Annotated in this window: 49 protein-coding genes and 1 pseudogene (2 of these 50 running past the window's edge); 28 read left to right on the top strand and 22 right to left on the bottom strand. The window is 74.9% G+C overall.

Annotated elements, in window-relative coordinates:
• Positions 1–2087, top strand: the 3' portion of a protein-coding gene (locus tag ABT238_RS06370) for an AfsR/SARP family transcriptional regulator (RefSeq protein ID WP_350755741.1). The gene continues 979 nt to the left of window position 1, outside the view; the window shows 2087 of its 3066 coding nt (coding positions 980–3066); its start codon lies beyond the left edge, outside the window; the stop codon is at positions 2085–2087.
• Here the strand turns inward: ABT238_RS06370 and ABT238_RS06365 are convergent.
• Positions 2076–2549, bottom strand: coding sequence for a hypothetical protein (locus ABT238_RS06365; protein ID WP_350755739.1), 474 nt, complete (start codon positions 2547–2549; stop codon positions 2076–2078). The genes ABT238_RS06370 and ABT238_RS06365 overlap by 12 nt on opposite strands.
• 295 nt (positions 2550–2844) lie before the next feature.
• Between ABT238_RS06365 and ABT238_RS06360 the strand changes: the two genes are divergently transcribed.
• Positions 2845–3795, top strand: coding sequence for a DMT family transporter (locus tag ABT238_RS06360; RefSeq protein WP_350755737.1), 951 nt, complete (start codon positions 2845–2847; stop codon positions 3793–3795).
• Positions 3796–3907: 112 nt separating this feature from the next.
• On the opposite strand, the gene ABT238_RS06355 is transcribed toward ABT238_RS06360, so the two are convergent.
• From ABT238_RS06355 to ABT238_RS06345, 3 genes are all read right to left on the bottom strand, one after another.
• Positions 3908–4357, bottom strand: coding sequence for a hypothetical protein (locus ABT238_RS06355; RefSeq protein WP_350755735.1), 450 nt, complete (start codon positions 4355–4357; stop codon positions 3908–3910).
• A gap of 102 nt (positions 4358–4459) precedes the next feature.
• Entirely contained in the window at positions 4460–7129 is a 2670-nt protein-coding gene (locus tag ABT238_RS06350) for an AfsR/SARP family transcriptional regulator (protein WP_350755733.1), read from the bottom strand.
• A 459-nt stretch (positions 7130–7588) separates the two neighbouring features.
• Positions 7589–9178, bottom strand: coding sequence for a hypothetical protein (locus ABT238_RS06345; protein WP_350755731.1), 1590 nt, complete (start codon positions 9176–9178; stop codon positions 7589–7591).
• A gap of 125 nt (positions 9179–9303) precedes the next feature.
• Here ABT238_RS06345 and ABT238_RS06340 point away from each other — a divergent pair, with 125 nt between their 5' ends.
• Positions 9304–9489 carry a hypothetical protein gene (locus ABT238_RS06340; protein WP_350755729.1) on the top strand — a complete coding sequence of 62 codons (186 nt, stop codon included), beginning with the start codon at positions 9304–9306 and terminating at the stop codon, positions 9487–9489.
• Here ABT238_RS06340 and ABT238_RS06335 read toward each other — a convergent pair.
• Entirely contained in the window at positions 9486–10004 is a 519-nt protein-coding gene (locus ABT238_RS06335) for a DinB family protein (RefSeq protein WP_502891404.1), read from the bottom strand. The genes ABT238_RS06340 and ABT238_RS06335 overlap by 4 nt on opposite strands.
• A gap of 329 nt (positions 10005–10333) precedes the next feature.
• Between ABT238_RS06335 and ABT238_RS06330 the strand changes: the two genes are divergently transcribed.
• Positions 10334–11146, top strand: a complete 813-nt coding sequence (locus ABT238_RS06330; protein ID WP_350755726.1) for a class I SAM-dependent methyltransferase — start codon at positions 10334–10336, stop codon at positions 11144–11146.
• Between the two features lie 106 nt (positions 11147–11252).
• On the opposite strand, the gene ABT238_RS06325 is transcribed toward ABT238_RS06330, so the two are convergent.
• Both ABT238_RS06325 and ABT238_RS06320 read right to left on the bottom strand, forming a co-directional pair.
• A complete protein-coding gene (locus tag ABT238_RS06325) occupies positions 11253–13256 on the bottom strand; it encodes an FAD-dependent oxidoreductase (protein ID WP_350565802.1) in 2004 nt (667 codons plus the stop codon).
• 197 nt (positions 13257–13453) lie between these two features.
• A complete protein-coding gene (locus tag ABT238_RS06320) occupies positions 13454–14476 on the bottom strand; it encodes a LacI family DNA-binding transcriptional regulator (protein ID WP_350755722.1) in 1023 nt (340 codons plus the stop codon).
• A 339-nt stretch (positions 14477–14815) separates the two neighbouring features.
• Between ABT238_RS06320 and ABT238_RS06315 the strand changes: the two genes are divergently transcribed.
• From ABT238_RS06315 to ABT238_RS06295, 5 genes are all read left to right on the top strand, one after another.
• Positions 14816–16150 carry an ABC transporter substrate-binding protein gene (locus ABT238_RS06315; RefSeq protein ID WP_350755720.1) on the top strand — a complete coding sequence of 445 codons (1335 nt, stop codon included), beginning with the start codon at positions 14816–14818 and terminating at the stop codon, positions 16148–16150.
• A 35-nt stretch (positions 16151–16185) separates the two neighbouring features.
• On the top strand, positions 16186–17196 hold the full coding sequence (locus ABT238_RS06310; protein ID WP_350565796.1) for a carbohydrate ABC transporter permease: 1011 nt from the start codon (positions 16186–16188) through the stop codon (positions 17194–17196).
• Positions 17193–18080 carry a carbohydrate ABC transporter permease gene (locus ABT238_RS06305; RefSeq protein ID WP_350755718.1) on the top strand — a complete coding sequence of 296 codons (888 nt, stop codon included), beginning with the start codon at positions 17193–17195 and terminating at the stop codon, positions 18078–18080. The genes ABT238_RS06310 and ABT238_RS06305 overlap by 4 nt, the downstream gene beginning before the upstream one ends.
• 36 nt (positions 18081–18116) lie before the next feature.
• Positions 18117–19556, top strand: coding sequence for a GH1 family beta-glucosidase (locus ABT238_RS06300; RefSeq protein WP_350755716.1), 1440 nt, complete (start codon positions 18117–18119; stop codon positions 19554–19556).
• Between the two features lie 135 nt (positions 19557–19691).
• Positions 19692–21104 (top strand): condensation domain-containing protein, encoded by a 1413-nt coding sequence (locus tag ABT238_RS06295; RefSeq protein ID WP_350755714.1) that lies wholly within the window; start codon positions 19692–19694, stop codon positions 21102–21104.
• Between the two features lie 70 nt (positions 21105–21174).
• On the opposite strand, the gene ABT238_RS06290 is transcribed toward ABT238_RS06295, so the two are convergent.
• The 6 genes from ABT238_RS06290 to ABT238_RS06265 all read right to left on the bottom strand — a co-directional run bounded on the left by ABT238_RS06290 (position 21175) and on the right by ABT238_RS06265 (position 28321).
• Complete coding sequence (locus ABT238_RS06290; RefSeq protein ID WP_350565788.1) at positions 21175–22713, bottom strand: M1 family metallopeptidase; 1539 nt, start codon at positions 22711–22713, stop codon at positions 21175–21177.
• Positions 22714–22890: 177 nt separating this feature from the next.
• On the bottom strand, positions 22891–23763 hold the full coding sequence (locus tag ABT238_RS06285; RefSeq protein WP_350565786.1) for a sulfurtransferase: 873 nt from the start codon (positions 23761–23763) through the stop codon (positions 22891–22893).
• A 105-nt stretch (positions 23764–23868) separates the two neighbouring features.
• Entirely contained in the window at positions 23869–24945 is a 1077-nt protein-coding gene (locus ABT238_RS06280; RefSeq protein WP_350755712.1) for a class I SAM-dependent methyltransferase, read from the bottom strand.
• A gap of 85 nt (positions 24946–25030) precedes the next feature.
• Positions 25031–26704, bottom strand: coding sequence for a beta-N-acetylhexosaminidase (locus ABT238_RS06275; RefSeq protein WP_350565783.1), 1674 nt, complete (start codon positions 26702–26704; stop codon positions 25031–25033).
• 133 nt (positions 26705–26837) lie between these two features.
• Positions 26838–27164: a hypothetical protein gene (locus tag ABT238_RS06270; RefSeq protein ID WP_350565781.1), complete on the bottom strand. Its 327-nt coding sequence runs from the start codon at positions 27162–27164 to the stop codon at positions 26838–26840.
• A gap of 200 nt (positions 27165–27364) precedes the next feature.
• The gene (locus tag ABT238_RS06265) at positions 27365–28321 is read right to left on the bottom strand and encodes a polysaccharide deacetylase family protein (protein WP_350755710.1); all 957 of its coding nucleotides are present in this window, start codon (positions 28319–28321) and stop codon (positions 27365–27367) included.
• A gap of 174 nt (positions 28322–28495) precedes the next feature.
• Between ABT238_RS06265 and ABT238_RS06260 the strand changes: the two genes are divergently transcribed.
• Positions 28496–29350, top strand: a complete 855-nt coding sequence (locus tag ABT238_RS06260) for an SAM-dependent methyltransferase (RefSeq protein WP_350565777.1) — start codon at positions 28496–28498, stop codon at positions 29348–29350.
• A 96-nt stretch (positions 29351–29446) separates the two neighbouring features.
• Here ABT238_RS06260 and ABT238_RS06255 read toward each other — a convergent pair whose 3' ends face one another.
• Entirely contained in the window at positions 29447–30316 is an 870-nt protein-coding gene (locus ABT238_RS06255; protein WP_350755708.1) for an Fpg/Nei family DNA glycosylase, read from the bottom strand.
• Positions 30317–30459: 143 nt separating this feature from the next.
• On the opposite strand from ABT238_RS06255, the gene ABT238_RS06250 reads away from it, so the two are divergent.
• The 5 genes from ABT238_RS06250 to ABT238_RS06230 all read left to right on the top strand — a co-directional run bounded on the left by ABT238_RS06250 (position 30460) and on the right by ABT238_RS06230 (position 33892).
• Entirely contained in the window at positions 30460–30957 is a 498-nt protein-coding gene (locus ABT238_RS06250) for an SRPBCC family protein (RefSeq protein WP_350565773.1), read from the top strand.
• 87 nt (positions 30958–31044) lie between these two features.
• Positions 31045–31707, top strand: a complete 663-nt coding sequence (locus ABT238_RS06245) for a hypothetical protein (RefSeq protein ID WP_350565771.1) — start codon at positions 31045–31047, stop codon at positions 31705–31707.
• Positions 31708–31809: 102 nt separating this feature from the next.
• Positions 31810–32628 (top strand): DsbA family protein, encoded by an 819-nt coding sequence (locus tag ABT238_RS06240; RefSeq protein ID WP_350755706.1) that lies wholly within the window; start codon positions 31810–31812, stop codon positions 32626–32628.
• A complete protein-coding gene (locus ABT238_RS06235; RefSeq protein ID WP_350755704.1) occupies positions 32625–33239 on the top strand; it encodes a vitamin K epoxide reductase family protein in 615 nt (204 codons plus the stop codon). Before ABT238_RS06240 ends, ABT238_RS06235 begins: the two co-directional genes overlap by 4 nt.
• A gap of 71 nt (positions 33240–33310) precedes the next feature.
• The gene (locus ABT238_RS06230) at positions 33311–33892 is read left to right on the top strand and encodes a dihydrofolate reductase family protein (protein ID WP_350755702.1); all 582 of its coding nucleotides are present in this window, start codon (positions 33311–33313) and stop codon (positions 33890–33892) included.
• Here ABT238_RS06230 and ABT238_RS06225 read toward each other — a convergent pair.
• From ABT238_RS06225 to ABT238_RS06215, 3 genes are read right to left on the bottom strand one after another with little or no spacing between them, the layout of a single operon-like run.
• Positions 33856–34866, bottom strand: coding sequence for an adenosine deaminase (locus tag ABT238_RS06225; protein ID WP_350755700.1), 1011 nt, complete (start codon positions 34864–34866; stop codon positions 33856–33858). The genes ABT238_RS06230 and ABT238_RS06225 overlap by 37 nt on opposite strands.
• A gap of 44 nt (positions 34867–34910) precedes the next feature.
• Positions 34911–36191: an MFS transporter gene (locus tag ABT238_RS06220; RefSeq protein ID WP_350755698.1), complete on the bottom strand. Its 1281-nt coding sequence runs from the start codon at positions 36189–36191 to the stop codon at positions 34911–34913.
• Positions 36188–36850, bottom strand: a complete 663-nt coding sequence (locus ABT238_RS06215; protein WP_350755696.1) for an ArsR/SmtB family transcription factor — start codon at positions 36848–36850, stop codon at positions 36188–36190. Before ABT238_RS06215 ends, ABT238_RS06220 begins: the two co-directional genes overlap by 4 nt.
• Positions 36851–37007: 157 nt before the next feature.
• On the opposite strand from ABT238_RS06215, the gene ABT238_RS06210 reads away from it, so the two are divergent.
• The 5 genes from ABT238_RS06210 to ABT238_RS06190 all read left to right on the top strand — a co-directional run bounded on the left by ABT238_RS06210 (position 37008) and on the right by ABT238_RS06190 (position 43144).
• Positions 37008–37289 carry a DUF6158 family protein gene (locus tag ABT238_RS06210; RefSeq protein WP_350565759.1) on the top strand — a complete coding sequence of 94 codons (282 nt, stop codon included), beginning with the start codon at positions 37008–37010 and terminating at the stop codon, positions 37287–37289.
• A gap of 126 nt (positions 37290–37415) precedes the next feature.
• On the top strand, positions 37416–38819 hold the full coding sequence (locus tag ABT238_RS06205; protein ID WP_350755694.1) for an NADP-dependent succinic semialdehyde dehydrogenase: 1404 nt from the start codon (positions 37416–37418) through the stop codon (positions 38817–38819).
• Positions 38820–39161: 342 nt separating this feature from the next.
• Complete coding sequence (locus tag ABT238_RS06200) at positions 39162–39617, top strand: RICIN domain-containing protein (protein ID WP_350565755.1); 456 nt, start codon at positions 39162–39164, stop codon at positions 39615–39617.
• Positions 39618–39939: 322 nt separating this feature from the next.
• On the top strand, positions 39940–41358 hold the full coding sequence (locus ABT238_RS06195; protein ID WP_350565753.1) for a DUF2079 domain-containing protein: 1419 nt from the start codon (positions 39940–39942) through the stop codon (positions 41356–41358).
• A gap of 97 nt (positions 41359–41455) precedes the next feature.
• A complete protein-coding gene (locus ABT238_RS06190; protein WP_350755692.1) occupies positions 41456–43144 on the top strand; it encodes a DUF2079 domain-containing protein in 1689 nt (562 codons plus the stop codon).
• A 69-nt stretch (positions 43145–43213) separates the two neighbouring features.
• Here ABT238_RS06190 and ABT238_RS06185 read toward each other — a convergent pair whose 3' ends face one another.
• Both ABT238_RS06185 and ku read right to left on the bottom strand, forming a co-directional pair.
• Entirely contained in the window at positions 43214–43495 is a 282-nt protein-coding gene (locus tag ABT238_RS06185; RefSeq protein ID WP_350565749.1) for a hypothetical protein, read from the bottom strand.
• Between the two features lie 32 nt (positions 43496–43527).
• Positions 43528–44514: a non-homologous end joining protein Ku gene (ku, locus tag ABT238_RS06180; protein ID WP_350755690.1), complete on the bottom strand. Its 987-nt coding sequence runs from the start codon at positions 44512–44514 to the stop codon at positions 43528–43530.
• A 198-nt stretch (positions 44515–44712) separates the two neighbouring features.
• Here ku and ABT238_RS06175 point away from each other — a divergent pair, with 198 nt between their 5' ends.
• Positions 44713–44928 carry a hypothetical protein gene (locus ABT238_RS06175; protein WP_350565745.1) on the top strand — a complete coding sequence of 72 codons (216 nt, stop codon included), beginning with the start codon at positions 44713–44715 and terminating at the stop codon, positions 44926–44928.
• Positions 44929–44974: 46 nt separating this feature from the next.
• Here the strand turns inward: ABT238_RS06175 and ABT238_RS06170 are convergent, their stop codons facing one another.
• Positions 44975–46225, bottom strand: coding sequence for a metallophosphoesterase (locus tag ABT238_RS06170; protein ID WP_350565844.1), 1251 nt, complete (start codon positions 46223–46225; stop codon positions 44975–44977).
• A 267-nt stretch (positions 46226–46492) separates the two neighbouring features.
• Between ABT238_RS06170 and ABT238_RS06165 the strand changes: the two genes are divergently transcribed.
• The 5 genes from ABT238_RS06165 to ABT238_RS06145 all read left to right on the top strand — a co-directional run bounded on the left by ABT238_RS06165 (position 46493) and on the right by ABT238_RS06145 (position 51722).
• Positions 46493–47932: an amino acid permease gene (locus ABT238_RS06165; protein WP_350565743.1), complete on the top strand. Its 1440-nt coding sequence runs from the start codon at positions 46493–46495 to the stop codon at positions 47930–47932.
• A gap of 156 nt (positions 47933–48088) precedes the next feature.
• A complete protein-coding gene (locus ABT238_RS06160) occupies positions 48089–49039 on the top strand; it encodes an EI24 domain-containing protein (RefSeq protein ID WP_350755688.1) in 951 nt (316 codons plus the stop codon).
• Between the two features lie 554 nt (positions 49040–49593).
• Positions 49594–50298, top strand: a complete 705-nt coding sequence (locus tag ABT238_RS06155; RefSeq protein WP_350565739.1) for an aggregation-promoting factor C-terminal-like domain-containing protein — start codon at positions 49594–49596, stop codon at positions 50296–50298.
• A gap of 522 nt (positions 50299–50820) precedes the next feature.
• On the top strand, positions 50821–51378 hold the full coding sequence (locus ABT238_RS06150; protein ID WP_350565738.1) for a GNAT family N-acetyltransferase: 558 nt from the start codon (positions 50821–50823) through the stop codon (positions 51376–51378).
• Between the two features lie 158 nt (positions 51379–51536).
• Positions 51537–51722 carry a hypothetical protein gene (locus ABT238_RS06145; RefSeq protein WP_350565849.1) on the top strand — a complete coding sequence of 62 codons (186 nt, stop codon included), beginning with the start codon at positions 51537–51539 and terminating at the stop codon, positions 51720–51722.
• 212 nt (positions 51723–51934) lie between these two features.
• Here ABT238_RS06145 and ABT238_RS06140 read toward each other — a convergent pair.
• A pseudogene (locus tag ABT238_RS06140) lies at positions 51935–52222 on the bottom strand (threonine/serine ThrE exporter family protein); the annotation flags it as partial.
• Between the two features lie 395 nt (positions 52223–52617).
• On the opposite strand from ABT238_RS06140, the gene ABT238_RS06135 reads away from it, so the two are divergent.
• On the top strand, positions 52618–53631 hold the full coding sequence (locus ABT238_RS06135) for a glycosyltransferase family 2 protein (protein WP_350565736.1): 1014 nt from the start codon (positions 52618–52620) through the stop codon (positions 53629–53631).
• Between the two features lie 17 nt (positions 53632–53648).
• Here ABT238_RS06135 and ABT238_RS06130 read toward each other — a convergent pair whose 3' ends face one another.
• Complete coding sequence (locus tag ABT238_RS06130) at positions 53649–54275, bottom strand: HIT family protein (RefSeq protein ID WP_350755686.1); 627 nt, start codon at positions 54273–54275, stop codon at positions 53649–53651.
• Positions 54276–54349: 74 nt separating this feature from the next.
• Between ABT238_RS06130 and ABT238_RS06125 the strand changes: the two genes are divergently transcribed.
• Positions 54350–55970: the 5' portion of an FAD-binding and (Fe-S)-binding domain-containing protein gene (locus ABT238_RS06125; protein WP_502891403.1), read on the top strand. The gene runs 1361 nt beyond the window's last position; only the first 1621 of its 2982 coding nucleotides appear in the window; the start codon lies at positions 54350–54352; its stop codon lies off the right edge, out of view.

The following is a 55970-nucleotide window of genomic DNA, read 5'->3' as shown; positions in this document are numbered from 1 at the left end:
TGCGGGCCGCGAACCGGCCGCCCGCGCCCGCCCCGGCTCCCACGCCGGCCGCCGCCCCCGTTCCCACTCGCGCCCCCGCTCCCCGTCCCGCTCCCGACCAGCTCCCCCGCCCGGCCACCGGGTTCGTCGGCCGGGACACGGAACTCCACTGGCTGGGCGAGCAGTTGCTGGGGTCACGCCCCGGCGGGGGGATCGGCCTGCTGGTCGGCCCGGTCGGCACCGGCAAGACCGCCACCGCCGTGCGGTGGGCCCACGAAGCGGCCGCCGCCTTCCCGGACGGGCGGCTCTTCGCCGACCTCAACGGCTTCGGCCCCGGCCGGCCCGTCGAACCGGCCGCCGTGCTCGGCCGCTTCCTGCTCGCCCTCGGCGTCCCGGAGACCGAACTGCCCGACGAGCGGGCGGCCCGGGCCGCGCTCTACCGGTCGCTCACCCGTGACCGCCGCCTGCTGGTGGTCCTGGACAACGTCCGCGACGCCCGGAGCCTCGCCGAGCTGCTGCCCTCCGGTCCGCACGGCGCGACCGTGATCACCAGCCGCAGCAGCCTGGAGGACCTGGTCGTCACCGAGGGCGCCGCCCCGCTGCGGCTCGGCCCGCTGCCCGCCGAGGACGCCCGCCGCCTGCTGGAGCACCTCCTCGGCCGCCCCCGGGTGGCCGCCGAGCCGGAGGCCACCGACCGGCTGGCGGAACTCTGCGGCCGGCTGCCGCTCACCCTGCGGATCGCCGCCGCCCGGCTGGCGACCCGTCCGGCCTGGGCAATAGCCGACCTGGTGCCCGAACTCGCCGACGAGCGGACCAGGCTGCACGCCCTGGACACCCGGGGCACCAGCAGCCTGCGGGCCGCCCTGGACCTGACGCTCCGGCACCTTCCGGACACCGCGGCACACCTACTGGCCCTGCTCGCCGTCCACCCGGGCACGGAGACCGACGTCGCGGCGGCCGCCGCGCTGCTCGGCGCCAACCCCGCCGAGGCGGGCCACGCGCTCGACGCGCTCGCCGCGCACCACCTGCTCACCGAGACCGCGCCCGGCCGCTACCGGCGCTGCGACCTGATCCGGCTGTACGGCGCCGAACTCCTGGACGCGCGGCCCGCGGCGGAGCGGACCGCGGCGTCCGCGGCGCTGTCCGACCACTACCTCGCGGCGGTGGCCCACGGCGCCGCGCTGCTGCAACCCGCCCCCGGCAGCGGCGCCGCCCGTACGAGTCGCACCGGCCGCGGCGAGCACCCGCCCTTCGCCACCGTCCGCTCGACCCTGGACTGGTTCCAGGCCGAGGAACCCGCCGTCCGGGGCGTGGTCGCCGCCACCGCCGGGGACGGCGACGCCGACCGCGCCTGGCGCCTCGCCTACCGCGCCGACGGCCTCTACTACGGCGTCGGCCGCCACGCGGACCGGCTGGCCTGCCTGCGGACCGGCCTCGACGCCGCCGGCCGCACCGGCGACCCGGCGGCCGTCGCCTCGATGGAGGCCGTGACGGCCCGCGCCCTGAGCGGCCGGGGCCGGACGGCGGAGGCGCACCGGCTGGCCCGCCGCGCGGTCGACCGCACCGCCGGGACCGGCGACACCGTCCGGGTGCAGGCGCTCACCGTGCTGGCCGTGACCACGGGGGCCGCCGGCCGGCCGGCCGAGGCGGTCCGGCTGGGCGAGCAGGCGATCGCCCTCGCCGAGGCGCACGGCCATGCCGAGCACGCCCCCTACGCGCTCAGCAACACCGCCGGCCTGTACGGCCTCGCCGGCGAGCCTGCGCAGGCGCTGCGGCGCGCCCGGGAGGCCCGCGCGCTGCTCGCCGAGCACCCGCTGGCCGTCTTCCACCTCTCCTCGATGATCAACGAGGCGCACGCCCTGCAACTGCTCGGGCGCTCCGCCGAGGCGGAGCAGGCCTGGCGGGAGACCCTGGAGCGCTGCCGGCTCGCCGGCACCGTCCACCTGCTCGCGGTGGCCGAACGGCACTTCGCCGACTACCTGCTGGCGGTCGGCCGGCCCGCGGAGGCCGTCGGGACGCTGCGCTCGGCGCGCGGCCTGTACGGCCGGCTCGGCGACACCGAGGTGGTGCGCACGCTGGACGAACGGCTGGCGACCTTAGCCGGCTGAGGGCTCCTCGGGCACCGGGTCCCCCACCCCGGGCTCCCCCACGAGTTCCTCCGTCAGCAGCGCCACGCCGTCCTCCCCGAAGCGGTGCAGCAGCAGCGCCACCCACTCCACCGCCTGCGCGCGTTCCAGGGGCGTCCAGCGCGCCGCCGAGGGGTGCTCGTCCACCACCAGCGCCTCGGCGATCATCCGCAGCCCGTCCGGGACCGCCGTCCGCGGCCCGCGCCGCCCCAGCCCCTCCACGGCCAGCCGCCGGGCGGCCGCGACCACCACCGCCCCGTCGGCCGGGGGCACCGCCCACCCGCCGCCGGCCCGGTCGTCGCCGGACCACCCGTCGTCGCCGGACCGCCCTTCCTCGCCGGGCCGCTCGGCCGCGAGCCATCCCGCGACCAGCTCCCGGATCCCTGCCTCGCCCACCGCTTCCGCCATGGCGGCCAGCTTGCCAGCCCCACGTCCCGTGGTCATCACCGTCACGGTGACGAGTACGGCTGCCGCCCCGCTCCGTGTTCACCACCGTTCACCGCCGTTCACTCCCGGGGGGGGGCGGGCCGCGGCGACCGGGGCGGTAGCATCGCCGCATGACCTCGTACTGGCACGTCGTGCTGCCACCGCTGTCCGCCTGACCGGGCGCACACACCGGCAAGCCTGATCCCGCGCCTCCGGCCGGCCCGCAAGGGCGCCGGGGCGCCGTGTCGTGCGCCCGTTCCGAATCCAGTCCGCCTGCCGGAATCCCGGAATTCGACAACGGAAGTCCACGACTGTGCCGAACCGCATCACCACGCCCGCGTCCGCCTCCAGGGCCGCGTCCGTCCCCGCGCCCGTTCCCGCCGCCCTCGCCGGTCCGCTGCCCGTCCTCGCGGCCGCCGTGCTCTGGGGCACCACCGGCACGGCCGGCTCGCTCGCCCCCGCCTCGGCCCCGGCCGCCGCCATCGGCTGCGCCGGGCTGGCCCTCGGCGGGCTGCTGCTCCTGCTCTCCGACCGCTCCGCCCGCTCCCTGCCGCGGACGTGCACGCCCCGCGAACGGCGGCTGCTGCTCCTGGGCGCGCTCGCCGTCGCCGGGTACCCGCTCACCTTCTACCCCGCCGTGGCCCGCACCGGGGTGGCGGTGGCCACCGTGATCGCCCTGGGCAGCGCGCCGGTCCTCACCGGCCTGCTGGCCTGGCTCACCGGCGGCCCCCGGCCCACCGCCCGCTGGGCCCGGGCGACGTCGACCGCCGTGCTCGGCTGCACCCTGCTGGTCCTCGGCCCGCGACTCGGCGGCGGGGCGACCACGGTGGACCTCCCCGGCGTCCTGCTGGCGGCCCTCGCCGGGCTCTCCTACGCGGCCTACTCCCTCGTCGGCGGCCGGCTCATCGGCCACGGCCACCCCTCCGCCGGGGTGATGGGGGCGATGTTCGGCGCGGCCGCCGTGCTGGTCCTGCCCGTCCTGCTGATCGGTGACGCCGGCTGGGCGGTCACGCCGCGCGGCGCGCTCGTGGTGCTGCACCTGGGCGTGGTCACCACCTTCCTGGCCTACCGGCTCTTCGGCCGCGGCCTGCGCCACACCTCCGCCCAGACGGCGACCGCGCTGACGCTGGCCGAACCGGCGGTCGCCGCCGTCCTGGGCGTCGCCGCCCTCGGCGAGCGCCTCCCCGCCGCCTCCTGGTGCGGCCTCGCCGTCCTCGTCCTCGCCCTCGCCGTCCTCACCGCCCCCGTCCCGCGCCGCCGCTGACACCCCGACGGAGCGGTCCGGGTGCCGTCCACGGGGCCGGCACCCGGACCGCGACCGGCCCGACGCGGCGTCCACGGGCGTCCCAGGCATCCTCGGACGTCCTCAGGCGTCCTCAGGCGTCCAGGAGCCGTTCCGCCAGGTCCTCGCCGAACCGCGTCCGGTAGACGCCGTGCACGATGGCCGCGGACGACTGGTAGCCCCGGTGCTCCGGGTCGGCGACCACCCCGTCCCACGCGACCGTTCCCTCGGGAAGCGGCGGCGTCCGGCCGAGATACGCCCGCGCGGCCTCGTCCAGCCCCAGTTCCCCCGTCACCACCCGCTGCCAGAAAGCGCGGCCCTGCCCGACCACCCACAGGCAGAGATCCTCGGTGCTGTCCTCGGACCAGCCGTCCCCGTCGACGATCACCCCCTCCGCGAAGTCCGCCAGCGCCTCGGCCGCCTCCAGCTGGGCGAGCGCGAACTCCTCAAGGACCTCCCGCGGCTGCGACCCCAGCCACGCCTCCAGGGCGGACAGCCGCGGCCTGGTCGCTTCCAGGACGTCCCAGAACCACTCGGGAACCACTTCCCGCCTCCCACCACTCGCCGGTCCGTCCGACCATGGAACCAGGAGGCGTTCCGCCGGACCTCCCCGGGTTCCCCGCCGACGGGCCCACCGGTCGCGGTGTCAGGCCCCGGGCTCCAGGGCGGCCAGGCGGCGCGCCAGTGCCGCGTTCGGGCGGCCTTCGGCGGTGTGCAGGGCGAGCGCGCGGCGCCAGTGGTCGGCGGCCTCGGCGGGGCGGCCGAGGCCGGCGAGGAGGGCGCCGTTGAAATCCAGGGCGAGCAGGGCGAGGCGGGTGTCGTCCTGCTTCTCGGCGAGGGCGAGTGCCTCGTCCGCCGCGGCGAGCGCCTCCTCCACCCGGCCGAGCAGGCGCAGGGCCTCGGCCCGGCTGAAGCGGAGGGTGCGCTGGAGCGGGTCGTCGGGGCGGTCGCGGACGAGATCGAGCGCGCGGTCGGTGTGGGCGAGGCCGCGCTCCGCCTCCCCCACCCGGTGCAGGCAGTGGGCGAGGTGGTCCAGGGCGCGGGCGGTCGACGCGCCGTCGCCCCGGGCCTCGCAGGAGGCGACGACGCGTTCCAGCACGGCGATGGCCTGGTAGCCGCGGCCGGACGCGGCGAGGGTGCCGGCGAGCGCGGTGAGGCACCGGTCACGGACGGCGCTGTCCTCGGCGCTGTCCTCGGCCGCGTCCTCGGCTCCCCCGGCCTCGGCGACGGCCTGTTCGGCGACCCCGGCGGCCTCGGTGAAACGTTTCCGGCAGACCAGCGCCAGGCCCAGGTCGGTCCGCAGCAGGAGGCGGGCGGTGCGGTCCCCGAGGCGTTCGGCCGCGGCCAGGCCTTCCCGCGCGAGTTCCTCCCACGCCTCCGGGTGGGCGCCGTCGTGGTAGTGCAGCGGCCCGCAGCCGTGGGCGAGCCGCCAGACCTCGGGGTCGAGGCCGTGCGCGGCGCCGGCGCGGGCCACGGCCGTCAGCACGCGCCGCACCCGGGGGAACCACGCCACGGGGCCGTCCTGGTCCGCCGGGGCGCACGACCCGCCGCCGTCGGCCTGGCCGACGGCCTCGCCGACCGCCTCCGCCGCGGCCTCCGCGGTGTCCGCCCACTGGTCGAGCAGCCGGCGCAACGCGGCCGCCCGCTCCTCGGCCGGCAGCCAGGCGGCGCGTTCGACCGCGTACCGGCGCACCGCCCCCGGCCGGTCGAACCGTCCGGGCCCGGTCTCCTCGACGAGCCGGGCGGCGGCAAGGGCCGCGAGCAGCTCGCGCGCCCGCGGCGGAGGCAGTGCGCCGAGCGCGGCGAGGTCCCGCGCGTCGATGCCCGAACCCGGGAGCAGACCGGTCAGCGCCAAGGCCCTCCCGGCCTCCGGCGACAGGCCGCGCCACGCGACCGCGAGGGCGGCCGTCACCCCGTCGGCCCCGGCCCGCCGCTCCTCCCTCAGCTCCTCCACCAGCCCGGCGGCGCTCCCGCCCCCGGCCGCCAGCCGGGCACCCACCAGCCCCACCGCGAAGGGCAGTTGGTCGCAGAGCGCGGCCAGCGGCGCGGCCGCCTCCGGCTCCCGCGCGACCCGCCCGGCGCCGGCCGCGGCGGCGAGCAGGCCGACCGCTTCGGCCGGGGCCGGGGCGCCGAGCGGCAGCGGGACGGCGCCCTGCCGGGCGACCAGGTCGGCGGTGAGCCGCGAGCGGCCGGTGACCAGGACCAGCACCTCGCGGTGGCCGGGCAGCAGCGGTTCGACCTGCTCGGCGGACCGGGCGTCGTCGAGCAGGAGCAGCAGCCGGCGGCCGGCGGTCAGCGTGCGCAGCAGCGCGGCGCGTCCGGCGGTGTCGGCGGGGAGGTCGTCCCCGCCCGCGCCGAGCTCGCGCAGCAGTCGGGCGAGGGCGGCGGCGGGGGTGAGCGCGGTGGCCCCGTCCTCGCCGTGGAGGTCGAGGGTGTGGCGGCCGTCGGGGAAGCGGCCGGCGCGGTGCTCGGCCCAGGCGCGGGCGAGGCGGGTCTTGCCGACCCCGGCCGGCCCGGTGAGCAGCAGGGGGCGGCCGTCGGCGGTGGCGGCGGCCGCGTCGAGGCGGGCGAGTTCACCGGCGCGCCCGACGAACACGCCCGGTCCGCCCGGCACTCGGCCCGCCTCCGGCGCGGCGCCCGGGTCCGCCGGCGGCGCGGGCCGTTCGAGGCACCGGGCGAGCAGCGCGGCGGCCCTCCCGCGCCGCGGCTCGGCGGCCAGCAGCGCCGTCAACTCGGCCACCGCCTGCGGTATCCGCTCGTCGACGCCGTCGCGGCCGAGGAGCGCCTCGGCCGCGAACCGTTCGACGGCCCACCACCGGGCGGCGGTCAGCCGGGGCCCGGCCTCGGCGGCCAGCCGAGCGGAGCCGCACCCGTCGAGGGCGGGCCCGCGCCAGAGGGCGAGTGCGGTGCGCAGCAGGCCGCCGGGGTCGGCGGCGTTCGCTCCGGCGGCGGCGCACAGCCGCTCGAAGCGGTGCGCGTCGACGGCGTCCGGGTGGCCGAGCAGTGCGTAGCCGTCGTCCCGGGTGACCAGGTGGAGCCCGTCCGGGTCCTCGGCTATGCCTCCGGGCGGGGCCGTACCGTCGGCCGCGGCCGCGAGCAGCCGGCGCACGGCGGTGACGTGGCTCTGGAGGGCGGAGCGGGCGGTGGCCGGCGGGGCGCCGCCCCAGAGCAGCGTGCCGAGCCGCTCGGCCGGAACGGTGCGGCCGAGTTCCAGGGCGAGGGCGGCGAGCAGCGCGCGCCGCTTCGGCCCGGGTAGCGGCAGCACCCTGCCGTGGTCGTCCTGGAGCTCGAACCGTCCGAGCAGATTGATGCGCACTGCCGCTCCCCACCGCGTTCCGATCAGTCGATCAGGGTGAGAGCATAGGGAATGTGTGGATTGGTCCACACCTCTCCTGGTGAGCGCCCGTTGTCCCGAACTGCGCCACCGCTGCGGCGCCATGACGCACCGTCGGACCACGTCGGTCACTCGGTCGACGCGGAACGCTCGGCCGCACGGCCGTGAGGGAGGGCCTCGATACCCACTGCCGTGACCACGGAATTCCTCCACCACAGCCTCACAACGGTGCGGTCTCCGCTGGACGAACTCCCGTCCGTCCCGCGGCAACTGGAGCGTCCGGCTTCGAGACCACCCATCAGGGCCACATCTGCGAGGACTTCACCCGTCTCGAAAGCGACCACGAGACCCGCGACAACCGCCACCCGCCCTTCCTGCCGGCAGCGGACGTCGCGGACGCCGTCGTCGGGAGAGCCGCCGCCGGGCGGTGGGCTCCCGCCGTCAGGAGGTCTCCAGTCCCAGGCCGGTGGCGCGGAAGAAGCCGTGGCCGGCGAGCTGGTGGGACTGGCCGAGGGACGGGCGGCGGGCGGTGATCCGGCCGGGGCCCAGGCCGTAGCCGGAGTCCCCGCTGATCCCGCGCGCCGCCAGCTCGGTGGTGATCAGGGTGGCGACCTCGGCGGCGGTGGCCCGCGTCGGTGTCCTGAACTCGGCCTTGAAGCGCTTCCCGGAGGGCTGCCAGCCGTCCGCCGTCATCGCGGCCGTGACCTCGGCCGGCTCGCCGGGGCGCGGGCCGACCCGCAGCAGCACGCCCTTGTCGGTGCTGTACGCGAACGAGAGCCCGCCGCTGATCTGCGGCGCGGCTATCGAGAAGGTGGCCTTCTCGCCGGGCCGCTGGACCGGCAGCTGCTCGATCCAGGCGGCCAGCAGGCACTCCAGGCCCTCCCGCAGGTGCGGCAGCGACAGCGCGAGCCGGCCGCCCGGCAGGACGTCCGCGGTGCCGCCCGGCGCCTCGTAGGCGAGGTGGAGCTGCCAGCTGTAGCGCAGGAGCGGGAAGTCGCTGGGGCCGTCCGATCCGCCGTACGGGCCGCCGTACGCGAAGGCGAGCCGCTCGTCCTCCTCGAACGGCGCGGCCGCTTCCGTCTCCAGCCGGATCCGCCGCCCCTCGCAGAGCAGCCGCAGCAGCCGGCCCTCCTCGCCGGCCTCGCGCCAGCGCACGTCCGGGCCGTCCGGGCCGCCGCCGAACAGGGTCGGCTCGCCGAGGACGGCGCGGACCGCCCGGTAGATCTCGCCGAACACCTCCCGCCGGTGCTCCAGCGTCAGCGGAAGGTCGTCGAAGCGGTGCAGGTCCAGGACGTCGTAGGTGCCCTCCGGGCCGGGGCGCGCGAAGGAGGTGCGGCTGGCGAACGACGGCACGAACGCCGGGTCGGCGGTGCGGATGTCGGCGTAGCCCTGGCCGAAGTCGACCCGCCACCGCGGGTGCTCGGCGGCGATCCGCTCCACCGCCTCGACCGGGCAGTGCCCGCCGGGGGCGTCGTGCAGCGCCGGGACGAACGCGGCGACGACGGCGGGAAGTTCGGGGCTGACGTGCTCGACCTCGGTCACCCGCGGCTGGAGGGCGACCCAGGCGCCGCGGTCGTTGGCCTGGAGCAGCATGGTGCGCCCGGCGGGCTGCCAGCGCAGCCCGAACCCGTCGGCGGCGGTCGGCACGGCGGTGGGCGCGCCGATCGCGCGCAGCGCCTCGGAGAGCGTGCGCAGCGCGGTGCGCCGTTCCTCCTCGGGCGTCGGCAGCCGGAAGTCCAGCAGCCGCACCCGGGCCCGGTGGTAGCGGTCGCTCTTCGGCGCGGTGGCCCCCAGGTACAGCTCGGCGCCGAGCGGCCAGCGGAGGTGGGCCTGCAGGCCCACGACCAGGAGGTCCGGGAAGATCCGGCGGATCTTCCAGTCGGGCCTGGCCTCGACCAGCCGCTCGACGTCGGCCCGCGTCCAGCAGCCGTCGAGGTCGTGCAGGGTGCGGACCAGCTCGACGGTGGTGGCCAGGTCGGCGGTCCAGCCCACGGCAGGGCGCTCGGCGTTCGCGGCGTTCTCGACGATCATGCGGGCGATCATCGCAGCGCCCACCGACAGCGACCGGCCCGGCCGGCCCACCCTCATCAGTACACCCGGGTCTTCCGACCCGCCGGGGCGGGTTGCGGGCAGCGGGTGTGCTCGTTGTGCTGGGTATGAGCCATCACCAGTTGCCCTCACCCCGCGCCAACGACGAAACGATTCCGCACGAGGCGCCGATCTTCGCCCGGCTCGCCGAGCTCTGGACCGCCACCGGCCGCACCGTCCCCGGCCGGCCCGACGACGAGTGGCAGCGCCTCGTCGCACCACCCGGCTTCCAGGCCCCCGAGCCGGAGGGCTAGGCGCCGACCTCGCCGTCGATCGCCTCGCGCAGGAGGTCGGCGTGGCCGTTGTGGCGGGCGTACTCGTGGATCAGGTGCAGCATCACCAGCCGCAGCGAGACCTCCGCCCGCCAGCGCGGCTGGTAGCCGGTGACGTCCAGCGACGGCGCCTCCCGCTCGATCCGCCGGGCGTGCTCCACCTCCGCCTCCCAGGCCGCGAACGCCTCGGCGCGGTCCGAGCCGGTGGGGTCGTAGGCGGCCTGGTAGTCGCCCTCCGGGGACCAGAGCAGCGGGATGTCCTGGCCGTCGATCACCCGCCGGAACCAGGTCCGTTCGACCTCCGCCATGTGCCGCACCAGGCCGAGCAGGGTCAGGGCCGACGGCGGGCTCGACCGCAGCCGCAACTGCTCGTCCGTCAGCCCGGCGCACTTCATCGCCAGCGTCCCGCGGTGGAAGTCCAGGAACGCCCGCAGCGTCTCCCGCTCGCCGCCGGTCAGCGGCGGGGCGACCCGCCCGTCCCCCGTGTCCATGCCCATGACGTCCCTCGTCTCCCGTGCGTCCGAACGGATTGCGGCGCCCAGTCTTCCAGCCGCCCCCGGCCGCGCGCCGATCATTTTCAGGGCCCGCACCCGGGCACCGGAGCCGGTGCCACGGCCGTGTGCCACGATCATCACCCCGTATGACACACCACCCGATCGGCCCGCAGGTTGTGGCGCCAAACCCCTTCCTTCGGGTAGTTCCGTTCCTGGCATGTTTGGGTACGTACTGCGGCACGCGCCTGCGCGGGGCCCGGAGTACCGGCCCTCCCGCCCGTCGATGCCACCCATCGGCCGCCGCCACTACACACGAGGAGCCCGAGCGAGCCATGAGCCAGGACCGCATCCCAGGACCGGTACGCCAGACCTACGGCGAGGACGACTTGTCACGGGCCGCCAGCTTCGGCGGCGGATTCATCAATTTCGGTGACTGGAGCGGCATCCGTACCACCGCGCCGACGCCCGAGGACCGGGTCCGCAGTCAGGAGGACCTCTACCGCCGGGTGCTGCGCGCCTTCCCGGGGCCCCGGGAGTCGCTGCGGCTGGCCGAGGTCGGCTGCGGGCGCGGCCTGGGCGCGGCGCTCGCGCTCTGCGAGTTCCGCTTCGCGGCGGTGACGGGCGTCGACATCCACCCGGACCAGATCGAGCGCGCCCGCGCCGTCAACGCCAAGGCCCTGGCGACCTTTCCGGACCGGTTGGGCTACTCGCTGGGATCGGCGGACGACCTGCCGTTCGCGGACGCCTCGCTGGACGGCCTCTACTCGGTCGAGGCGGCGCAGCACTTCCGCGAGCTGACCGGGTTCGCCCGCGAGTCGGCCCGGGTGCTGCGGCCGGGCGGGCGGCTGGTGGTCACCACCTTCTTCAGCGCCGAGGGGCCGGACGTCGCCGAGCGGCTGAAGATCCTGCTCGGCAGCTTCGCGAACGGCCTGGACGTCGCCCACCCGCTCGCCGGGTTCACCGAGGACCTCGCGGCCTCCGGGTTCACCGACGTCGGCACCGAGTCCATCGGGGCGGACGTGTGGCCGGGGCTGGACCGCTACCTGGAGGGCACCGTCCCGCCCGGCCACTGGACCCGCAACTTCCTCACCACCTGGCGCGACGGCCTGCTCGACTACCACCTCGTCACCGCCACCCGCCGCTGACCGGGACGGCCGGGCGGCCGAACGGCCGGTCAACCGGCAGCCGGCCGGCCGGCCGGAGCGATCCCGGCCCGCCCCGGGGATCGCCCCACCCGCCCCCGGCCCCCGGTCAGCCCCGGTGGACCAGCAGCGCCGTCCGGACGGCCGACTCCAGCGCGCCCTCGACCCAGGCGGGCTTGGTCGAGGTGTGGTCCCCCGCGAAGTGCAGCGGCCCCTCGGAGCCCGGGATGTCCGGGAACAGCTCCGTGTGCTGGCCGGGCAGCAGCACCGAGGCCTCGCCGTAGGCGTAGTGGTCGCGCATCCACGACTGGGTCTTGGACTTGGTGGTGAAGAAGACCTCGCAGCGCCGCCCGAAGATCGCCTGCACCCCCGCGAGCGCCCGCAGGTAGCGCTCCTCGTCGGCGTACGAGTCCCACTTCAGCGCGTCGTCGGCCCAGCTGTACGAGGCGAGCACCACGCCGCCGTCACTGCCCTCCAGCGGGTGGGCGTGCTCGAAGTAGACGAAGCGGTTGGCGTTGTCGCTGACCGAGCCGCCACCGCGCACGTGGGCGGCCTCCGGCTCGTCGCCGACCGGGCGGAAGGACGCGAAGCACGTCCTCAGCTCCTCCGGGACGCTCACCCCGAGCTGCCGCACCGAGGCGTGCGCGCCGAGGTAGCGGCCGTCCTCGACCCGGCCGGCCCGGTACCGCTCGTAGAGGCCCGCCTCGATGCCGTCCAGCTCGGCCTTCCACTCCGCCTCGGTGAACTCCCACCAGCGGCGGGAGAACTCCAGCAGCACCTTGGTCGCGGCGTCGTAGTGCAACTCGGTGATCGCGCGCCGCTTGCCGTAGCCGAGCGGCGGCTCGAAGGCCACGTGCCGCAGCCCGGCGAACGGGACGGTGATGACCGCCTCGTCGCCCTCGAACACCTCGGTGACCCCGCCCTGCCCGCTCTGGCAGTCCTCGGAGACGGTGTGCACCCGGACCTTGCCGCCGACGCGGTCGATGCGCACCGCCCGCCGGTCGAACCGCACCTTGCCCTTCACCGCCGCGTAGAGGGCGTCGACGAGCCGGGCCGTGCCGCCCTTGATCTCCCAGAACTTCGTCTTCGGGTCGATCAGCGCCGCCGACAGGAAGCTGTGCACGAAGGAGAGGTGCAGCCGCGAGGTCACGTTCTGGATGGTGCCGATGAGGTCGATGGTCCTGGTGTCCAGCCCGGCCTGCTCGGTGAGGTACCGGTACATCGACCAGTGGCCGTAGCGCCGCAGGACGGTGGCCCAGCCCTCGACGAGGGCCGCGCCCTCCTTGCCCCGGACGAGGGCGAGCGCGGGTTCCAGCGCCTCCCCGTAGATGGCCGCGGCGGTCCTGGCGCCGTCGGGGCCGGTGACGCCGAAGCTCCCGTTGACCTCGGTGGGGTCCGCCTCGTAGTCGGCGCGGCGCACGTGCAGGCCGTTGACGTGGATCCAGGTGCGGTTGGCCCGCTTCGACGGGTTCTCCACCTCCACGTCCACCAGCAGGAACTCCTGGCGCGGCAGGTCGTACTTGTCGAGCAGCGCCATCACCAGCGGGTGGCTCTCGGGCAGCCGCATCGCGCCGCCCTCGGCGTACTGGCCGGGGTCGGCGAACGGCTGCGGGCCGTTCTCGTGGCCGCCCTTGCGGAAGGTCTTGACCCGGCCGCCGGCCCGGTTGCCGTTGGCCTCGATGACGACGACGTCATGGCCCGCCCGGTTGAGCAGGTCGGCGGCGAGCAGTCCGGCCGGGCCGGCGCCGACGACCAGGACCCGCTTGGTGGCCCGCGCCCGCGCGGGCGGCAGGCCGTCCCGGACGATCTTCAGATAGCCCGGGACGAGCGGCCGGTCGTGCTCGTCGTAGACGGCGATGGCGCGGGCCACCGTGGTGATCGCCTGCTCGTCGGTGCCCGGCGGTACGTCGGCCGGAGTGACCGCCGGGGTGACGGCGGGGGCGAGCGCGGTCGCGGGTGCCGCGGAGGCGGCGGTGAGCCCGGCGGCGAGCACCGAGGCGCCGGTCACCGTGACGACCGAACGCCGGGAGGGCCGTGCGGTCGACGCCCCGCCCGCGGGGGTCGTGGTGGTCAGGGATCGCGGGGCGGGAACGCCCGTGTCTGGAGTGGTCATGACGCACCACTCTTGGCGTCACCAGGACGTGACGGAACCGGCATCACCCGGACGGGAACGATCAACCACTCGATCGGATTCGGACTCCCCCGCCCCATTGACGTCCCCTCCGCCCGTCGGCCGACGCGCCCACCCCGCGCAGTAGCCCCCGGCCCCGCCTCAAGGCCCCGCCCGGCCCGCCGGGTGGGGCCCGGCCGTCACGAGGACTCGCGCACCACCAGCTCCGTCGGCAGCACCAGCCGGGAGGGCTCCGCCTCCTCGCTGGCGATCTGCCGCAGCAGGGCCGCGGCCATCGCCCGCCCCATCTCCTCGATCGGCTGCCGGACGCTGGTCAGCGGCGGGTCCAGGTGACGCGCCATCGGCGAGTCGTCGACGCCCACCAGGGCGACGTCGCCCGGCACGGCCAGGCCGTGGGCGCGCAGCGCGGCGCGCGCGCCGACCGCCGTCACGTCGGAGGCCGCGAAGACCGCGTCGAGGTCCGGCCGGCGCTCCAGCAGGGCGGTCATCGCCCGGCGCCCGCCCTCCTCGGTGAAGTCGCCGGTGGCGACCAGCAGTTCGTCCACCGGCAGCCCGGCCGCCGCCAGTCCCTCGCGGTAGCCCGCCAACCGGCCGCGCGCGGCCTCCATGTCCGGTGGCCCGGTGATGGTCGCGATGCGCCGCCGGCCGCGCCCGGCGAGGTGCTCGACCGCCGACCGCCCCGCACCCACGTTGTCCGAGTCGACGTACGACGCCGGTTCGTCCGGCGAGCGGCGGCCGTTCAGCACGGTCGGCAGGCCCAGCTCGCGCGCCAGGTCCGGGAGCGGATCGTCGCGGTGGACGGAGACCATCAGCACGCCGTCCACCCGCTGGGCGGCCAGGTACTGCTCGAAGCGCTGGCGCTCCTGCTCGGTGCGGATCAGGGTGAGCAGCAACTGCTTGTCCGCGGCGGCGAGTTCGGCGCTCACGCCACGGATGATGTCGAGGAAGTAGGGCTCCGCGAACAGTCGGGCCTCGGTCTCGGGCACGACCAGGGCGACCGCGTCGGTACGGCTGCCGGCCAGCGCCCGGGCCGCACGGTTGGGCACGTACCCGAGTTCCGCGACGGCCCGGCCGACCGCCTCCCTGGCCTGCTCGCTGACCCGCGGCGAGCCGTTGATCACCCGGGACACCGTGCCGCGGCCGACCCCGGCCCGGGCCGCGACCTCCTCCAGGGTCGGCCGACCCGTCTGCCGTCCGCTCACCGTCCGCGCCCCTCCGCCGTCGCCCCGCCGCCGCCCTCCGGTCCACAGGGCCCGGGCCCGCATGGTAGATCACGGCCACGCCGAGCCGCCACGGCCCGCCTTCAGGAAGTGACGCCACCCGGCAGACAGCCGCCCGCCGGAAGGTAATTCGGGTTCATCTCTTGACACCGGGTCGGCTCACGCAGGAACCTTCCGGCTGTGGCGTGGGAGCGCTCCCACGGACGTTCCCGAGGACAACCCCCACGAGCAACCGCCACGAGCAACTCCCGCGAGCACCCCCACGATCGGCTCCCACCCACCCCACCCCCGACAGCAGCACTCCCGGACGAGGAGACCGCCATGCACACCACCACCGCCCACCCCCGCCGCACCGCCCTCGCGGCCCTGGCCGCCACCGCCGCCCTGGTGGCCGTCACCGGCTGCGGCAGCGGCGGCAAGAGCGCCGACGCCGCCGGCGACGACGGCCGGATCACCCTGCGGATCGGCACCTTCGGCTCCTTCGGCTACGACAACGAGACCGGGGCCGGGCTCTACGCCGAGTACGAGAGACTCCACCCGAACATCAAGATCGTCGAGTCCAACGTGGCCGACGGCCAGAAGTACTGGGACACCCTCAAGCTGCGGCTGTCCCGCGACAGCGGCCTCGCCGACATCCAGGCCGTGGAGGTCGGCTACATCGCTGAGGCCACCGCCCCCGCCCTGGCCGGGAAGTGGGCCGACCTCGGCACGACCGGCGGCGCGGACCTCGGCGCCTTCCTCGACTGGAAGGTCAAGCAGGCCACCACCGCGGACGGCAAGGTGATCGGCCTGGGCACCGACGTCGGCCCGATCGCCGTCTGCTACAACAAGGACCTCTTCGCCGAGGCCGGGCTGCCGACCGACCGCGCCCAGGTCGGCGCGCTCTGGGCGGGCAGCTGGGACGCGTTCCTCGACACCGCCCGCGCGTACCGGGCCAAGGCCCCGGAGGGCACCGCCTTCCACGACTCGGCCAGTGGGCTGTTCAACGCCGTGCTCTCCGGCGAGCCGGTCCAGTACGCCGACTCCAAGGGCGAGTTGGACTACCGCAACAGCCCCGGGGTGAAGAAGGCCTGGGAGATCGCCACCGCCGCCGCCACCGGCGGACTCACCGCGAAGCTGCGGCAGTTCGACGAGAAGGGCACCTGGAACGCCGGCTTCAAGAACAACCGCTTCGCCACCGTGGCCTGCCCCAGCTGGATGACCGGCATCATCAAGGACCAGGCCGGCGCCGGGAACCGGGGCCGGTGGGACATCGCCCCGGCCCCGGTCCCGGGGAACTGGGGCGGCTCCTTCCTCGCCGTCCCCAGGTCCGGCCCGCACGTCGAGGAGGCCGCCGAGCTGGCGGCCTGGCTGACCGCACCGGCCCAGCACGCCAAGGTCTTCGCCGTCAACGGCAACATCCCCTCCACCCGGGAGACGCTCTCCTCCCCCGCCGTGCAGAACGCCCGGCTGCCCTTCTTCGGCGACACCCCCGTGGGCCGGATCTACTCCGAGACCGCCGCCGGCATCAAGGCCGTCCCGATCAGCCGCTGGGACGGCCAGGTGAAGACCTTCCTCACCGACAACGGCATCCTCGACATCGAGCAGCGCGGCACCGACCCCGCGCAGGCCTGGACCAACGTCGGCAAGCTGGTCGACGACAAGATCCAGAAGTAGCGGCCGCCGCCATCCCCTCCCGGAAGGAGGAGCCCATGCCCGCCCCCGCCGCGGTGGCGGCCGACGGTACCCCGCCGCCCGTCCCGCCCCCGCCCGTCCCGGGCCCGGACACCGCCAAGGGCCGCCCGCCCGGGCACGGCTGGCGCGGCCGGCTGCACCGCTGGGACCGACGTGCCGCGCCGTACGCCTTCGTCGCGCCGTTCTTCCTCTGCTTCGCCGCCTTCGGCCTCTACCCGCTGATCCACACCGGCTGGCTCTCGCTGCACCGGGTGGAGCTCGGCGGCCCGGCCGAGTGGCGCGGCCTGCGGAACTACACCGGCCTGTGGGACAGCCACTACTTCTGGAACGCCCTGGCCAACACCTTCACCCTGGGCGTGCTGTCCACCGTGCCGCAGCTGCTGCTCGCACTGGGCCTGGCCCACCTGCTCAACTACCGGATGCGCGGCCGGGGCTTCCTTCGGGTCGCGGTGCTCGCCCCGTACGCGACCTCGGTCGCCGCCGCCACGCTGGTCTTCGCCCAGCTGTTCAACAGCGACTACGGGCTGATCAACACCGTCCTCGGCCGGGCGGGATTCGCCCCGGTCGACTGGGAGTCCTCCAAGTGGCCCGCGCAGATCGCGATCTCGGCGATCGTCACCTGGCGCTGGACGGGCTACAACGCGCTGATCTACCTCGCCGCGATGCAGGCCGTGCCGCAGGACCTCTACGAGGCGGCGGCGCTCGACGGCGCCTCCCGGCTGCGGCAGTTCCTCAGCGTGACCATCCCCTCGATCCGCCCGACCATCCTGTTCACCATCGTGGTGTCCACCATCGGCGCCACCCAGTTGTTCGGCGAGCCCATGCTGTTCGGCGGAAGCCTCGGGATCAGCGGCGGCAGCGGCAACCAGTTCCAGACGCTCAGCCTGCTGATGTACGAGAAGGGCTGGGTGACCGGCGCGCTCGGGCAGGCGTCCGCGATCGCCTGGGTGATGCTGCTGGTCCTGCTGCTGCTCGGGGCCCTCCGGGTCCTCGTCGCCCGCGTCCGCCGCAGGAGGGACCGACCGTGACCACCGCCCCCGCCCCCACGCCCGCCGCCCGCCGCCCCCGGTGGCGGCAACGCGCCGGCCACCAGCACCGGGCCGGCCCGCTGACCCGGCTGCTGCTCGGCCTGGCCGCCCTGGTCTCGCTCTTCCCGCTCTACTGGAACGTGGTCGCCGCCTCCCACTCCGGCGAGCGCGTCGTCACCGCTCCGGTCCCGCTGCTGCCCGGGCGCCGGCTGTTCGACAACCTCGCCTTCGCCTGGAACCAGGTCGACCTGGGCCGGGCGCTGGTCAACACGACGGTGGTGGCCGGCCTGGTGGCACTGTCCACCGTGCTGTTCTCCACCCTGGCCGGCTTCGCCTTCGCCAGGCTGCCGTTCCGCGGCCGGGGCGCCCTGCTCTCCCTGGTGGTCGCCACCATGGCGATCCCGCCGCAGCTCAGCGTCATCCCGCTCTACCGGCTGGTCACCGACCTCGGCTGGGTCGACCAGCTGCAGTCGGTGGCCCTGCCCTCGCTGGTCGCCGCGTTCGGCGTGTTCTTCATGCGCCAGTACCTGGTCGAGGCACTGCCCGCCGAACTGGTCGAGGCCGCCCGGATGGACGGCGCGCACAGCCTGCGGGTGGTCTGGCACGTGGTGTTCCCGGTGGCCCGCCCGGCGATGGCCGTGCTCGGCATGCTGGTCTTCGTGCAGGCCTGGAACGACTTCTTCTGGCCCTTCATCGCCCTCACCCCGGACGGCAACCCGACCCTCCAGGTGGCCCTCGCCGGGCTCGGCGCCGGCAACCACAGCGTCGACCAGGCGATCGTGCTCACCGGCGCGCTGATCTCGACCCTCCCGCTGCTCCTGGTCTTCGCCGTGCTGGGAAGACACATCGTGGGCGGCATCACCGCCGGCGCGGTCAAGAACTGACCACGCCCTCCCCTTCCACCCGTTTGGAGCAGCACCGTGACCCGACCCGCCAGCACCGCCACCGCGGCGCTCCGCTTCCCGGCCGGCTTCCTCTGGGGCGCCGCCACCTCCGCCTACCAGATCGAGGGCGCGGTGGCCGAGGACGGCCGCACCCCGTCGATCTGGGACGCCTTCTGCCGCGCGCCCGGCAAGGTCCACCTCGGCGAGACCGGCGACGTGGCCGCCGACCACTACCACCGCTTCCGCGAGGACGTCCGGCTGATGGCCGGACTCGGCCTCACCGCCTACCGGTTCTCGCTCGCCTGGCCGCGCGTCCAGCCCACCGGCCGGGGCCCCGCCTCCCCGCGCGGCCTGGACTTCTACCGCCGTCTGGCCGACGACCTGCTCGACGCCGGGATCACCCCCGTCGCCACGCTCTACCACTGGGACCTCCCGCAGGAGCTGGAGGAGGACGGCGGCTGGCCCGCCCGCCGCACCGCCGAGCGCTTCGCCGCCTACGCGGCCCTGGCGGGCGAGGCGCTCGGCGACCGGGTCACCCAGTGGACCACCCTCAACGAGCCCTGGTGCAGCGCCTTCCTCGGCTACGGCTCGGGCGTGCACGCCCCCGGCCGCACCGATCCGGTGGACGCCCTGCGCGCCGCCCACCACCTCAACCTCGGCCACGGCCTGGCCGTCTCGGCGCTGCGCTCCGTGCTGCCCGCCGGCGCCCAGGTGTCGGTGTCGCTCAACCTGCACGCGCTGCGCCCGCTGACCCCGTCCGCCGCCGACCGGGACGCCGTGCGCCGGATCGACGCGGTCGGCAACCGGGTGTTCCTCGGCCCGATGCTGGACGGCGGCTACCCCGAGGACCTGCTGGCCGACACCGCGCACCTCACCGACTGGTCCTTCGTCCGCCCCGGGGACCCGGCCGCGGTCCACCAGCGCCTGGACTGGCTCGGCGTCAACTACTACACGCCCAGCGTGGTCTCGGCCACCCCGGAGGGCGCCGCCCCCGCCCGCGAGGACGGCCACGGCGCGGGCAGCGCCTCCCCCTGGCCGGGCGCCGACCGGGTCGGCTTCCACCGGGCCCCGGGCGAGCGCACCGCGATGGGCTGGGCCGTCGACCCGTCCGGCCTGTACGAGCTGCTCACCGGACTGGCCCGCCGCCACCCGGAGCTGCCGCTGATGGTCACCGAGAACGGCGCGGCCTACCCCGACGAGCCCGGCCCGGACGGCGCCGTCGACGACCCCGAGCGCGCCGCCTTCGTGCACGCCCACCTCGCGGCGCTGCACCGGGCCGTCGCCGACGGCGCCGACGTGCGCGGCTACTTCCTCTGGTCCCTGCTGGACAACTTCGAGTGGGCGTACGGCTACACCAAGCGCTTCGGCCTGGTCCACGTCGACTACCGCACCCTGGCCCGCACCCCGAAGGCCAGCGCCCACTGGTACGCCCGGGTCGCCCGGACCGGCACGCTCCACCCGCCGGGCGCCGCGTAGCGGGGCGGACGGCGGCGACCGTGCCGGGGGCTCGACGGGCGTCCGGGCGGTGCAGCAGACTCTCCACCACGGCTCCCACCGCACCCGACAGCACCATCCGCCGCATCCGAACCAGCGCATCGGAGAACCACCACGGTGACTACGAGTCGACAACTGGAGATACCCTTCACCGACGGCCGCTCCGGCAGCGGACCCGCCACCTGGGGTCAGCGGGCCATCTGGGACGTCGTCAACCGCTCCGCCCCCGCCGATCGGCCCCGCTTCAACATCACCACCGCCGCCCCGCTCGACCCGGGCCTGCCACTGCCGGCCGTCCTGGACGCCCTGGGGCACCTGCTCCACCTGCACGACTCCCTGCACACCCGGCTGCTGCCCGAGCCGGACGGCACCGGCCTGCGCCAGCAGGTCGACCCGGCCGGCCGGCTGACGGTGCGGGTCCGGGACTGCGCGGCGGACGCCGGCGGCGAGGAACTCGCCTCCGCCGGCGCCGCGTTGCACGAGGAGCTGGCCGGCCGGCCGTTCGACTGCGGCACCGAGTGGCCGATCCGGGCCGGCCTGGTGGTCGCCGACGGCCTGGTGCGGTTCGTCTCGCTGGTGCTGTCCCACACCGCGGTGGACGGCACCGGCATGGGCCTGCTGGTTCGCGATCTCAGCGAACTCTCCCTGGGTACCGGCCCGGACGCCATCCGGGCCGCCCGCTCGCCCCGACAGCCGCTGGAGGAGGCCGCGTTCCAGACCTCGGAGCGCGGCCTCAAGCGCGATGCCAACGCCCGTGCGCACACCCTGCGCAAGCTGCGCGCCGCCCCGTCCCGGCTCTTCCCGCCGGTCGGCGGCGGGGCCGGCTCCGCCGAGCGGTTCCCGAACGCCGTGCTCAGCTCGCCCGCGCTGCTGCCCGCCGTCGACCGGGTCGCCGCCGCCCACCGGGCCGCCTCCTCGGCCGTCCTGCTCGCGGCGGCGGCGGCCATGACGGCCCGGCTGGCCGGCCGCTCGGACGCGGTGCTCCAGGTGGTGGTCAACAACCGCTTCCTGTCCGGCCTGACCGACGCCGTCAGCGTGGTGGCCGGCGACGCCCTGCTCCACCTCACCGACGCCGACGGCGAGTTCGGCGAGGCGGTGCGGCGCACCCACGCCGCGTCGATCGCCGCCTACCGGCACGCCTACTACAACCGGCGGCTGCTGGACGCGGAGGTCGAGCGGCTGACCGCCGAGCAGGTGCCGCTCGCCGACCGCTCCTGCGTCTTCAACGACACCCGCGAGCTGCTCCCCGGCGACCTGGCCGCCCAGGCCGCCCAGGCAGCCCAGGCCTCGGCCTCACCGGGCGCAGCGGCGGGCGGGAGCGGGGACGGGCGCACCACGCTCGCCTGGCCCGTCGAGTTCGACCCGCGCCCCGGGCTGACCTACGCCCTGGACGCCCTGCGCACTCCCGCCGCCCTGCAGCTGGCCATGACCGCCGACCCGGCGGTGCTCCCCCGGCCCGCGATGGAGGAATTCCTCTACGGGATCGAGGAGTTGGTGCTCACCGAGGACCGCGCCCCGCGGCCCCGCTGACGGCACCGGGGCCCGTCCGTCCGCTCACGTACGGACGGCCGGGCCCCGGCGCTTCGGTACTGATCGACCGTCAGTGCTGGTGCTCGTGCACCGTGTTGGTCTCCTGGATCTTCTTCCAGGACTTCGGCTCCGGCCGCTTGCCCGCCGTGGCGTCCGGCGCCGCCGTGCCCGGCGCCAGGCTCGCCGCCGCCGCGATCGGGGTCCCGATGCCGTCCGTCCCCGCCGGCGGCTTGCCCACGGTGAACAGCCAGGTGTTGAAGAGCGTGCCCAGCGGCCGGCCGGAGACCCGCTCGGCGTACGCCTGGAACTGCTGGACGGTGGCGTTGCCGAACTTGTGCTCGGTCGCCCAGCCCTTGAGGATCCGGTAGAAGGTGTCGTCGCCGACGGTGTTGCGCAGCGCCTGGAGGGTGATCGCGCCCCGGTCGTAGACGGCGCCGGCGAACAGGTGGTCCGCGCCCGGGTCGCCCGGCCTGACCGACCAGAACGGGTCGTCGGCCGGGTAGTAGTCGTAGAAGAAGTCGGCCAGTTCCTGGGCGGTGCCCTCGTCCTCGTGCTCGGACCAGAGCCACTGCGCGTAGCGGGCGAAGCCCTCGTTGAGCCAGATGTCGCTCCAGCGCTGCACGGAGACGCTGTCGCCGTACCACTGGTGGGCCAGCTCGTGCACCACGACGGAGGTGTTGGCGCCGCGGGCGAACTGGGCGGGGCTGTAGAAGATCTGGCCCTGGGTCTCCAGCGCGTACCCGGTGGGCACATTGGGCACGTAGCCGCCGACCGAGTCGAAGGGGTAGGCGCCGAAGACGGTGCTCAGCCAGTCGGTCAGCTCGCCGGTGCGCTCGACGCTGGCCCGCGCGGCGCCGGCGTTGACGCCGAGGTTCGGGCTGTAGGCGGTGATGACGGGCAGCCCGCCGGGGGTGGTGTCCTGGCGGACGTCGAACTTGCCGATCGCCAGCGTGGCCAGGTAGGTGGCCTGCGGCTTGCTCTGCCGGTAGTTGTAGCGGGTCCAGCCGGGCCGCTGGCTGGTGGTCCGGGTGCCGTTGCTGATCACCTCGGTGCCGTTGGGCACCAGCACCGAGACGTCGAAGGTGGCCTTGTCGGTGGGGTGGTCGTTGCTCGGGTACCACCAGGCGGCACCCTCGGGCTCGTTGGCGGCCACGCCGCCGTCGTCGGTGCGGATCCAGGCGGAGTAGCCGCCGCGCTCGACCTCGCCGGGCTTGTCGGCGTAGCGGACGACGACGGTGACCGGGCTGCCCTTGGCGATGGTCCGGGCCGGGGTGACCACCAGCTCCTGCTCGCCGGAGGTGGTGAAGGTGGCGGCGCGCCCGTTGACCAGGATCTCCTTGACCTGGAGCACGAAGTCCAGGTTGAAGCGGGTGAGGTCCTGGGTGGCGGTGGCCAGGATGGTGGTGGTGCCCTCCAGCTCATCGGTGGCGGGCTGGTACTTCAGCCGGATGTCGTAGTGCGAGACGTCGTAGCCGCCGTTGCCGGCGTATGGGTAGTAGGGGTCTCCGATGCCCGCGGCGCCGGGGCCGGCCTGGGCGGCGGAGGCGGGGACGGACAGGAGCAGGGCGAGCGCGCCGGCAGCGGCAGAGACGATCAGCCTCTTGCGCACGGAGGTCCTCCACAGGATTGCTGGGACAACGGGTCGGATCGATCCTTGTCCCAACAGTTCCTGCCCTACGCCTGAACTATGAGATGTTCATAAGAAGATACAGGGTTGACATCGCGCTGCCGCCGACCGGTGACGGCACGTCATGAACTTCCGACCTGCCGTCATACACCGTATGGGCTAGGCCCCCAGGGCCACCGGCGCCCGCACCAGCGAGCCGTACTCGGTCCAGGAGCCGTCGTAGTTCTTGACGTGCGGGTACCCGAGCAGCTCGGTCAGCGCGAACCAGGTGTGCGCCGAGCGCTCCCCGATCCGGCAGTAGGCGATCACCTCGCGCTCCGGCTCGACGCCCTGCCCGCCGTACAGCTCCCGCAGCTCCCGCGCCGAACGGAAGGTGCCGTCCTCGTTGGCCGCCCGCGACCAGGGGATGTTGACCGCACCGGGAATGTGGCCGGGCACCTGCGCCTGCTCCTGGGGCAGGTGCGGCGGGGCCAGCGCCTCGCCCCGGTACTCGGCCGGCGAGCGGACGTCCACCAGCACCGCGTCCGACCCCGGCTTGGCGAACACCTCCGCCCTGGCCAGCACCTCGTCCCGCAGCGCCCGCACCTCGGGGTGCTCGGGCCCGGTCAGCCGGTAGGGGCTGTGCTGGTAGTCCATGACCTCCTCGGTCAGCTCGCGCCCCTCCAGCTCCCACTTCTTGCGCCCGCCGTCCAGCAGCCGCACCGGGCCGAAGCCGCGCAGCCTCAGCAGCCAGAAGGCGTAGGCGGCGAACCAGTTGTCGTTGCCGCCGTACAGCACCACGGTGGTGTCGTCCTCGACCCCGGCGGCGCGCAGCAGGTGCTCGACGCCCGCCCGGTCGGCGTAGTCGCGGCCGACCCTGCTGTGCAGGTCGGTGGTCCAGTCCCAGCCGACCGCGCCGGGCAGGTGACCGCGGGCGTAGGCTCCGGTGTCCTCGTCCACCTCGACGACCCGGAGCGTGCCGTCGTCCAGGTGCTGGGCCAGCCACTCCGTGCCGACCAGCGCCTCGGGGTGTGCGTAGCCGTTGCCGGACATCGCCGCCCTCCCTTCACACGGGGACCCTTCGAACCTACGTCCGCGCCCCCGCCCCCGGCCACCCGGGCCGGGGGAGCCGCCCGCCCCGGGAGGACGCCCTGTGCGCTACGCCGCCACCGGCAGCCGGGCCACGTAGTACTGGTTGAGCGGATCGCCCTCGATCCGCTCGACCCGCACCGAGCCGAAGCCCGCCTCGGCCAGCATCCGGCGGGCGGTCTGCTCGCCCCAGACGGTGCCGAGCCCGGCGCCGCCCTCGCCCAGCGAGACCGTCATGCAGTAGAAGGTCGAGAAGGTGTACAGCGCCGGGGCGAGCGGGTGGCCGATGTTCTCCTCCAGCAGGCTGCTGGCCGCGATGTCGCCCATCAGGAAGACGCCGTCGGGCCGCAGCACGGCCGCGACGGCCTGCAGCGTGCGGCCCGGCCGGGCCAGGTCGTGGATCACGTCGAAGGCGGTGACCAGGTCGTAGGAGCCGGTCAGATCGGCCGAGTCGGCGAGGTCGAAGCGCGCGTTGTCCAGGCCGTGCGCGGCGGCCTCCGCCTTGGCCGCTCCGATGCCCTGCTCGGAGATGTCCACGCCGGTGAACCGGCTGGCCGGGAAGGCCTTGGCCAGCACGTTGACGGCGTGGCCCTGGCCGGTGCCGAGGTCGACGGCGTCGATGCCCGCGCGCAGCCGCTCGGTGAGCCCCGGCACCAGCGGCACGACGACGTCCACCAGCACCCGGTCGTACACGGCGGCGGTCTCCTCGCCCTGCAGCGCCTGGAACCGCGGGTAGGCGGAGTACGGCACCCCGCCGCCCTTGCGGAACACCTCGACGATCCGCTCCTCGACCTCGCCCATCAGGGCCAGGTACTGCATCATCCCGGCCAGGTTGTCGGGCCCGGCGGCCCGGGTCAGTGACGCCGCGTGCTCGGGCGGCAGCCGGTAGGTGCGCTGCCCGGGCTCGTACTCGACGAACCCGCCGACCACCATGGCGCCGAGCCACTCGCGGACGTAGCGCTCGTCCAGTCCGGCGGCGCGGGCGACCTCCTCGCTGGTCGATGGAGCGAGGCAGGCCATGGTGTCGAAGAGGCCGGTCCGGTGGCCGACGGAGGCCATGAATCCCAGGCAGGCGTCGTTGAGCACCTGCACCACACGACCCGCGAACTCCTCCTGCTTCGCCGGGTCCGGTTCCCGTTCGGACATCGTTCCTCCTGCGCCGTCTCGGGACCTGCGCGAACCCTCCCCTCGTCACGCTACGCCGCCGCCGGACGATCCCCCACCCCGAGGTTCACGGGGCGGGCCAGGGCACCTCGGACCGCTTCTCGTAGCGGTAACCGGCCGCCTCCCAGCGCGCGCCCTCCTCGGCGAGGCGGCTCTTGAACCGCTCCCAGGAGTGGCTCTCCTTCGACGACCAGCCCAGTTCGGCGAGCGCGGGCAGCCGGGGCAGCAGCATCAGGTCCAGCTGTTCCGGGGTGTCCAGGGTCTCGGTCCACAGCGGCGCCTCGACGCCGAGCACGGAGCCGGCGGGCAGCGGCAGCAGGGTGTCCGGGTCCCAGGAGTAGGCGGTCCGGACGTCGATGGTGCCGGCCCAGACCAGCCCGAGCGGGTAGCCGGACTCGTACTTCATGTCGAGGTACGTGCGGCCGGACGGCGACATGATCACCTTGGCGCCGCGCTCGGCGGCCTCCTTCAGCTCGGCGTCGCGCCCGCCCCGGCCGTCCCAGAACTGGAGCAGCCCGACCCCGCCCGCCGCGGTCTGGTTCCACCCGACCGCGGTCTTCCCGGCGGCGAGCACCTGGGCGTCCACCCGCCGCACGAAGTCGGCGTACTCGGCCGGGGGGATCTTCTTCACCTCGTCGCCGCCGATGTGCAGGTACGGCCCGGGGGTCAGCCGGGCCAGCTCGGTGATCACCTCCTGGGTGAAGGCGAAGACGGCGTCACCGGTGGGGCAGAGCGTGGAGAAGCCGACCTCGATCCCGGTGTACGGCCAGGGGCGGGCGCTCCTCGTGCAGTCCAGCTCCGGGTAGGAGGCGAGGATCGCGTTGCTGTGGCCGGGCAGGTCGATCTCGGGGACGACGGTCAGGTACCGCTCCTGGGCGTAGCGGACGATCTCCTGGTAGTCGGCCGCGGTGTAGAACCCGCCGGGGGTGCCGCCGACCTCGCTGACCGCGCCGACCCCGGTCAGCGCGGGCCGCGACGGGACGGCGATCCGCCAGCCCTGGTCGTCGCTCAGGTGCAGGTGCAGGTGGTTGACCTTGTACAGGCCGAGGCGGTCGATGAACCCCTTGACCTCGGCGGGGGTGAAGAAGTGGCGGGCGACGTCGAGCATCGCGCCCCGGTAGCCGTAGCGCGGACGGTCCTCGACGGTGACCGGCGCGACCGTCCACTCCGGGCCGCCGGCGACCGGGCGCGGGCTCTCGATCTGCGGCGGCAGCAGCTGGCGGAGGGTCTGGGTGCCGCGGTAGAGGCCCTCCGGGGTCCGGGCGGTGATCCGCACCCCGGTGGCGTCGGCGGTCAGCCGGTACCCCTCGGTGCCGGTCGCCTCGGGGAGCCCGGGATCGAGCAGCAGGCTGATCCCCTCGCCGCCCGCCGCACCGGCGTCGTCGGCCAGCGGGAGCGGCAGTCCGGTCGGACGGCGCAGCGCCTCGGCGAGCTGCCCGGCGATCCGCCGCACCTCCCCGGCCTGCCGTTCGACGGCCTCGGTCCCGGGGACGGTCCGGACGGCGGTGCGCTCGGTGAGCCGGTAGCCGGGGCCGGAGCCGGCGGCGACCGAGAGCGGCACCGGGACGATCCGGTCCGCGGTGCGCGGGCCGGCGGGTACGGCGGGCGCCCGCTCCGGGCCGGTGTCCTCGCCGCCGGCCACCTGCCGCACCCCGAAGCCGACCGCGGCGAGCAGCAGGACGACGGCGAGGACGAGTGTTCTGCGGGCCCGGGCGGGGAGCCCGGCTGTTCGGATCGGCACGGCTGCTCCCGGTGTCGTCAGGCGCTCCGCCGGCCGCTGTTCACGGCCGGTTCACCGGAATGGTCTCAACCAATCACCGCGATGTCCCGTGCTTCGTCCGAACTCGGACCCGCTTGACGCGTTCGGGAGCGGCTCAGGAGAAGACCACCGAGCGGACCAGCAGCCGGTCGCCGGCCCGCCCGCCCGGCCGCAGCACGAAGTACGTGTCGCCCGCGCAGCCGGAGTCGAGGAAGGCGGTGGCGGTCGAGCGGGTCTGGTTCGACGGCGCGTACGCCGGCTCGTCCTCGCCGGCCTCCGGCAGGTCGATGCAGGTTCCGCTCCGCGGGTCGACCAGCGCGCCCGCGAAGTCCGCGCCGTACTTGTAGCGGAATTCGCCGTCGGCGGCGTTGGCGGAGACCGGGACGGCGAGGACGAGCGCGATCGCACTGGTGACGGCGAGCACGGCGTTGCGCAGACGCATGGCGGGTGGCCCTTTCAGGCGGTACGCGGAGGTACCTGGGGAATTGGTGCGAGATCACCCTAGAGGCCCAAAAAGCAGGGAAACGATTCTGCTAATCCATCCTTTCGGGGGGTTTAAGCGCGTTTCCCGCGACTTCTGCATTCACCCGTTTGCTTGTCCTCCGCTGCTCGCACGCCCTCGGCCCCGCTGCGCCGACCGGCTCAGCCGGGCGGGGCGGTGAAGCGGTAGCCGGAGTCGATCAGCACCGGCAGGTAGGTCTTCAGCGCCGCCACCGTCTGCGAGCGGTCCCCGCCGCCGTCGTGGTTGAGCACGATCGCCCCGGGGCGGACGTCCTTGAGGATCCGGTCGGTGATCACGCCCGTCCCGGGGCGGGCCCAGTCCCGGGGGTCGACCGACCAGGCCATCGGCCGCATGCCCAGTTCCGCGCTCACCCGCAGGGCGGTCGAGGACCAGTCGCCGCCGGGCGCCCGGAACCAGGTCGGCACCTTGCCGGTGGCCCGGTGCAGCAGGTCGGAGGTGCGTTCCAGCTCGTCGCGGACCTTGCCCTCGGACAGACTCCGCAGGTCGGGGTGGGTCCAGGTGTGGTTGGCGATGTGGTGGCCGCGGGCGGCGATCTCGCGGACCAGGTCGGGGTGCTCGACGGCGTTCTCGCCGATCAGGAAGAAGGTGGCCCGGATGCCGTACCGCTCCAGCAGCGTCAGCACGGTCGGGGTGTGCCGGGGGTCGGGGCCGTCGTCGATGGTCAGCGCGACCACCTGCCGCGCGGCGTCCAGCTCGTACACCGGCTTGGCCTCGGCGGCCGACAGCGCCCGCGCGGGCGTCGGCGCGGCCGGGGCGGGGGCCGAGGGGGCGGGCGCCGCCGAGGCGGTCGCGGCGGCGGGGCTCGCGGCGGCGGTGGACGCCGGAGCGGCGGAGGCCGGAGCGGCAGAGGGGGCCGGCGGCGCGGTCGGGGTCTCGGACGGAACGACGGCCGGAACGGCGGACGGGCTCGGGCTGTCGGCCGGAGAGCCCGGCGCCGCCTCCGACCTCGGGTACCCGCCCAGCCCGGCGGTCTCCAGCATCTCCGAGGCCCGGCCGCAGCCGGCCAGCCCGAGCAGCGACATCCCCGCCGCGACCAGCAGCAACCTTCGCGAAGTAATCTGACGATCAGACAGCATTCTGCATCTCTCCCCCGTTCACCGTCCGGCCTCCCAGCGGCAACTCCGACGGGCTCGATCACCACCCCAACGGCGCATGTCACGGCCGGTTCGCCCACCCCCTGACCGGACTCCCGTCGGTACCGCTACTCTGACCTCTCCCAGTGTGATGATCTGTCTTCAGAGGACGTGGCCATGACGAGAAGTCAGGATTTCGCCGACCGCTCCGACAGCGACGACGCCGAACTGAGCCAGTGGGAGAAGTACGGGGTGGACACCAGCACCCCGCACTCCGCCCGGGTGTACGACTACTGGCTGGGCGGCAAGACCAATTTCCCGCCCGACCGCGCGATGGGCCAGGCCATCGAGAAGGCCGTGCCCACCATGAAGGCGCAGGCCAAGGAGAACCGCGCCTTCCAGGGCCGCGCCGTGCGCCACCTCGCCGAGCGCTACGGCATCCGCCAGTTCCTCGACCTCGGCACCGGCATCCCCACCTCGCCGAACACCCACGAGATCGCCTCGGCGGCGAGCGAGGGCACCCGGGTCGTCTACGTCGACAACGACCCGATCGTGCTGGCCCACGCCCGCGCGCTGATGGTCTCCACCCCGGCCAGCCGCACCACCTACATCCACGCCGACCTAGGCAAGCCCGCCGAGCTGCTGGCCGACCCGGCCCTCAACTCGACGCTGGACCTCTCCCAGCCGGTCGGCCTGCTGATGATCGCCGTGCTGATGCTGATCGCCGACGAGGACGACCCGTGGGGCAAGGTCGCCGCGCTGCGCGACGCGCTCCCCGCCGGCAGCTACCTGGCGCTCACCCACCCGACCCAGGACTTCAACGAGGCCGCCGTCGCCCAGGTGACCGCCTCCGCCCGCGCCGCCGGGATGACCCTGGTGCCGCGCAGCAAGGAGGACGTCACCCGGTTCTTCGACGGCTGGGAGCTGGTCGAGCCCGGCGTCGCCCCGGTGATGGCCTGGCACCCGGAGGGCGAGCGGCCCGAGGACCCGTACGCCGCGTACTACTGGGGCGGCGTCGCCCGAAAGATCTGAGCCACTGCCGGCCGTCCCCGGGCCGCCACCGGCCCCGCCCACTGCCACCACCGGGCGGGGCCGGCCCGCGGGCCGGGCACTCCGGGTGGACCGGTCTCACTTCAGCAACCGGGACATCCGCCGGTCCGCGAGCGGCCTGCCCCCGGTCTGGCAGGTCGGGCAGTACTGCAGCGAGGAGTCCGCGAAGGACACCTCCCGCACGGTGTCCCCGCAGACCGGACACGGCTGCCCGGTCCGCCCGTGCACCCGCAGGCCCAGCTTCTTCTCCGCCTTCAGCTCCCCCGCGGCCAGCCCGCGCGAGCGCTCCACCGCCTCGCGCAGCGTCGTGCCGAGCGCCTCGAACAGCCGTTCCGTCTCCTCCGGCGACAGGTCGGCCGCCAGCTTGTACGGGGACATCCGCGCCGCGTGCAGCACTTCGTCCGAGTAGGCGTTGCCGACACCCGCGAGCACGCTCTGGTCCCGCAGCACGCCCTTGATCCGGCGCCGCTCGCCGCTCAGCAGGGCCCGGAAGCGCTCCAGGTCGAAGCCGGGATCCAGCGGGTCCGGGCCGAGCCGGGCCACCCCCGGGACCTCCGCCGCCTCCCGCACCACGTACACCGCGAGCCCCTTCCTGGTGCCCGCCTCGGTGAGGTCGAAGCCGTCCGCCCCCGGGCCCGCCAGCCGCACCCGCAGCGCCAGCGGGTTGCGCGCGCTCGGCCGCGGCGGCAGCGCGGGCAGGTCCTCCTTCCAGCGCAGCCACCCCGCCCGGGCCAGGTGGACCACCAGGTGCAGGCCACCGGCCTCGATGTCGAGGAACTTGCCGCGCCGCACCACCGGGCCGACGGTCAGACCGGCCAGCGCGGTCACCGGCGGGTCGTAGGTCTTGAGGGCGCTGATCGCCACCGGCTGGACCTCGGCGATCACCCGCCCGGTCAGCCGTTGCGACAGGTAGGCGGTCAGGGCCTCGACCTCGGGCAGCTCCGGCATGCGCCCAGTCTCGCCCAGCCACCCGCTCCCCGCCCGCCCCCGCGCCCGCGCCGTCCCCCCGTTCGCCGCCTTTGCCGTCCGGCGCGCCCCGGCGCAGGCTGGAGGGGTGGCCCGCGCGCCAGCCGAGGAGGTCCGGCTCCGTCATGAGCACGCTCGAGGAACAGATCGACGTCGAGGCCCCGGTGCTCGCCGCCTGGGAACAGCTGCACCGGGTCCACGAGTACCCGCGCTTCGTCGACGGCGTGCGCAGCGCCCAGCCGCACGGCCGCAACCTCGCCCACCTCGAAGTGGAGATCGCCGGCACCGAGTGGGACGTCGAGACCGAGATCACCGACCGGGGGCGCGGCCGGGTGATGACCTGGCGCACCCTGGACGGCCCGCCGCTGCACGGCGCCTTCGCGCTGCGCCCGCTCGACCGCGCGCACACCCGGGTGCAGATCCGGGTCGAGTACGACCCGCGGGCGGTGCACGAGGTGTTCGGCGGGCCGCGCGGCTTCGCGCTCGCCGGGGCCGTCGAACGCGCCGTGCGGAGCGACCTTGAGCACTTCCGGGAACTGGTCGAGGCCCGGGTGACGGCGGCGGCCGAGCCGCCGGCGCCGGTCGTCCGGGCCCCCGGGGTCGTGGACGTAAACGGGCTGTAAGCGCAGCTCAGAGGCGGTGGTGAGGATCTTCACAGCAGTCCGCGGGCCGCGTCGCACGGCCTGCCACCTGTGGCACACTCGGGACCCATGAGCACGGCCCCGCTCCCCAGGACGCTGCGCGCGGCGATCTTCGCCGCGCTGCTCGTGCTGCTCGCGGGCCTCGGCCAGGTGCTCGTCACCGGCCGTCCGCTGCCGCTCGGCACGCTGGCCGTGGCCGGCGCCGCCGTCTTCGCGGTGGCCTTCGCCCTGGCCGGCCGCGAGCGCGGCTTCCGGGCCGTCGCGGCGGTGTTCCTTCCGCTGGAACTGGGCCTGAGCGCCCTGTTCGACCTCGCCCAGTCGACCTGCCCCTCGCTGCCGCCCGGCACCGCGCGCGGCCTCGAACCGCTGCTCTGCGGCGGCGGCTCGCTCGGCGGGCTGCTGCTCGGCCACGGCCTCTCCCGGCCGGCCGGGCTGGTGGTGCTGCTGCTCCTGCACGGCGCGCTGGCCCTGGCCGCCGCCGCCTGGCTGCGCAGCGCCGACGCCGCGCTGTGCGGCCTGGCCCGTTCGGTGCGGATCCTCGGCGACTTCGCCCAGCGCTTCGCCGCCGCGGCCGGCCGCCGGCTGGTGCTGCTGCTCACCGCCCCGCTGCCGGCCCGCCCGGTGGTCCGGGTGCCGTTCCCGCGCGCCAGCCGCGTCCGGGTGCCCGCCGAGTCCGTGGTGCTGCGCCCCGCCGTCCGGCGCGGGCCGCCGGTGTTCGCGCCGGCCCGCTGAGCCGACCCGCGACCCCGCGCACCCGCGGGTCCACCGGTCCTCGGCCGGCCGTGCCGCCCCCGCGCCCGCACGCCGTTCCACGAGCACCAGGACGACTTCTCCATGAGCACCTCCCCCAAGAAGACCCCGAAGACCGCCGCCGACCGCAAGGCCGAGCGCCGGGCCGCCACCGAGCGGATGCGCGCGGAGCGCGAGCGCGCCGACCGGGCCGCCCGGATCCGCCGCCGGACCGTGGTCGGCGCCGCCTCCGCCGCCGTGCTCGCGCTCGTCGCGGGCGTGGCCTTCGCCGTCGGCGGCTCCTCCGGCTCCGGTGACGCCGGCGCCTCCGGCCCGCTGGTCGTGCCGGCCAACGCGGGCGGCGCGGACGGCACCGTGATCACCTACGGCAAGGCCGACGCCCCGCACACCCTGGAGGTCTACGAGGACTTCCGCTGCCCGTACTGCGAGCAGTTGGAGACCACCACCGGGTCGACCATGCAGCAGCTCGCCGACGCCGGCACGTACAAGATCGAGTACCACCTGGCGACCTTCCTCGACCAGGGCCTGGGCGGGAAGGGCTCGCGCACCGCGCTGGCCGCCGCCGGCGCGGCGCTGAACGAGGGCGTGGACAAGTTCAAGCAGTTCCACGACGTGCTCTACGCCCACCAGCCGGACGAGCGCGACGACGCCTTCGGTGACGTCAACCACCTGCTCGACCTGGCCGGCCAGGTGCCGGGCCTGAAGACCGACGGCTTCGTCAAGGCGGTCCAGGAGGGCACCTACCTGCCGTGGGCCAACCAGGTGAACAAGGCCTTCGACAAGAGCGGCGTCACCGGCACCCCGACGGTCCGGCTGAACGGCCAGAAGCTCGACGTCTTCGCGGGCGGCGCCCCCGTGCCGCCGGAGAAGTTCACCGCGATGGTCGCGCAGGTGACCGGATGACCGCCGCCGCCGAGCGCCGCACCTACGGCGCGAGCCGCCCGTTCGCCCTGCTGCTGGTGATCGGCGGCGCGCTGGGGCTGTTCGCCTCGGCGGTCCTCACGCTGGACAAGATCCGGCTGCTGAAGGACCCGTCCTACGTCCCGAACTGCAATATCAATCCGATCATCAGCTGCGGCTCGGTCATGCGCAGCGACCAGGCCGAGGCCTTCGGCTTCCCCAACTCGCTGATCGGCCTCGCCGGGTTCGCGGTGGTGATCACGATCGGCGCCGGGCTGCTGGCGGGCGCCGCCTACCGGCGCTGGTTCTGGCTGGGCCTGCAGGCCGGGACGGTGTTCGGGATCGGCTTCGTGACCTGGCTGATGTACCAGGCGCTGTACCGGATCGGGGCGCTCTGCCCGTACTGCATGGTGGTGTGGGCGGCGATGATCCCGCTGTTCTGGTACACCACGCTGCACAACCTGCGCTCGGGCGTCATCCCGGTGCCGCGCGGCCTGCGGCCGGTGGTGCGGGAGGCGGCGCGCTACCACTGGGTGGTTCCGGCGCTCTGGTACGCGGTGATCGTGCTGCTGATCCTCAAGCGGTTCTGGTACTACTGGTCCACGCTGATCTGAGCCCCCCGCTCGCCCCCGGAGCCGGACCGGCCCGGGGGCGGGCGGCTCCCGCGAACCCCTGCGAGGCCGTGATGCCGAGGATCGTCCTGTTCGTGTCCGTCTCGCTCGACGGCTGCTTCGAGGGGCCGGGGCGTGACATCTCCTGGTCCCGCGTCGACGACGAACTGCACAGCCACTTCAACGAGGAGCTGGCCCGGCTGGGCGGTTTCGTGTCCGGCCGGGTCACCCACGAGCTGATGGCCGACTACTGGCCGACCGCCGAACACGATCCGGCCGCCACCGCCCCGATGATCGAGTTCGCCCGGATCTGGCGGGAGATGCCGAAGACGGTCTTCTCCCGCACCCTGCGGCACGCCGAGTGGAACACCACCGTGCTGCCCGAGGTCACCCCGGCCGCCGTCGCGGCGCTCAAGGCGTCCGCGGCCGGCGACCTCTCGCTGAGCGGCGGCGAGCTGGCCGCCTCCTTCCGCGAGCTGGACCTGATCGACGAGTACCGCGTCTACGTCCACCCGGTCCTGCTCGGCCGGGGCCGGCGCATCTTCCCGCCCGACGCCGCCCCGGCCGACCTGGAGCTGCTGACCACCCGCGCCTTCGGCAGCGGCGTGGTCCTGCTGCACTACGCCCGGACGGCGGCCCGGGCCGCGAACGCGTAGGCGGCGACCTCGGCGAGCAGGGCGGCGCGCCGGTCCTCGTCGAGGAAGGAGGCGTGGAAGGAGTTGGCCGCCAGCAGCCGCAGGGTCTCGTCGTCCAGGCCGAGGGCCTCGGCGAGGGCGTCGAAGTTGTCCCCCGCGTAGCCGCCGAAGTAGGCCGGGTCGTCGGAGTTGACGGTGGCCAGCAGGCCGGCGTCGAGGATGGCGGGCAGGGGGTGGTCGGCGAGGGTGTCGACGCAGCGCAGCCGGACGTTGGAGAGCGGGCAGAGGGTGAGCGGGATCCGCTCCCGGACCAGCCGCTCGACCAGCGCCGGGTCCTCCAGGCAGCGCAGCCCGTGGTCGATCCGCTCCACCCCGAGCACGTCCAGCGCCTCGGTGATGTACGCGGCCGGGCCCTCCTCGCCGGCGTGGGCGACCCGGTGCAGGCCGGCCTCGGCGGCGCGCCGGTAGACCTCGCGGAACTTGGCCGGCGGGTGGCCGACCTCGGCGGAGTCCAGGCCGATGCCGGTGATCCGGCCGCCGAACCAGGGGCGGGCGGCCTCGAAGGTCTCCAGCGCGGACTCGGCGGACTCGTCGCGCAGGAAGCACATGATCAGCCGGGTGCTGATCCCGTGCCGCTCCTCGCTGCGGTCCAGCGCCCGCCCGAGGCCGTCCACCACGACGGCCAGCGGCACCCCGCGCGCGGTGTGCGCCTGCGGGTCGAAGAAGATCTCGGCGTGCCGCACGCCCTGCTCCGCCGCCCGGGCCAGGTAGGCCTCGGCGAGCTCGGCGAAGTCCTCCTCGGTCCGCAGCACGGCCATCAGCGCGTAGTACAGGTCGAGGAAGGACTGCAGGTCGGAGAAGGCGTAGGCACGCCGCAGCTCCTCGGTGTCCGCGTACGGCAGGGTGACGCCGTTGCGGGCGGCGAGCGCGAAGGCGAGCTCGGGCTCCAGGGTGCCTTCGATGTGCAGGTGCAGTTCGGCCTTGGGGAGGGGCATCGGTGCCTGTCCGGGGATCGCGGTATGGATACGAAGTGGTCATCCTACGATTCCGCGGTCCCCGACCACGCATCGGGCAGGTCGCGCACCCGCCGCAGCGGCGAGGCGATGAGCAGGGCGGCACTGGCCACCAGCAGCGAGACCATGATCCACATCGTCGGCCGCAGGCCGAGCCACTGTCCCAGGGCGCCGCCGGTCACCGCGCCGAGCGGGATGGTGGCCTGGCCGGCGGCCAGCGAGGTGGCCACCACCCGGCTGAGCAGCGCGGGCGGCACGTAGCGCTGCCGGAAGCCGGCGAGCACCACGTTGGCGAGCACCACGCCGCCCACCAGCACCGCCAGCCCGGCCGCGTACAGCAGCACCCCCGCGCCGGGCCGGGCGGACGGCAGCAGCAGGCCGAAGGGGGTGACGGCGAGCAGGACGAGCAGCACGCCGCGCGCCGTGCCGTGGCGCCGGGTGACCGGGCGGGCGATCGCCGCCCCGGCCACGCCGCCGAGCGCCCCGGCCGCGCCCAGCCAGCCGACCGCCGAGGGGGCCACACCGAGCCCGTCGATCAGGAAGAGCACCGCCACCGCCTGGTAGCCGGCCAGCGCCAGGTTGGCCACGGCCCCGTAGCGCAGCAGCGCGCCGAGGTACGGATCTCGGCGGACGAAGGTCAGCCCCTCGCGGACCTGGCGGCCGAGCGGGGCCGGATCGGGCTCCGGAGCCGCCGTCCGCCGCTCGCGGATCAGCAGCAGCGCGCCCGCCGCCACCAGGAAGCTCGCCGCGTCGACCAGCAGCCCGGCGGCGGCGCCGAAGGCCTGCACGGTGAGCCCCGCCACGCCCGGCCCGGCGACCTGGGCGGCCGAGGCGCCGCCCTGGAGCTTGGCGTTGCCCTCGGTGAGCCGCTCGGGCCGCAGCAGGTCCGGCAGACAGGCCTGGTGGGCGGTGCCGAGGAAGACCGCCGCGGTCCCCGCGAGCAGGGCGACCAGCAGCAACTGGGCGAGGGTCAGCACGCCGAACCACCCGGCCGCCGGGACGGAGGCGTACAGCGCCGCCGAGACGAGGTTGCCCCGGACCAGGACGGTGCGCCGGCGCCACCGCCCGACCCACACCCCGGCCGGCAGGCCGATCAGCAGCCAGGGCAGCCAGACGGCGGCGCTCAGCAGCCCGGTGGCGAGCGGCCCGGCGTCCAGCGCGACCACCGCGACCAGCGGCAGGGCGACGGCGGTGACGGCGGAGCCGAGGCGGCTGACCGTCTCGCCCGCCCAGAGCAGCCGGAAGTCGCGGTGGGCGAACAGGCCGGCGGGTAACCGGGGCGCGCCCCGCGGACCGGTGTCCGTCACGGCCGGGCCGGGACGCTGTGGGCGAAGGCGAACACGGACTCCCGGGCCCGACCGTCCTCGGGGACCGGCCGGGCGGCCCACCGGGCCAGCACCGAGACCAGCTCGCCGGCGAGCTCGCGGGCCTCCTCCGGGGTGAGCCGCAGCCAGGTCTCGGTGGCCACGGCGCAGCCCTCCCGCCAGGGCTCGGGGTAGTCGTCGCGGGCGGCGGACCAGCCGCGCACCAGGGCGGCCTGGCGCTCCAGCTGGAGCGAGCCGGCCGCGTCGGCGACGGCCTCGGCGGCCGGGTCGGCGGCGAAGTCGGCGCGCCGCCAGCGCGGGGTGCCGGCGGTCGGGCGCCACCAGCGCTCGCGCCGGTCGCGGGCCAGCTCCGGGGCCTCCTCGACGAGCTCGGCGCCGACCAGCACCTTGAGGTGGTGGCTGATGCTGCCGACGGCCTGGCCGGTGCGTTCGGCGAGCAGGCCGACGGTGGCGGGGCCGTCCACCGTGAGCAGGTCCAGCAGGCGGCGGCGCACGGGGTGGGTGAGGGCGGCCAGGACGCGGGAGTCGGCGATCTGCCGGACACCGCCCGCGGCGGGCCCGGCGGCGGGCTGCTGAGACGCGGTGGGCTCGGTGGCCTCGGTGGCCTCGGTGGGCTCGGTGGGCTCTGTCGGCTCGGTCATGCGGCGAGGATAACCACAAGAGCTCTTGTGCAACAGTCCTTGTACGCGAATTCTTGTCCATGGTGCGACCCACGGGCGGGTGTACCGGAGGGGCGGGCGGGGCACCGGGTACTCGGGGGGTTTCCTGTTCCCGGTTCCCGCCGAGGAGGGAGTGGACATGCGGCACCCCGACGCCCCGCACGCCAGGCCCGAGGGCATCTCCCCGCACGCCCTGGACAACGACACCCTGGTGCACGAGCTGGAACAGCTGCACCGGACCAGGCACGAGACCTTCCTGTACGGCTCCGAGGAGGCGCTCAAGCGCCACACCCTGCGGACCGGCCAGCTGGAGGCGGAGTACCTGCACCGCTTCCCCAACCGCCTGGTCACCGCCGGCCGGACCAGGGCCGGCGCCCGTGCCCGCGGGGCGGCGGCCCGCGCCGAGTCGCTGCCGGAGTAGTTCCACGGTCCGCGCACCACCGCCCGGCGGGACACGCCGGGCGGCGGTGGCGTGCCCGCGCGCGGGCGGTGGGCGAGGGTGGGAGGACCGACCCGTCCACTCCGCGCACCCCCTGGGAGGGCCCCGATGCCCATCGCAAGCGTGAACCCCGCGACCGGCGAGACCCTGGAGACCTTCGAACCGCTGGACCCGGCCGGCCTCGAACAGCGGCTGGCCCGCGCCGAGGCGGCCTTCCGGACGTACCGCACCACCTCCTTCGCCCAGCGCGCCGGCCTGCTGCGCCGCGCCGCCGACCTGCTCGACCAGGAGCGCGAGACCGTCGCCCGGACGATGACCGAGGAGATGGGCAAGCCGCTCACCGCCGCCCGCGCCGAGGCCGCCAAGTGCGCCAAGGCGATGCGCTGGTACGCCGAGAACGCCGAGGCGCTGCTGGCCGACGAGCACCCCGAGCCCGCCGACGTGGCCGACTCCGGCGCGGCCCGCGCGTACGTGCGCTACCGGCCGCTGGGCGTGGTCCTGGCGGTGATGCCGTGGAACTTCCCGTTCTGGCAGGTGGTGCGGTTCGCCGCGCCGGCGCTGATGGCCGGCAACGTCGGCCTGCTCAAGCACGCGTCCAACGTGCCGCGCACGGCGGTGGCGCTGGAGGAGCTGTTCCACCGGGCCGGCTTCCCGGAGGGCTGCTTCCAGACCCTGCTGATCGGCTCGGACGCGGTGGAGAAGGTGATCCGCGACCCCCGGGTGGCCGCCGTGACGCTCACCGGCAGCGAGCCGGCCGGGCGGGCGGTCGCGGCCACGGCGGCCGACGAGGTGAAGAAGGCGGTGCTGGAGCTGGGCGGCAGCGACCCGTTCGTCGTCCTGCCGAGCGCGGACCTGGACGCCGCCGTCGCCACCGCCGTCACGGCCCGGGCGCAGAACAACGGGCAGTCCTGCATCGCCGCCAAGCGGTTCATCGTGCACACCGACGTCTACGACCGGTTCACCGAGGCGTTCACCGGGGCGATGCGGGCGCTCAAGGTCGGCGATCCGATGGACGAGGCCACCCAGGTCGGCCCGCTGGCCAGCCGGCAGGGGCGGGACGACCTGGCCGAGCTGGTCGACGACGCGCGGGCGCGCGGGGCCCGGGTGGAGTGCGGCGGCCGTCGGCCGCAGGGCCTGGACGGGCCGGGCCTGGACGGCGGGTGGTTCTACGAGCCGACGGTGCTGAGCGGCATCACCCCGCAGATGCGGATCCACCACGAGGAGACCTTCGGCCCGGTCGCCACCGTCTACCGGGCGGCCGACCTGGACGAGGCGGTCGCCCTGGCCAACGACACCCCGTTCGGACTCAGCTCCAACGTCTGGACGGAGGACCCGGCCGAACAGGAGCGCTTCGTGCGGGACATCCAGGCGGGCGGGGTGTTCTTCAACGGCATGACGGCCTCGCACCCGGCCCTGCCGTTCGGCGGCGTCAAGCGCTCCGGTTTCGGCCGCGAGCTGTCCGGCCACGGCATCCGGGAGTTCTGCAACATCACCACCGTCTGGGTCGCCTAGCGGGCGCCCCCTGCGCGCCCCGGCCGGGGGCCGTGCGCCCCGGCCGGATCCGGCCAAGTTTCCGGACAGACGATTGTTCCGCTTTGCCCGATTCCCCCGGCGGCGGCGCGGCCGGCGGAAAGCCCCGCCTTTCACAACGCGCGGACACGCCCTCCACAAAAATCCCTTCGTTGACAAACTGGCGTGAATTATTCCGCTCATATGAATAAAATCTGAAACGCTTCATTGCGCATGGCCGAACGAGGCAGGTCCCGAACCGGGAAAACCCTTGCGGCGGCGCATTTCCGGATACGTTCTGGGACGACCGGCCGACGGGCCGGTCACCCACGGGAAGGAATCGCGATGAAGCCCCTGAAGCGCGCCGCCGCCCTCGTCGCCTCGTCGGCCGTGCTGGCCGGCGGCATGACCGTCCTGGCCGCCGGCCCGGCGAGCGCCGCCACCGAGATCACCCTCCAGAACGTCGCCACCAGCCGCTACCTCGACAGCAACGGCAACGGCAACGTCTACACCCTCCCCGGCAACGGCGGCTCCTACCAGCGCTGGTACGCCAACGACCTGGGCGGCTCCACCTTCACGCTGCAGAACAAGGCCACCGGCTTCTGCCTCGACTCCAACGGCAACGGCAACGTCTACGCCCTGAGCTGCAACGGCGGCAGCTACCAGAAGTGGGTCAAGCGGCGCGCCACCTACGGCTACACCTACCAGAACCTGGCCACCGGCCTGTACCTGGACAGCAACGCCAACGGGAACGTCTACACGCTGGGCGGCAACGGCGGCTCGTACCAGCAGTGGAAGTGACTGCCACTCAGTTCCGCAAATCGCCCTGACCGGCGCCGATGTGACGGTCAGACAGAAAACGGATGCCCTTCCCGGCGCCTCGATCGCCGGGGAGGGCATCCCCATGCTACGGTGCCCGACCTGGGGTCGACGCACCTCGGCGGCGTTCGCCCCTGGCCGAACTCGCCCGCCCCATCGAACAGCCGACCAGAATCGGCCGCACGACCACTCGCACCCGGAACGACGGGGATGTTCAGTGACAATTAGTACACTCACATCAGCACTCCATCGCAGGACGGAGGGTGACGAACAGTCGGCCACGTTATCCCCCGCCGACCGGCGGGTGCGGTTCATTCCCTGGGCGATCGCCCTCACGCTGTTCCTGGTTTACGCGTTCTTCACCGTCCGCCGCCACGATCTCCTGCTCACCAGCGGGTACGACCTCGGAATCTTCGAACAGGGCGTCCGCGGCTACGCCGAGGGCCGCGGCCCGATCGTCGAACTCAAGGGCCCCGGCTTCAACCTGCTGGGCGACCACTTCTCGCCCGTGCTCGCCGCCCTCGCCCCGTTCTACTGGCTCTGGCCCTCGGCGAAGACCCTGCTGCTGGCCCAGTCCGCCCTGGTGGCCCTCGCCGCCGTACCGATCTGCCGCTGGGCGCTGCGCGGCGCCGGGACGGCCACCGCGCTGGTCGCCGGCCTCGGCTACGGGCTCTCCTGGGGGCTCGCCTCGGCCCTCGGCTTCGACTTCCACGAGATCACCTTCGCGGTGCCGCTGATCGCCTTCTCGGTCACCGCGCTCGGCGAACGCCGCTGGACCGCCGCCGCCCTCTGGGCCGCGCCGCTGGTGCTGGTCAAGGAGGACCTCGGCATCACGGTGGCCGCCGTCGGGGCCTACGTCCTGTGGCGCGGCGACCGCCGGATCGGCGCGGCCACCGTGCTGTTCGGCATCGGCGCCTCGCTGCTCGAACTCCTGGTGCTGCTCCCGGCGATGAGCCCCGGGGGCAGCTTCGCGTACTGGGACAACCTGAGCGGCGGCTCGGGCGGCCGGAGCCTGCTCAGCCTGCCGCTCGACCTGGTCACCCCCGGCGAGAAGGTCACCACCGTCCTGCTGCTGCTCGCACCCACCCTGCTGCTGGCCGCCCGCTCGCCGCTGATGATCGTCGCACTGCCCACCCTCGGCTGGCGGCTGCTCTCCAACAACCCGGCCTACTGGGGCACGAACTACCACTACAGCGCTGTGCTGATGCCGATCGTCTTCGCCGCCTTCGTGCACGTCCTGGTGAAGTCCCGGGAGCGCGACGGCGTGCTGCCCCGGTGGCTCGCCCGGGCGGCGCTGCCGGCCAGCGCGGTGGTCACCCTCGCGCTGCTGCCCGGCTTCGCGTTCAGCCAGTTGTTCACCCTCGACCTGTGGCGCACCCCGGCCCGGGTCGAGGCCGCCCGGTCGGTGCTGGCCACCGTCCCGGACGACGCCCGGATCGCCGCCTCCAACCGGCTGGTGCCGCAGCTGACCAACCGCTGCGAGGTCATCGTCTTCGGCTGGCCGCAGCAGTGGTCCAGCGCCGAGTGGATCGTGGTCGACGAGGACCAGCCGATGGGCTGGCCGCTGTCTCCCGACAAGGAGCGGCAGGAGGTCGCCGTCGCCAAGCGCAGCGGCTACCTGGTGGTCCGCAGCGACCACGGCATCACGCTGCTGCGGCGCGGGCCCGGCGCCGCGGCCACGGCGGCCGAGGCGCCCGCGCCCGGCACGCCCGGGGCCGGCTGACCCGCCGGCCCGGGCCGGACGGATCTCCCGGGCCATCGCCCCGGGCCGTCCGCCCGCCTCCGAACCAGCCCCCGTCTCCGACCAGTTCAGGGATCCCGTGCCAGTCGAAACCGGGCTCAGCCCCGCCACCCGTCCGGACCGTCCGCTGCTGCCGCGCGCCAACCGCACGTCCACGCCCGGCAGCACCGGCCCGCTCACCGGACGCCGGACCGCCCTCCTGACCCTGCTCTGCTTCGCGGCGACCGCGGCCTGCGGACTGCAGCAGTGGTCGGCGGTCCTGCTCGGCGGCTTCGACCTCGGCATCTTCCACCAGGGCGTGGCCGGGTACGCCCATCTGGGCCTGCCGATCTCGCCGGTCAAGAGCTACCACCACGAGTTCCCGCCCGGCTTCTCACTGCTGGGCGACCACTTCTCGCCGGTCCTGGCCGCGCTCGCCCCGCTGTACTGGATCTGGGAGGACCCGCGCACGCTGATCCTCGGCCAGGCGCTGCTGCTCGCGGCCGGCGTCCCGCTGATCCGCCGGATCGCCGTGCACTGCTTCACCCGTCCGGCCGCCGGCGCCGCGGGCGACGCCCCGGCGGACGGCACCACCACGGTGCGCCGGGTCGCCGACCTGGCCGGTCTGGTCTACGGCCTCGGCTGGCCGCTGCTGGCCGCCGGGCGAGGCGGCTTCCACGAGGTCGCCTTCGCCGTCCCGCTCACCCTGCTGATGCTCGAACGCGGCCTCGCCCGCCGCTACGGCACCGCCGCCCTGGCCGCCGCCCTGCTCTGCGCCACCAAGGAGGACCTCGGCCTGCTGGTCGGCGTCTACGGCCTCGTCCTGCTCTGGCGCAGCCGCCCGCGCGGCGACCGGCAGGGCGAGCGGGCCGGGGACCGGCGCGGCCTCGCCTACGGCGCCGGCCTGCTGATCGGCGGCCCGCTGGCCGCCGCGCTCGCCATCGTCTGGCTGATCCCCGCGATGGGCGGGCAGCCGGACTACTACTGGGTCTACGGCCCGATCGGCCCGGACGCCGGGACGGCGCTGGGCAACCTGCTGAGCGACCCGCTGCTGCTCGTCCGGGTCGCCACCAACGCCACCGTCAAGCCGCTGCTGGTGCTCTGGCTGTTCGGCACCTTCCTGCTGCTGCCGCTGCGCTCCGCGACCACGCTCTGCCTGCTGCCGCTGCTCGCCGAGCGGGTGCTGTCCGACAACCCCAACCACTGGTCGATCGCCCACCACTACGACGCCTTCCTCTGGCCGGTGCTGCTCACCGCCGCCCTGGAGGTGCTCGGCGGCCTGTACGCCCGGGGCGGGACCCGCCGGCACGCCGCCCTCGGCCTGGGCGCGGCGGTGGTGGCGGGCTCGCTGGTGTGCAGCCTGGTGCTCGGCGGGATCAGCGTGCTCACCCCGGCCTTCTGGCGCCCCTCGGCGAGCAACGCCGCGCTGGTCCGGGGCGCCGAGCAGATCCCGGACGGCGCGCTGGTGGAGGCCGACAACCAGGTGGTGCCCCGGCTGGTCGGCCGTACCGACGTCGTCCTGGTGGACGCCACCCCGCGCGGGCGTGACTACGTCCTGATCCGCTCCGACACCCGGACCTTCCCGTTCCAGACGGTGGCCGAGCAGGCCGAGCGGATCGACCTGCTGCTCGCCCACGGCTACCGGCAGGTCTGGGCCGAGCACGGGGTGGTGCTGCTGCGCCGCGAGAGCGACGAACCGGTGCCCGGCGCGCGCGTCCCCGGCGACGACAGCACCCCGGTGAAGGAGATCGTCCCCTCGGACGTCGGCCACAACCTGTTCAAGGGCTGAGGGGACGCACGGGCGGCCCCGGCCCCGCACGGGGCCGGGGCCGGGGCCGGGGCCACCGTCCGGACGCGGTCAGGTGGCCATCCGGTGGCGGGCCGGCAGGGACGTCCGCCAGCGGACGAACACGCCGACCAGGGCGAGCAGGGTGGCGCCCCAGACGACACTGAAGACGATCAGCATCGGCAGCCAGGTCACCTGGGAGGCGACGGCGCCGAGGCCGAGCGAGAGGCCGACCATGAAGACGACGGCCGTCGGGGTGAGGCTGCAGAGCCAGTGCAGGGCCCGGTGCGCCCAGCTCGGGTGCTCCGGTGCGTCGGGGCCGGTGTCCAGGGCCTTGTAGGTGATGAGGTCCATCGGGAATCGCCTCCGGGGGGATCAGGGGGAGGTCACGAGGCCTTCCGGGGTGTGGCGGACTTCCGGGTCGTGGTCTTCTTCGCGGCGGACTTCGCGGTCTTCGTGGTCTTCATGGTCTTCGTGGTCTTCGTGGTCGTCTTGGCCGCCGCGCTCTTCTTCGCGGCGGCGCGCTTGCGCGGGGCCGGCTCCTCCTCGGCGTCCTCCGACTCCCCCGCCTCCTCGCCCCGGGACCGGCCCGGGTGGGCGTCCTTGGCCTGCCGCAGGCTGCTGCGCAGCGCCTCCATGAGGTCGATGACGTTGTCCGGCGCCGCCCCCGCCTCCTCCTCGTGCGGCACCTCGACGCCCTGCAGCCGCGCCTCGATCACCTGCTGGAGCGCCTGCTGGTAGTCGTCGTGCAACTGGTCGAGGTCGAAGTCCTCGGAGAGGGTCTCCATCAGCGAGCGGGCCATCTTGAGCTCCTGCGGCCGCACGGTGACCTTCTCCTCGGGCGCGATGCCGGCCGCCGGGCGGACCTCGTCGGGCCAGATGCAGGTCTGCAGCACCAGGGTGCCGTCGTGCACCCGCAGCACCGCCGGGGACTCCCGGGTGCGCAGCGCGATCTTGGTGACGGCGATCTGCCCGGACTCCACCAGCGCGTCGCGCAGCAGCGCGTAGGGCTTGGCGGCGGCCTTGTCGGCGACGCCGACGTAGTAGGCCTTGGAGAACATCAGCGGGTCGATCTCGCCCTCGTCCACGAAGGCCAGCACGTCGATGATCTTCTTGCTGGGCAGCGGGAGGTCGGCGAGGTCCTCGTCCGTGAGGGTGACGGTCCGGCCGTCCGGCGACTCGTAGCCCTTGGCGATCTCCGCGTACGGGACCTCCTTCTCCTCCTGTTCGCAGTACCGCTTCATGCGCACCCGCCCGCCGTCCCGGGCGTGCACCTGGTGCAGCGGGACGTCGTGCTCCTTGGTGGCGGAGTACAGGTGGACGGGGATGGAGACCAGGCCGAAGCTGATCGTCCCCTTCCAGGTGGTCTGCATGGGGTCGCTCCTTCCCGGAGCCGCCCCGGCGGGTCGCGCCGGCCGGGCGCCCGGCCCCGGAGGATTCCACTCTGCCCGGGTTTGCCCCGTTCGGCCACAGGATGCCGCCGGGGCCCGTCCCGAAGCGGTCGGGAGCGGCCCGGGAGCGGCCCGGGAGGGGCCCGGCGGACAATGGACGGCGGGACGGGAGGTGGGCGCATGGCGCGGAGCACCGGGCCGGCCCCGCCGCCGGCCGCGACGACGTACCGGGTGCGGTACGCGCTGGCCGGCGCGGCGGGGGTGCGGCGGGCCGAGGTCACCGTGGTGCCCGGGTACTCGCAGGAGAGCGACATCCCGGCGATCCTGGCCGCCCGGCTCACCGGGCGGCCGGCGGACGCGGTGCGGATCGTCCTGCTGGACGTGACCGAGGTCTGACGCCCGCGTCGGCCGATCGGCCCCGACGGCTCCCCGGCCCCGCGGCTCAGGCCCGGAGCGAGGCCAGCGTGACGATGGTGATGTCGGACGGCGCGCCGACCCGGACCGGCGGGCCCCAGGCCCCGGCGCCGCGGGTCACGTAGAGCTGGGTGTCGCCGTAGCGCTCCAGCCCGGCGACCGTCGGATTGGCCAGCTCCGCCAGGTAGTTGCCCGGCCAGAGCTGCCCGCCGTGGGTGTGCCCGGAGAGCTGGAGGTCGACGCCGTGCCGGACCGCGTCGTGGATGGTGACCGGCTGGTGCGAGAGCAGCACGGCGGTGCGGTCCCGGTCGCGGTCGCCGAGCGCCTTGCCGAAGTCAGGGCCGTCGCCCTCCCGCTCACCGGCGATGTCGTTGATCCCGGCCAGGTCGAAGCCGCCCAGCTCCACCCGGGCGTTCTGCAGGGGGTGCACGCCCAGTTCGCGGACGAAGTCCACCCAGGGCGCCGCGCCGGAGAAGTACTCGTGGTTGCCGGTGACGAAGAACGCCCCGTCGCGGGCCCGCAGCCGGGCCAGCGGCTCGGCGTCGCGGCCCAGCTCGGGCACCGTGCCGTCGACCAGGTCGCCGACGATGGTGATCAGGTCGGGCTGCGCGGCGTTGATGGTGTCCACGATCCGCTGGGTGTGGGCGCGGCCGAGGATCGGGCCGAGGTGGATGTCGCTGACCACGGCTATCCGGTAGCCGTGGGCGCGGGCCGGCAGCTTGGCGAGCGGGACGGTGACGTGCTTGAGCCGGGGGCCGCGCAGCACCCCGTAGGTGCCGGTGCCGACCACCGCCGCCGCCGCGCCGGAGGCGCCGAGGGCGATCGCCCGGGCGACGAACAGCCGCCGCTCCGGCGACGGGGCCGCGGGCGCCGACGGACCGTCAGCCTCCGGTGCGGGCACGGCTTCGGCGGCCTGGGGCGCCCGGGCGACCGTGGCCACGGCGACCGCCGCCGGTTCGGCGCGCCGGGCCGGCAGCCGCAGCAGCACCGGCCGCAGCAGCTCGCCCACGCCGAGCGCGATCAGCAGGTAGAGCAGCACCGGCAGCCACAGGAAGCCCGGCCAGGCGAACCAGCGTTCGACGGCCATCGGGAACAGCCGTCCGCCCACCAGCGCGCCGACCGAGAGCAGCGGCAGGACGACGGCGAGCACCGTGCCGGCCCGCCGCCAGCGGCCACCGGGCACCGAGACGTCGCGCACCAGGCGGCGCCAGAGGTACCAGTGGACGACGGCCAGCAGGGCGAGGACGAGGAGGGCGCCGAGCACCACAAGGACGATCATCACCCGAAAAGTATGGACGGCCGCCTGACAAACTCCGCCGGAGGGCCCCAACTTGCTGCCGCTGCGTCAGATTTGAGCTTTCCGCGACCTCCGCGCACCCACCCTGAGCTGGCCTTTTGCGTCCGCTGAACGAACAGTTCCGGGCGCCTTGTTCCGATAGCCGGAGGTAGCGACTAGGTTGCACCGCAATGCGCGGATCCGTCCCCCACCCTCCGGCGTTCGAGCCGAGGGTCAGGCCGCGCTGGAAAGGCACAGGGCACCCTCACGATGCGTGCGGACACCACCACCCGAGCCGGTTCCTCGCCGGCCGGCCGCTCCTCGAACGACCACTCCGGCGGCGACGGCCACCTGAAGGCCGGACTCAAGAACCGCCATCTGTCGATGATCGCCATCGGCGGTGTGATCGGCGCGGGCCTGTTCGTCGGGTCCGGCGCGGGCATCGCCGCCACCGGTCCCGGCATCCTGCTCTCCTACGCGCTGGCCGGTGTGCTAGTCGTCCTGGTCATGCGGATGCTCGGCGAGATGGCCGCGGCCGACCCGCAGAGCGGCTCCTTCTCGGCCTACGCGGACCGGGCGCTGGGCCGCTGGGCCGGGTTCACCATCGGCTGGCTGTACTGGTTCTTCTGGGTCGTGGTGCTGGCCGTCGAGGCCACCGCCGGCGCCAAGATCCTCAACAACTGGATGCCGGGCGTTCCGCAGTGGGCGTTCGCGCTGATCGTGATGGCCGTGCTGACCGCGACCAACCTGGGCTCGGTCGCCTCCTACGGCGAGTTCGAGTTCTGGTTCGCCGGGATCAAGGTGGTGGCGATCGCCGCCTTCCTGGTGGTCGGCACGCTGGCGGTGTTCGGCCTGCTGCCGGGCACCCACGCGGTCGGCACCTCCAACCTGACCGGTCACGGCGGCTTCCTGCCGCACGGCGTGGGCGCGGTGTTCACCGGCATGCTGACGGTCGTCTTCGCCTTCATGGGCAGCGAGATCGTCACCCTGGCCGCCGGCGAGTCCGAGGACCCGGAGAAGGCGGTCAGCAAGGCGACCAACAGCGTCATCTGGCGGATCGGCATCTTCTACCTCGGCTCCATCCTGCTCGTGGTGACCCTGCTGCCGTGGGACTCCGCCGCCGTCAAGGGCAGCCCGTACGTCGCGGTGCTGGAGCACGTGGGCATCCCGGGCGCCGGCCGGGTGATGGACGTGATCGTGCTGACGGCCGTGCTGTCCTGCCTCAACTCGGGCATGTACACCGCCTCCCGGATGGCCTTCTCGCTCGGCCGGCGCGGCGACGCGCCGAAGGCCTTCGCCACGGTGACCAAGCGCGGCGTGCCGCGGGTGGCGATCCTCTCCTCGGTGGTGTTCGGCTTCGTGGCGGTGTTCTTCAACTACACCTCGCCCGACACCGTCTTCGCCTTCCTGCTGAACTCGTCCGGCGCGGTGGCGCTCTTCGTGTGGCTCGTGATCTGCTTCTCCCAGCTCCGGATGCGCCGGATCCTCGAGCGCGAGTGCCCGGAGCGGCTGACCGTGCGGATGTGGCTGTACCCGTACCTCACCTGGGCCGCGATCGGCATGATCGGGTTCGTGGTGGTGTACATGTTCACCGACGCCGACGGTCGGAAGCAGATGTACCTGTCGCTGGTCGCCGCGGCCATCGTGCTGGCGGCGTCGGCCGTGGTGGGCCGCCGGCGGCGAGCCGCGGCGGTGGCGCCGGCATCCTGAGCCGGCGCGCAGCACCGTCCGTGGACACCGGGCCCGGGAGCCGTTGCGGAGGCTCCCGGGCCCGGCCCCGTTTCCGGGCCCGGCCCGGTTTCCGGTGCCGATCCGTGACGCGGCGGACATGACCCGGCGACCCGCCGCCCCCTACCCTTTCCCCTCATGCGAGATCTTGTGGCGGGGATGGGATACCTGGCCAAGGGCCAGAAGTGGGTGGGGCGGCACGGCCGCTGGTGGGCGTTCGGGATGATCCCGGCGCTGATCACCCTGGCGGGTTACGCAGTGGCGCTGTTCTTCCTCGGCGGCTGGGCCGGGGACCTCGCCGAGTGGGCCACCCCGTTCGCCGACTCCTGGTCCTCGTTCTGGCAGGACCTGCTGCGCACCACGCTCGCCGCGCTGGTCTTCGTCGGCGGGCTGCTGCTGTCCGTGCTCACCTTCACCGCGGTCACCCTGCTGGTCGGCCAGCCGTTCTACGAGCAGCTGTGCGAGAAGGTCGACGAGACCGAGGGCGGCGCGCCGACCCCGCCGGAGGTTCCGCTCTGGCGCGAGCTGGTGGTGGCGGCCCGGGACAGCCTCTTCGTCCTGGTGCGGGCCGGCGGCTTCGGCGTGCTGCTGTTCGCGGCCGGGTTCATCCCGGTGATCGGGCAGACCGTGGTGCCGGTGCTGGGCTTCCTGGTCTCCGGCTTCTTCCTCACCCTGGAGCTGACCTCGGTCGGACTGCAGCGGCGCGGGGTGCCGCAGCGCGAGCGGCTGCGGCTGCTGCGCGGACGGCCCGGTCTTGCCCTCGGCTTCGGCGTGCCGCTGGTGCTGGGGTTCCTGGTCCCGCTGGTGACGGTGGTCGCCATGCCGGGCGCGGTGGCCGGGGCCACCCTGCTGGCCCGGGACCTGGTGCCGGTCGGGGAGGAGCCGGCGCGCGCGCCGGAGGAGGACGACGGGGAGGGCGGCGGGGAGCCGGACGCGCCGGCGCCCGGCGCGGCGGCCGTCCCGCGACTGCCGGAGTACGGCGCGCAGCGGCCCGTCACGGGCAACCCGTACGCCGACGTCCCCGTCGAAGGCAACCCGTACACCGCCGCACCGCCGCCGGTGGGGCCGAACCCGCACCGGCGGGCGTGAGCACTCCGTCACCCTGCGTCCGGCTCGCCGCCGCCCGCGTGTGAGGCCCCCCACAGGGGCCCGGCGGTCTACTGCCGTCGATAGTGGACGGCCGCGCGATGGCGCGCCGCCGGGGGCCCGCGGCGCGCCGTCCGGTGAGCGGCCGCGCGGACGGCCGGGCGGCGGAGGGCTGGAACAACGCAGGCGGCGGCCCGGTTCGGGCCGATCGTTCGCCGACGGTCCCGGCGATCCACCCATTGATTCATCAAAACGGACAAAACCGTACGAAGCGCCCGCCATCGAGCGGGCGCTTCGCCGTTCCCGGCCACTCGCTCCACTACCGCCCGTCGTAGTGGACGGCTTTGCCGCCCGTGGCGGGCTCTGCCAAGAATGGCCCGTCGCCGGGCAGCGCGGGCCGGTCCCCCCCGCCGCGCACCCCGTCCGCCCCCGCCGCCGTCCGCACCGGGGCACGCAGCACGGCCGTCCCGCACGCCGCCGCCCCGCCCGGGGCACGGCGCGCCCGCACGGCCGGCGACGCCCCGACGGCACCCCGACGGAAAAGGATCGTCCGCTCCATGCAGCTCAGCCATGCCCGCCGCAACTCGCTGATCACCGGCCTCACCACCCTGGTGGTGGCGAGCGCGGCCACCGCCGCCCTCGCCATCCCGGACAGCGGGACCGCCGTCGCCGAGGCCCCCGCCGCCGCGGTGGTCGGCGCCACCGGCGACGCCCAGGCGCAGGCCCAGGCGCAGGCGGATGCCCAGGCCCAGGCGGATGCCCAGGCCCAGGCGGACGCCCAGGCGCAGGCCGAGGCCCAGGCCGCCGCCGCTGCCGCCGCGCAGGCCGAGGCGGACGCCGCCGCCCAGGCGCAGGCCGCCGCGCAGGCCCAGGCCGAGGCCGCCGCCCAGGCCGAGGCGAAGGCCAAGGCCGACGCCCAGGCCGCCGCCTCCCGCTCGCAGGAGCGCTCCGCCCTGAACAGCAAGCCGGCCTACTCCGGCAGCCCGCGCGAGATCGCCGCCCAGATCGTCCCGGCCGGCCAGCTCCAGTGCTTCAACAACATCGTGTCCCGCGAGAGCAGCTGGAACGTCACCGCCACCAACCCCTCCTCGGGTGCCTACGGCCTGGTCCAGGCGCTGCCCGGCTCCAAGATGGCCTCGGCCGGCGCCGACTGGCGCACCAACCCGGTCACCCAGATCAAGTGGGGCCTGAACTACATGAACTCCCGCTACGGCAGCCCGTGCGGCGCCTGGGCGTTCTGGCAGTCCCACCACTGGTACTGAGCCGACCCCCGGTCCCCCTCCCGAGCCCGCAGGCCACCCGGCCCGCGGGCTCGGCGCGCCGCTCAGCCGCGCCCGCCCGGAACGCCCCGTAGTCGCACAGCGGCTCGTGCGGCGCCTCGCCCAGCTCCAGCAGCCGGGCCGGCACCGCGTCCACGTCGGCCACGTCGGCCACGTGCCAGTAGGCCACCACGCCGGCGGGGGCGGAGGGAGTGCGGGAGATGCCCAGTTCCCGGCTGTGGTCGCCGAGCCGGAACTCCACGTGGTCGGGCCGCTCGAAGCACTGCTCGATGCCCGGCACCCCCGTGTACCAGGCACGGGCGGCCGCGAGGTCCTCGGCGTGGCAGCGGATGGTCGCGAGGCCGCGGAAGGTCGTCGCCGTCATGACGGCGGTGCGGACGGCATCCAGCTCGGTTCCTGACCGCGGCAGGTCCTGAACCGCGCCCCCGCAGCGCCCGGAGGGGGCCGCGAGCTGGCCGAAATCGTGGTGGCCGGGTGCGTGTGCGAAACGCCAGAGTGGGATCCATGGATCAAGTGAGGCTCTCCGACGGGGTCGTCACGCTCACGCCGTTCCGGGCGGCGGACATCGACGCGCACCTGGCCGGTGAGGACGAGTTGCTGGTGCGCTGGCTGAACGGCGGGCCGAGCACCCGGGCGGGCACCGAGGAGTACGTGCGGCGCTGCACCGCGCAGTGGGCGTACCGGGGGCCGGCCCGGGTGTTCGGGATCCGGACCGGACCGGAGCCGGTCCTGGCCGGCACGATCGACCTGCGGTTCGCGATGCCGTGCCTCGCCCCCGGGCAGGTCAACATCGCCTACGGCCTCTACCCGGCCTGGCGCGGGCGCGGCCTGGTGACCCGGGCGGTGCACCTGGTGTGCCGGTACGCGGCGCGGGAGGGCGCGAGCGAGGGCGTGATCCGGGTCGACCCGGAGAACCTCGCCTCGGCGGCCGTCGCCCGGCGGGCCGGCTTCCGGTACACCGGACGGGTGACGGAGCCGACCGGCAGCCGCCTCGACTGGTACGTCCGCGAGCTGGCCGCCGCCCCCGCCGAGGCCCGGACGCGGGCGGCCCACGCCGTCTGAACCGCCCGCGCCGCCGCCCTCGGTCGCCGGGCCGCGCGCCGGCCACCACGCCGCCCGCCACCAGGCCGACCGCGATCGCCGTCACCAGGGTGACCAGCTCCGTCAGGTCGCGGAACCCCGCGATGGGGTGGCCGCCGGCCAGGTCGGTGAGGCCGCGCATGCCGAGCGAGCCGACGGTCAGCGTGAAGAAGCCGGGCAGCAGCAGGATCAGCCGCGGCGGCGCGCCCGGCCGGGTGGCGGCGATCCGGGTCGCGACGGCGCCGGGGACCACCGCGGCCGCGAACGTCCCGGCCACCTCGCCGGCCAGCCAGGTGGCCAGGCTCTGCGCCGCCACCGTCAGGTAGACCAGGAGCAGCAGCACCGGTCCGAACCGGGCGGGGATCGCGAAGGCGAGCACGGTGCCCGCGGTGAAGACGGTCCACGCGGTGAACAGCGCCCGGCGCGGCAGGTCCTGGGCGGCCGTCGGGTCGAACAGCGCCTGCCGGTCGCGGCCGGTGACGGCGAGTCCGATCAGCACCCCGACGTACAGCTGGAGCAGCGGGAACGCCGCGTTGACCAGCCGTACCGCGCCCGGTGTGAGGTGTCCGGCGGCGAGTTCGGCGGTGCCCGCGCTCAGGTAGTCGCCGGGGACGAAGAAGAACAGCGCGGGCAGCATGATCAGCACCGGTCCGCCGTGCGCCGGGGTGCGGGCGAAGACCAGCAGCGTGACCACCGGGACCAGCACGGCCGCCGCCAGCGGCAGCACCGGGCCCAGCCGGGGGAGCCGGCCCGCCACCAGCACGAGGGCGGCGCTCGCCGAGGCCGGCACCGCGGTGGAACCGATCTCCCACCAGGTGGGCTGCATCAGCGGGGCGAAGCCGAGGGAGAACAGGACGATCCCGGGCGGCGCCCTCGACCGCCGGCTCCGGCTGCTCGACGCCCTCGCCGCTGTTGCGCAGCCGCACGGTGGTCAGCCGGGCCAGGAAGGCGGTCAGTTCGCCGGTCCGGGGTGGCCGCGTCAGCTGTTCCAAGGCACGCCTCCGTGCGCGTCCGGCCGTCGTGACGCCTCCAGCCCGCCCGCCGCCGGGTGAGGGCGCGTGTCGGGACGGCCCCGGCGGGGGGACCCCGGTCCTGACGTGGACGCGCCCGGAGCAGCCGGTGAAGATCTGGCGGACGTCCGGACGTTTTGCCCTGGATTGCCCCACCTACGGACCGTCAGGGCTTTGCCACCGTCCGCGGGCGCTCCTACGCTCCGGCGTCATGCCCTCACCCCTGATCAGCGTCGTCGTCCCCGCCTACGACCAGCGGAAACAGCTGGCGGACTGCCTGGACTCGCTGCTCGCCCAGTCCGTCCGCGACTTCGAGGTGCTGGTGGTCGCCGACCGCTCCCCCGAGTGCCCCGCGCAGCTCGCCGAGCGCTACGCGGCCCGTCACCCGCAGGTCTCCGTGCTGCGCCTGGACGCGGCGGTCGGCGTCGGCGTCAGCCGCAACGCGGGCGCGGCCCACGCCCGGGGCGAGTACCTGCTCTTCCTCGACGCCGACCACCTGCTCGCCCGCGACGCCCTGGGCGCCTTCGCCGACCGGCTGGCCCGGACCGGGCCGGTCGACGTGCTGCTCTTCGGCCACACCCGGCAGCACGGCGGACGGGACTGGCCCGGCGGCGCCGAGGCGCTGCTCGCCGGGGCCGGCGGCGAGGTGTTCGGCCCGATGGAGCGCCCGGAGCTGCTGGGCGCGCCCGCGCTGATCTGGGACCGCCTGGTCTCCCGCGCGCACTGGCTGCAGCAGGGGCTGGCCTTCCCGGACGGCACCTACGAGGAGATCCCGCCGGTGCACCGGGCGATGCTGACGGCCGGCCGGATCGCCGTCCTTCCGCGCGCCTGCGTGCAGCTGCGCCGCCGGGAGACCGTCCACCCGACCGGCTCACCCGGCAGCGGCAGCTTCGACATCTTCGACCAGTACGAGCGGACCTTCGCGCTGCTGGACGTGCTGGACGCCCCGGACGCCGTGCGGGAGGCGCTGTTCACCCGGATGATCCGGCACTACCTGTTCGTCTTCGACCTCGCGGGCTGCGTGGCCCGCGCCGAGCGCCCGCAGTTCTTCCACCGCGCGGCCGAGCACCACCGCCGTTTCCAGCCGGCCGGCCACCGCCGCCCGGCCGGCCGCGAGGGCGTCAAGTTCTCCCTGCTGGCCGGCGGCGCCTACCCGGCCTTCGAGGTCGCCAAGCTCTCCCACATCGCCGCCGGCACCCTCACCGGAGCGGCCCGCCGCCGCTAGCGCCGGCGGGCCGGTGGTCAGGCGTGGGCGGTGCCGCCGTCGGTGGCGAGGGTGGTGGCGATGCGGCGCAGGGTGTCGGCGCGGACGTCGTCCGGGAGGGGCGGCAGGACGTCCATCCACAGCGGGAGGGTGGAGCCGAGCAGCTGGCGCTGTCCGGCGGGCCGGGCGATCAGCCACAGGTGCAGGTGGGCCGCGCCGTCGCCCCAGCGGCTCACGTGGACCCGGCCGACGCCGCCGAGGGCGTGGATCGCCCGCTCGACGCGCTGGAGCACCGGGCCGAGTTCGGCGGCCCGGGCCGGCGGGAGGTCGAGCAGGTCGTGGTGGCCGCGCGGGTTGAGCAGCAGGACGGCGGGCAGGCCGTGCGGCTGGCCGTAGGCCCGCAGGCGCCAGTGCTCGTCGGTCCAGACGAAGTCCTCGTCCGGTCGGCCGCACTCGCCGCACTCCGCCGGGCCGGCCTCGCCGTGCCGGGGCGGCTCGGGCAGCTCGGGGGCGGCCAGCGGCCGCACCCGCAGCTCGCCGCCCTCGGAGGGCTCGTACGGGAAGATGTCCCAGGCCGGTGCGGCGTCCTCGGGGATCGGGACGCGCTCGCCGACCGGCAGGTGGGCGAGGAACGGGCGGGCGTCGTCGTGAGGGTCGTTGATCACGGACACCGACCCTGCCAGAGCCCCCGGGTGCCCGGCCAGCCCTTTCCCGGTACCGCCCGCCGGTCGCGGCTGCGATGATCGGCTCAGCCGTACTCGACGCCGGCAGGCGCCACCGCCCGGGAGGACAGCCCGTGAGCCGACCCGACACCGCGCCCGGCACCGACCTGGCCCGCGAGCTGTCCGCCGTGCTGCGCGGCGAGGTCCGCTTCGGCGCGGCCGAACGCACCGTCTACAGCCACGACGCCTCCAACTACCGCCAACTGCCGCTCGGCGTCGTCAAGCCCGCCGACCTCGACGACGTGCGCACCGCGCTGGCACTCTGCCGCCGCTACCGGGTGCCGGTGGTGGCGCGCGGCGCCGGGACGAGCATCGGCGGGCAGGCGATCGGCCCCGGCGCGGTGGTGTTCGACTTCCGCCGCCACCTGGGCGCCGTCCTCGACGTCGACCCGGAGCGCCGCACCGCGCGGGTCGAGCCGGGCACCGTGCTGGACGACCTGCAGCGCGCCGCCGCCCCGCACGGGCTGCGGTTCGGGCCGGACCCGTCCACGCACAGCCGCTGCACCCTCGGCGGCATGATCGGCAACGACTCCTGCGGGGCGCACTCGGTGGCCTGGGGCCGGACGGCCGACAACGTCGAGTCGCTGGACCTGCTGCTCGCCGACGGCACCGAGCTGACCGTCGGTGGCCCGCTCGGCCCCGGGGAGCGCGCCGCGCTCGCCGCCCTGCCCGGGCGGGCCGGTCAACTCCACCACCGGCTACAGGAGTTCACCGACCGCAACCTCGCCGTCATCCGCCGCGGCATGCCCGCGCTGCCGCGCCGGGTCTCCGGCTACCCGCTGGACGCGCTGCTGCCCGAGCGCGGCCACCACCTGGCCCGCGCGCTCACCGGCACCGAGGGCACCTGCGCGCTGCTGCTCGGCGCCACCGTCAGGCTGGTCGAGGACCCGCCCGCCCGGGCCCTGGTGCTGGCCGGCTACCCGGACGAGACGGCGGCCGCCGACGCCGTCCCCGCGCTGCTGCCGCTCGGCCCGCTGACCGTCGAGGGCATGGCCGCCGACCTGCTCGCCGCGCTGCTCGCGGCCGCGCCGCGCCCGCCCGCCCTGGACCGGCTGCCCGACGGCGCCTGCTGGCTGTTCCTGGAGACCGGCGGCGCGACGGCGGCCGAGGCGCTGGACGCGGCCCGCCGGCTCGCCGACGCCGTCCGGCGCGAACGCACCGCCGGCGTCGCCGTGGTCACCGACCCCGCCGAGCAGCGCCGGCTGTGGAGCGTGCGCGAGGCGGGCGCCGGCATCGTCACCCGGCTGCCCGGAGGCGGCGAGGCGTGGCCCGGCTGGGAGGACTCCGCCGTCCCGCCGGAACGGCTCGGCGACTACCTGCGCGACCTGCGCGCACTGCTGCGCCGGCACAGCCTGCGCGGCGTGCCGTACGGGCACTTCGGCGAGGGCTGCGTCCACCTGCGGATCGACTTCCCGCTCGCCCGGCCCCACGGGGTTCTGGTGTTCCGGGAGTTCCTGGAGCAGGCCGCCGATCTGGTGGTCGCGCACGGGGGTTCGCTCTCCGGGGAGCACGGCGACGGGCAGGCCCGCGGCGAACTGCTGCCGCGCATGTACCCGCCCGAAATCATCGGCCTGTTCGGGGAGTTCAAGCGGATCTGGGACCCGGAGCAGCTGCTCAACCCGGGCACCCTGGTCGATC

It is taken from the genome of Kitasatospora sp. NPDC001527 (assembly GCF_040298605.1).
Taxonomy (GTDB): domain Bacteria; phylum Actinomycetota; class Actinomycetes; order Streptomycetales; family Streptomycetaceae; genus Kitasatospora.
The sequence above is the reverse complement of the archived record's forward strand: the minus strand, read 5'-3'. Positions and strand labels throughout refer to the sequence as shown.

What these genes read in the sequence shown, in the direction of transcription:
- ABT238_RS06365 (WP_350755739.1), bottom strand. Translation starts at nt 2,549, where the DNA reads ATGACCACGGGACGTGGGGCTGGCAAGCTGGCCGCCATGGCGGAAGCG.
- ABT238_RS06345 (WP_350755731.1), bottom strand. Translation starts at nt 9,178, where the DNA reads ATGATCGTCGAGAACGCCGCGAACGCCGAGCGCCCTGCCGTGGGCTGG.
- ABT238_RS06340 (WP_350755729.1), top strand. Translation starts at nt 9,304, where the DNA reads ATGAGCCATCACCAGTTGCCCTCACCCCGCGCCAACGACGAAACGATT.
- ABT238_RS06335 (WP_502891404.1), bottom strand. Translation starts at nt 10,004, where the DNA reads ATGGGCATGGACACGGGGGACGGGCGGGTCGCCCCGCCGCTGACCGGC.
- ABT238_RS06330 (WP_350755726.1), top strand. Translation starts at nt 10,334, where the DNA reads ATGAGCCAGGACCGCATCCCAGGACCGGTACGCCAGACCTACGGCGAG.
- ABT238_RS06325 (WP_350565802.1), bottom strand. Translation starts at nt 13,256, where the DNA reads ATGACCACTCCAGACACGGGCGTTCCCGCCCCGCGATCCCTGACCACC.
- ABT238_RS06315 (WP_350755720.1), top strand. Translation starts at nt 14,816, where the DNA reads ATGCACACCACCACCGCCCACCCCCGCCGCACCGCCCTCGCGGCCCTG.
- ABT238_RS06310 (WP_350565796.1), top strand. Translation starts at nt 16,186, where the DNA reads ATGCCCGCCCCCGCCGCGGTGGCGGCCGACGGTACCCCGCCGCCCGTC.
- ABT238_RS06285 (WP_350565786.1), bottom strand. Translation starts at nt 23,763, where the DNA reads ATGTCCGGCAACGGCTACGCACACCCCGAGGCGCTGGTCGGCACGGAG.
- ABT238_RS06280 (WP_350755712.1), bottom strand. Translation starts at nt 24,945, where the DNA reads ATGTCCGAACGGGAACCGGACCCGGCGAAGCAGGAGGAGTTCGCGGGT.
- ABT238_RS06270 (WP_350565781.1), bottom strand. Translation starts at nt 27,164, where the DNA reads ATGCGTCTGCGCAACGCCGTGCTCGCCGTCACCAGTGCGATCGCGCTC.
- ABT238_RS06265 (WP_350755710.1), bottom strand. Translation starts at nt 28,321, where the DNA reads ATGCTGTCTGATCGTCAGATTACTTCGCGAAGGTTGCTGCTGGTCGCG.
- ABT238_RS06260 (WP_350565777.1), top strand. Translation starts at nt 28,496, where the DNA reads ATGACGAGAAGTCAGGATTTCGCCGACCGCTCCGACAGCGACGACGCC.
- ABT238_RS06255 (WP_350755708.1), bottom strand. Translation starts at nt 30,316, where the DNA reads ATGCCGGAGCTGCCCGAGGTCGAGGCCCTGACCGCCTACCTGTCGCAA.
- ABT238_RS06250 (WP_350565773.1), top strand. Translation starts at nt 30,460, where the DNA reads ATGAGCACGCTCGAGGAACAGATCGACGTCGAGGCCCCGGTGCTCGCC.
- ABT238_RS06245 (WP_350565771.1), top strand. Translation starts at nt 31,045, where the DNA reads ATGAGCACGGCCCCGCTCCCCAGGACGCTGCGCGCGGCGATCTTCGCC.
- ABT238_RS06240 (WP_350755706.1), top strand. Translation starts at nt 31,810, where the DNA reads ATGAGCACCTCCCCCAAGAAGACCCCGAAGACCGCCGCCGACCGCAAG.
- ABT238_RS06235 (WP_350755704.1), top strand. Translation starts at nt 32,625, where the DNA reads ATGACCGCCGCCGCCGAGCGCCGCACCTACGGCGCGAGCCGCCCGTTC.
- ABT238_RS06230 (WP_350755702.1), top strand. Translation starts at nt 33,311, where the DNA reads ATGCCGAGGATCGTCCTGTTCGTGTCCGTCTCGCTCGACGGCTGCTTC.
- ABT238_RS06225 (WP_350755700.1), bottom strand. Translation starts at nt 34,866, where the DNA reads ATGCCCCTCCCCAAGGCCGAACTGCACCTGCACATCGAAGGCACCCTG.
- ABT238_RS06215 (WP_350755696.1), bottom strand. Translation starts at nt 36,850, where the DNA reads ATGACCGAGCCGACAGAGCCCACCGAGCCCACCGAGGCCACCGAGGCC.
- ABT238_RS06210 (WP_350565759.1), top strand. Translation starts at nt 37,008, where the DNA reads ATGCGGCACCCCGACGCCCCGCACGCCAGGCCCGAGGGCATCTCCCCG.
- ABT238_RS06205 (WP_350755694.1), top strand. Translation starts at nt 37,416, where the DNA reads ATGCCCATCGCAAGCGTGAACCCCGCGACCGGCGAGACCCTGGAGACC.
- ABT238_RS06200 (WP_350565755.1), top strand. Translation starts at nt 39,162, where the DNA reads ATGAAGCCCCTGAAGCGCGCCGCCGCCCTCGTCGCCTCGTCGGCCGTG.
- ABT238_RS06185 (WP_350565749.1), bottom strand. Translation starts at nt 43,495, where the DNA reads ATGGACCTCATCACCTACAAGGCCCTGGACACCGGCCCCGACGCACCG.
- ku (WP_350755690.1), bottom strand. Translation starts at nt 44,514, where the DNA reads ATGCAGACCACCTGGAAGGGGACGATCAGCTTCGGCCTGGTCTCCATC.
- ABT238_RS06175 (WP_350565745.1), top strand. Translation starts at nt 44,713, where the DNA reads ATGGCGCGGAGCACCGGGCCGGCCCCGCCGCCGGCCGCGACGACGTAC.
- ABT238_RS06170 (WP_350565844.1), bottom strand. Translation starts at nt 46,225, where the DNA reads ATGATCGTCCTTGTGGTGCTCGGCGCCCTCCTCGTCCTCGCCCTGCTG.
- ABT238_RS06165 (WP_350565743.1), top strand. Translation starts at nt 46,493, where the DNA reads ATGCGTGCGGACACCACCACCCGAGCCGGTTCCTCGCCGGCCGGCCGC.
- ABT238_RS06160 (WP_350755688.1), top strand. Translation starts at nt 48,089, where the DNA reads ATGCGAGATCTTGTGGCGGGGATGGGATACCTGGCCAAGGGCCAGAAG.
- ABT238_RS06155 (WP_350565739.1), top strand. Translation starts at nt 49,594, where the DNA reads ATGCAGCTCAGCCATGCCCGCCGCAACTCGCTGATCACCGGCCTCACC.
- ABT238_RS06150 (WP_350565738.1), top strand. Translation starts at nt 50,821, where the DNA reads ATGGATCAAGTGAGGCTCTCCGACGGGGTCGTCACGCTCACGCCGTTC.
- ABT238_RS06145 (WP_350565849.1), top strand. Translation starts at nt 51,537, where the DNA reads ATGCCGAGCGAGCCGACGGTCAGCGTGAAGAAGCCGGGCAGCAGCAGG.
- ABT238_RS06135 (WP_350565736.1), top strand. Translation starts at nt 52,618, where the DNA reads ATGCCCTCACCCCTGATCAGCGTCGTCGTCCCCGCCTACGACCAGCGG.